Annotated in this window: 49 protein-coding genes; 23 read left to right on the top strand and 26 right to left on the bottom strand. The window is 68.1% G+C overall.

Features of this window, described 5'->3' with window-relative positions; genetic code table 11:
* Both WC493_RS07440 and WC493_RS07445 read left to right on the top strand, forming a co-directional pair.
* Window positions 1-620, top strand: a 620-nt coding sequence (locus WC493_RS07440; RefSeq protein ID WP_373064123.1) for a type 1 glutamine amidotransferase, incomplete at its 5' end; no start/stop codon positions are given.
* 59 nt (window positions 621-679) lie between these two features.
* Entirely contained in the window at window positions 680-1,864 is a 1,185-nt protein-coding gene (locus tag WC493_RS07445) for a hypothetical protein (protein ID WP_373064125.1), read from the top strand.
* A 59-nt stretch (window positions 1,865-1,923) separates the two neighbouring features.
* Here the strand turns inward: WC493_RS07445 and WC493_RS07450 are convergent, their stop codons facing one another.
* The 7 genes from WC493_RS07450 to WC493_RS07480 form a co-directional block, all read right to left on the bottom strand.
* Complete coding sequence (locus WC493_RS07450) at window positions 1,924-4,290, bottom strand: RND family transporter (RefSeq protein ID WP_373064127.1); 2,367 nt, start codon at window positions 4,288-4,290, stop codon at window positions 1,924-1,926.
* A gap of 221 nt (window positions 4,291-4,511) precedes the next feature.
* Window positions 4,512-5,183, bottom strand: coding sequence for a TetR/AcrR family transcriptional regulator (locus WC493_RS07455; RefSeq protein ID WP_373064129.1), 672 nt, complete (start codon window positions 5,181-5,183; stop codon window positions 4,512-4,514).
* Between the two features lie 20 nt (window positions 5,184-5,203).
* Window positions 5,204-5,707, bottom strand: coding sequence for a hypothetical protein (locus tag WC493_RS07460; protein WP_373064131.1), 504 nt, complete (start codon window positions 5,705-5,707; stop codon window positions 5,204-5,206).
* Window positions 5,708-5,776: 69 nt separating this feature from the next.
* Window positions 5,777-6,262 carry a DoxX family protein gene (locus WC493_RS07465; protein ID WP_373064133.1) on the bottom strand — a complete coding sequence of 162 codons (486 nt, stop codon included), beginning with the start codon at window positions 6,260-6,262 and terminating at the stop codon, window positions 5,777-5,779.
* Entirely contained in the window at window positions 6,262-7,056 is a 795-nt protein-coding gene (locus tag WC493_RS07470) for a putative DNA-binding domain-containing protein (RefSeq protein ID WP_373064135.1), read from the bottom strand. The genes WC493_RS07465 and WC493_RS07470 overlap by 1 nt, the downstream gene beginning before the upstream one ends.
* A complete protein-coding gene (locus WC493_RS07475; RefSeq protein WP_373064137.1) occupies window positions 7,043-7,894 on the bottom strand; it encodes a DUF692 domain-containing protein in 852 nt (283 codons plus the stop codon). Before WC493_RS07475 ends, WC493_RS07470 begins: the two co-directional genes overlap by 14 nt.
* A gap of 24 nt (window positions 7,895-7,918) precedes the next feature.
* Window positions 7,919-8,182 (bottom strand): DUF2282 domain-containing protein, encoded by a 264-nt coding sequence (locus tag WC493_RS07480; protein WP_373064139.1) that lies wholly within the window; start codon window positions 8,180-8,182, stop codon window positions 7,919-7,921.
* A 204-nt stretch (window positions 8,183-8,386) separates the two neighbouring features.
* On the opposite strand from WC493_RS07480, the gene WC493_RS07485 reads away from it, so the two are divergent.
* The 4 genes from WC493_RS07485 (at window position 8,387) to WC493_RS07500 (ending at window position 10,918) form a co-directional block, all read left to right on the top strand.
* On the top strand, window positions 8,387-8,965 hold the full coding sequence (locus WC493_RS07485) for a sigma-70 family RNA polymerase sigma factor (protein WP_373064141.1): 579 nt from the start codon (window positions 8,387-8,389) through the stop codon (window positions 8,963-8,965).
* A 10-nt stretch (window positions 8,966-8,975) separates the two neighbouring features.
* Window positions 8,976-9,635 (top strand): NrsF family protein, encoded by a 660-nt coding sequence (locus WC493_RS07490; protein ID WP_373064143.1) that lies wholly within the window; start codon window positions 8,976-8,978, stop codon window positions 9,633-9,635.
* A gap of 63 nt (window positions 9,636-9,698) precedes the next feature.
* Complete coding sequence (locus tag WC493_RS07495) at window positions 9,699-10,223, top strand: gamma carbonic anhydrase family protein (RefSeq protein WP_373064145.1); 525 nt, start codon at window positions 9,699-9,701, stop codon at window positions 10,221-10,223.
* 62 nt (window positions 10,224-10,285) lie between these two features.
* On the top strand, window positions 10,286-10,918 hold the full coding sequence (locus tag WC493_RS07500; protein ID WP_373064147.1) for a glutathione S-transferase family protein: 633 nt from the start codon (window positions 10,286-10,288) through the stop codon (window positions 10,916-10,918).
* Window positions 10,919-10,922: 4 nt separating this feature from the next.
* Here WC493_RS07500 and mscL read toward each other — a convergent pair whose 3' ends face one another.
* From mscL to WC493_RS07515, 3 genes are all read right to left on the bottom strand, one after another.
* Window positions 10,923-11,336: a large conductance mechanosensitive channel protein MscL gene (mscL, locus tag WC493_RS07505; RefSeq protein ID WP_373064217.1), complete on the bottom strand. Its 414-nt coding sequence runs from the start codon at window positions 11,334-11,336 to the stop codon at window positions 10,923-10,925.
* A 70-nt stretch (window positions 11,337-11,406) separates the two neighbouring features.
* Complete coding sequence (locus tag WC493_RS07510) at window positions 11,407-11,772, bottom strand: arsenate reductase (RefSeq protein WP_373064149.1); 366 nt, start codon at window positions 11,770-11,772, stop codon at window positions 11,407-11,409.
* Window positions 11,772-12,191, bottom strand: a complete 420-nt coding sequence (locus WC493_RS07515) for an MAPEG family protein (protein WP_373064151.1) — start codon at window positions 12,189-12,191, stop codon at window positions 11,772-11,774. The genes WC493_RS07510 and WC493_RS07515 overlap by 1 nt, the downstream gene beginning before the upstream one ends.
* Before the next feature lie 117 nt (window positions 12,192-12,308).
* Between WC493_RS07515 and WC493_RS07520 the strand changes: the two genes are divergently transcribed.
* The 5 genes from WC493_RS07520 (at window position 12,309) to WC493_RS07540 (ending at window position 18,542) form a co-directional block, all read left to right on the top strand.
* Complete coding sequence (locus WC493_RS07520; RefSeq protein ID WP_373064153.1) at window positions 12,309-13,763, top strand: deoxyribodipyrimidine photo-lyase; 1,455 nt, start codon at window positions 12,309-12,311, stop codon at window positions 13,761-13,763.
* Entirely contained in the window at window positions 13,760-15,052 is a 1,293-nt protein-coding gene (locus WC493_RS07525) for an NAD(P)/FAD-dependent oxidoreductase (protein WP_373064155.1), read from the top strand. Before WC493_RS07520 ends, WC493_RS07525 begins: the two co-directional genes overlap by 4 nt.
* A complete protein-coding gene (locus WC493_RS07530; RefSeq protein WP_373064157.1) occupies window positions 15,049-15,798 on the top strand; it encodes a DUF1365 domain-containing protein in 750 nt (249 codons plus the stop codon). The genes WC493_RS07525 and WC493_RS07530 overlap by 4 nt, the downstream gene beginning before the upstream one ends.
* Window positions 15,795-17,096 carry a class I SAM-dependent methyltransferase gene (locus WC493_RS07535; protein ID WP_373064159.1) on the top strand — a complete coding sequence of 434 codons (1,302 nt, stop codon included), beginning with the start codon at window positions 15,795-15,797 and terminating at the stop codon, window positions 17,094-17,096. The genes WC493_RS07530 and WC493_RS07535 overlap by 4 nt, the downstream gene beginning before the upstream one ends.
* A gap of 69 nt (window positions 17,097-17,165) precedes the next feature.
* Entirely contained in the window at window positions 17,166-18,542 is a 1,377-nt protein-coding gene (locus WC493_RS07540) for an MFS transporter (RefSeq protein ID WP_373064161.1), read from the top strand.
* Between the two features lie 29 nt (window positions 18,543-18,571).
* On the opposite strand, the gene WC493_RS07545 is transcribed toward WC493_RS07540, so the two are convergent.
* Window positions 18,572-18,808, bottom strand: a complete 237-nt coding sequence (locus WC493_RS07545; protein ID WP_373064163.1) for a hypothetical protein — start codon at window positions 18,806-18,808, stop codon at window positions 18,572-18,574.
* Between the two features lie 130 nt (window positions 18,809-18,938).
* Between WC493_RS07545 and WC493_RS07550 the strand changes: the two genes are divergently transcribed.
* Entirely contained in the window at window positions 18,939-19,538 is a 600-nt protein-coding gene (locus WC493_RS07550) for an NUDIX domain-containing protein (RefSeq protein WP_373064165.1), read from the top strand.
* Window positions 19,539-19,657: 119 nt separating this feature from the next.
* On the opposite strand, the gene WC493_RS07555 is transcribed toward WC493_RS07550, so the two are convergent.
* From WC493_RS07555 to WC493_RS07565, 3 genes are all read right to left on the bottom strand, one after another.
* Window positions 19,658-20,227 (bottom strand): nuclear transport factor 2 family protein, encoded by a 570-nt coding sequence (locus tag WC493_RS07555; RefSeq protein ID WP_373064167.1) that lies wholly within the window; start codon window positions 20,225-20,227, stop codon window positions 19,658-19,660.
* 251 nt (window positions 20,228-20,478) lie between these two features.
* Complete coding sequence (locus WC493_RS07560) at window positions 20,479-21,837, bottom strand: DUF1329 domain-containing protein (RefSeq protein ID WP_373064169.1); 1,359 nt, start codon at window positions 21,835-21,837, stop codon at window positions 20,479-20,481.
* A gap of 21 nt (window positions 21,838-21,858) precedes the next feature.
* A complete protein-coding gene (locus WC493_RS07565) occupies window positions 21,859-23,607 on the bottom strand; it encodes a DUF1302 domain-containing protein (RefSeq protein WP_373064171.1) in 1,749 nt (582 codons plus the stop codon).
* A gap of 285 nt (window positions 23,608-23,892) precedes the next feature.
* On the opposite strand from WC493_RS07565, the gene WC493_RS07570 reads away from it, so the two are divergent.
* From WC493_RS07570 to WC493_RS07580, 3 genes are read left to right on the top strand one after another with little or no spacing between them, the layout of a single operon-like run.
* Complete coding sequence (locus tag WC493_RS07570; protein ID WP_373064173.1) at window positions 23,893-24,891, top strand: cysteine synthase A; 999 nt, start codon at window positions 23,893-23,895, stop codon at window positions 24,889-24,891.
* A 33-nt stretch (window positions 24,892-24,924) separates the two neighbouring features.
* Window positions 24,925-25,770 carry a 3-mercaptopyruvate sulfurtransferase gene (gene sseA, locus WC493_RS07575; RefSeq protein WP_373064175.1) on the top strand — a complete coding sequence of 282 codons (846 nt, stop codon included), beginning with the start codon at window positions 24,925-24,927 and terminating at the stop codon, window positions 25,768-25,770.
* An 8-nt stretch (window positions 25,771-25,778) separates the two neighbouring features.
* Window positions 25,779-26,360 carry a GNAT family N-acetyltransferase gene (locus tag WC493_RS07580; protein WP_373064177.1) on the top strand — a complete coding sequence of 194 codons (582 nt, stop codon included), beginning with the start codon at window positions 25,779-25,781 and terminating at the stop codon, window positions 26,358-26,360.
* Window position 26,361: 1 nt separating this feature from the next.
* On the opposite strand, the gene WC493_RS07585 is transcribed toward WC493_RS07580, so the two are convergent.
* Entirely contained in the window at window positions 26,362-27,240 is an 879-nt protein-coding gene (locus WC493_RS07585) for a prephenate dehydratase (RefSeq protein WP_373064179.1), read from the bottom strand.
* Window positions 27,241-27,604: 364 nt separating this feature from the next.
* On the opposite strand from WC493_RS07585, the gene WC493_RS07590 reads away from it, so the two are divergent.
* Genes WC493_RS07590 through WC493_RS07615 form a run of 6 tightly spaced genes read left to right on the top strand, consistent with a single transcriptional unit; the run spans window position 27,605 to window position 35,588 of the window.
* Window positions 27,605-28,153, top strand: a complete 549-nt coding sequence (locus WC493_RS07590) for a cytochrome c family protein (protein WP_373064181.1) — start codon at window positions 27,605-27,607, stop codon at window positions 28,151-28,153.
* 24 nt (window positions 28,154-28,177) lie between these two features.
* On the top strand, window positions 28,178-30,001 hold the full coding sequence (locus WC493_RS07595; protein WP_373064183.1) for an extracellular solute-binding protein: 1,824 nt from the start codon (window positions 28,178-28,180) through the stop codon (window positions 29,999-30,001).
* Window positions 30,002-30,039: 38 nt separating this feature from the next.
* A complete protein-coding gene (locus WC493_RS07600) occupies window positions 30,040-31,863 on the top strand; it encodes an extracellular solute-binding protein (protein ID WP_373064185.1) in 1,824 nt (607 codons plus the stop codon).
* A gap of 1 nt (window position 31,864) precedes the next feature.
* Window positions 31,865-32,956 carry a microcin C ABC transporter permease YejB gene (locus WC493_RS07605; RefSeq protein ID WP_373064187.1) on the top strand — a complete coding sequence of 364 codons (1,092 nt, stop codon included), beginning with the start codon at window positions 31,865-31,867 and terminating at the stop codon, window positions 32,954-32,956.
* A gap of 11 nt (window positions 32,957-32,967) precedes the next feature.
* Window positions 32,968-33,993 carry an ABC transporter permease gene (locus WC493_RS07610; RefSeq protein ID WP_373064219.1) on the top strand — a complete coding sequence of 342 codons (1,026 nt, stop codon included), beginning with the start codon at window positions 32,968-32,970 and terminating at the stop codon, window positions 33,991-33,993.
* Window positions 33,990-35,588 carry an ABC transporter ATP-binding protein gene (locus tag WC493_RS07615; protein WP_373064189.1) on the top strand — a complete coding sequence of 533 codons (1,599 nt, stop codon included), beginning with the start codon at window positions 33,990-33,992 and terminating at the stop codon, window positions 35,586-35,588. Before WC493_RS07610 ends, WC493_RS07615 begins: the two co-directional genes overlap by 4 nt.
* On the opposite strand, the gene WC493_RS07620 is transcribed toward WC493_RS07615, so the two are convergent.
* Both WC493_RS07620 and WC493_RS07625 read right to left on the bottom strand, forming a co-directional pair.
* On the bottom strand, window positions 35,589-36,467 hold the full coding sequence (locus WC493_RS07620; RefSeq protein WP_373064191.1) for a C40 family peptidase: 879 nt from the start codon (window positions 36,465-36,467) through the stop codon (window positions 35,589-35,591).
* Window positions 36,464-37,879, bottom strand: coding sequence for a M17 family metallopeptidase (locus WC493_RS07625; protein ID WP_373064193.1), 1,416 nt, complete (start codon window positions 37,877-37,879; stop codon window positions 36,464-36,466). The genes WC493_RS07620 and WC493_RS07625 overlap by 4 nt, the downstream gene beginning before the upstream one ends.
* 86 nt (window positions 37,880-37,965) lie before the next feature.
* On the opposite strand from WC493_RS07625, the gene WC493_RS07630 reads away from it, so the two are divergent.
* Entirely contained in the window at window positions 37,966-38,610 is a 645-nt protein-coding gene (locus WC493_RS07630) for a glutathione S-transferase family protein (protein WP_373064195.1), read from the top strand.
* Window positions 38,611-38,730: 120 nt separating this feature from the next.
* On the opposite strand, the gene WC493_RS07635 is transcribed toward WC493_RS07630, so the two are convergent.
* Window positions 38,731-39,810, bottom strand: coding sequence for a TAXI family TRAP transporter solute-binding subunit (locus WC493_RS07635; protein WP_373064197.1), 1,080 nt, complete (start codon window positions 39,808-39,810; stop codon window positions 38,731-38,733).
* Between the two features lie 120 nt (window positions 39,811-39,930).
* Between WC493_RS07635 and WC493_RS07640 the strand changes: the two genes are divergently transcribed.
* A complete protein-coding gene (locus WC493_RS07640) occupies window positions 39,931-40,770 on the top strand; it encodes a hypothetical protein (protein WP_373064199.1) in 840 nt (279 codons plus the stop codon).
* On the opposite strand, the gene WC493_RS07645 is transcribed toward WC493_RS07640, so the two are convergent.
* The 8 genes from WC493_RS07645 to WC493_RS07680 form a co-directional block, all read right to left on the bottom strand.
* Window positions 40,767-41,117: a ferredoxin family protein gene (locus tag WC493_RS07645; RefSeq protein WP_373064201.1), complete on the bottom strand. Its 351-nt coding sequence runs from the start codon at window positions 41,115-41,117 to the stop codon at window positions 40,767-40,769. The genes WC493_RS07640 and WC493_RS07645 overlap by 4 nt on opposite strands.
* Before the next feature lie 10 nt (window positions 41,118-41,127).
* Window positions 41,128-42,429, bottom strand: a complete 1,302-nt coding sequence (gene ribB / locus WC493_RS07650) for a 3,4-dihydroxy-2-butanone-4-phosphate synthase (RefSeq protein WP_373064203.1) — start codon at window positions 42,427-42,429, stop codon at window positions 41,128-41,130.
* 66 nt (window positions 42,430-42,495) lie between these two features.
* On the bottom strand, window positions 42,496-43,173 hold the full coding sequence (locus tag WC493_RS07655) for a rhomboid family intramembrane serine protease (RefSeq protein ID WP_373064205.1): 678 nt from the start codon (window positions 43,171-43,173) through the stop codon (window positions 42,496-42,498).
* A complete protein-coding gene (locus WC493_RS07660; protein ID WP_373064207.1) occupies window positions 43,154-44,209 on the bottom strand; it encodes a methyltransferase domain-containing protein in 1,056 nt (351 codons plus the stop codon). Before WC493_RS07660 ends, WC493_RS07655 begins: the two co-directional genes overlap by 20 nt.
* Before the next feature lie 64 nt (window positions 44,210-44,273).
* A complete protein-coding gene (locus WC493_RS07665; RefSeq protein ID WP_373064209.1) occupies window positions 44,274-45,500 on the bottom strand; it encodes a class I SAM-dependent RNA methyltransferase in 1,227 nt (408 codons plus the stop codon).
* A complete protein-coding gene (locus WC493_RS07670) occupies window positions 45,493-46,233 on the bottom strand; it encodes a TlyA family RNA methyltransferase (protein ID WP_373064211.1) in 741 nt (246 codons plus the stop codon). The genes WC493_RS07665 and WC493_RS07670 overlap by 8 nt, the downstream gene beginning before the upstream one ends.
* A gap of 6 nt (window positions 46,234-46,239) precedes the next feature.
* Window positions 46,240-47,655, bottom strand: coding sequence for an MATE family efflux transporter (locus WC493_RS07675; protein ID WP_373064213.1), 1,416 nt, complete (start codon window positions 47,653-47,655; stop codon window positions 46,240-46,242).
* 86 nt (window positions 47,656-47,741) lie between these two features.
* Window positions 47,742-48,560 (bottom strand): transglutaminase family protein, encoded by an 819-nt coding sequence (locus tag WC493_RS07680; protein ID WP_373064215.1) that lies wholly within the window; start codon window positions 48,558-48,560, stop codon window positions 47,742-47,744.
* Between the last annotated feature and the right edge of the window lie 102 nt (window positions 48,561-48,662).

A 48,662-nucleotide genomic window follows, 5' to 3' on the forward strand; every position in this document is an offset into this window, starting at 1 on the left:
CGAGCCTCGCCCCCGCCGCCGGCTCGCCCCTGCCGGAAGGGCCCGGCGATTACGACGCCCTCCTGGTCCTGGGCGGCCCCATGAGCGCCAATGACGATGCCGGCTATCCTGCCCTGGCCGGGGTCATGCGGCTGATCCGCCAGTTCGCGGCCGAGGACCGGCCGGTGCTGGGCATCTGCCTGGGCGCCCAGCTGATCGCCCGCGCCTTCGGTGCCCGGGTCTATCCCCTGGGCACCACCGAGATCGGCTTCCTGCCCCTCGAACTGACCGCCGACGGCGCGGCCGACCCGCTGTTCGCAGGCTTGGCACAGGCCCAGCACCTGATGCAGTGGCACGAAGATACCTTCGACCTGCCGGCCGGCGCCGCCCGCACCCTGACCGGGCCGGACTGCCCCAACCAGGGCTTCCGCCTGGGTCGTGCCACCTATGCCTTCCAGTGTCATTTCGAGGCCACGGCCGACATCGCCCGCGACTGGCTGCGCGGCCAGGCGGCCTTCGTCGCCGGCCAGTATCCCGAGGTTCTGGCCGGCTTCGAGGCGGGCCTGCACCGCCACCTGCCGGGTGCCGCCACTTTCGCCGCCAGGGTGACCGAACGCTTCCTGGCCCTGTCGAACCGCTAGGCCCGTACTGGACCCTCGGCGCCGTTCTGTGCAGGATGGCCCGGTGACTTAGAGGCGTCATGTCTCCATCCGACTCTTCCCCGTTGTTTCCGATCGACCGCCGCACGGCCTTGCTGCTGGGCCTCGGCGCCTTGGCCGCCCTGCCCGCCCGGGCCGCGACCGCGCCGGCCAAGCCGGCCAAGCTCCGCTTGCTCGCCCCCGCCCTCTATGGCGACGGCGCCCTGCTGAAGGCGCTGGGCGGGGACAAGGCGCAGCTCGAACTCGCCCCCCTCGCCAGTGGCGACGAGATTCTGGCCCCGCTGCGCCCCCTGCCCCCCACGGCGACCGCGCAACAACAGGCGGTGCGGCCGGCCCTGGTGGTCGCCGGCCATGAATGGGCGCGCGGCATCCTGTGGCCCGAAGGCGTCATCGAGCCCCTGGGCAAGGACGGCGCCGTACCCCAGACCGCAATCGTCCCGGCACCCGAGATGGCAGCGACTCCAGGTGTCCTCGAACTCGGCATCGAGGGACGCTACCTGCTCGGGCGGGCGATCCACCTCGACATCGCCGCCCTGGGCTTCGACCGCCGCCGCGTCTCGCGCGATGCGGTGGAGGATCAGGGCCTCGCCCTGCTCGACGACGCCGCCCTGACCGGGCGTTACGGCCTGGTCGCCGATCCGGCGCGGCTGCTGCCCATGGCGATGCTCTATGCCGGGCTCGATCCCTTCCGCCTGCAAATGCCGAGCGAGATCCGCCGCTTCGAGGCTGCGGCCCAGGATCTGGTCGAACGGGCCGGGCTGGTGGCGCCGCCGGCCGGTCTCGCCGCCGCCCTGGCCAAGGGCACGATCGACTTCGCCCTGCCGCTCGGCCCGGGCGACCTGGCCGGGCCGCGCCTGGCCGGGGCCGGCGACCTGGTCACCACGGCGCCGAACCGTGGCCCGATCGCCGGGTTCAGCGCCTTCTACTCGGTCGAACTCCTGTGTCTCGCCAGCCAGAGCACGCCGCTGCCCGCGGCCCGCGCCGTAATAGAGCGGGCGGGCCAGCGCCCGGTGGTCGAGGCCCTTGTGCGCGCTGGTGGCGGCCTTCGCCTGGCGATCGGGCTTTTCGATCCGGCCTTCGCCGATCTTCTGACGCCCGAGGAACGTGCCGCCTTGGCGCTCGACGAACTGCCCGCCCTGCTCAGGCACGCCGCCCCGGCCCGCCTGGTGCCCGAACGGGGTCGCCTGCAGCCGCTGCTGGCCAAGGCGTTGGCCGGCCGCGGCTGATACCCCGAAAGCGAAAGGGGCGCGGTTTCCCGCGCCCCTCGTGACCGGATGGCCGGCGCTCAGTGCATACTGCGCATCAGCTCCGCCCGCTCCTCGTCCGAGAGCGGCGGATATTTCTTCGGGAAGACCTGCTGGATCACGGCGATCAGCGCCGGCAGCAGGGTCACCGCACCGATCATGTTCACCATGAACATGAAGGTGAGCAGCATCCCCATGTCGGCCTGGAACTTCAGGGCCGAGAAGCTCCAGGTCGAGACGCCGACCGCGAGCGTGAAGCCGGTGAACATGGTCGCCGAGCCGACGTCCTTCAGGGCCTGCTCATAGGCCTGGAAGGGCGACTTGCCGAGGCGCATGTAGCGCTGGATCCGGTTGTACTCGTAGATGCCGTAATCGACGCCGATGCCGACCGCGATCGCCAGCACTGGCAGGGTCGAGATCTTCAGGCCGATCTGCGCCAGCGTCAGGAACATGTTGCCGATGATCGTGGACAGGATCAACGGCAGCACGCAGCAGAGCGAGCCGCGCCATTCGCGGTAGGTCAGCAAGACGAGGCTGATCACCACCGCATAGACCCAGAGCAGCATCGGCACTTCCTGCTCCTCCACCACCTCGTTGGTGGCGGCGGTGACGCCGATCGAGCCGGCGGCCAGGCGGATCTTCATGCCTTCGATCTGGTTGTCCGGGCGGGCGCGGAAGTCCTTCACGGCGTTGACCACGCTCTTGATCGTCACGGCCTTGCTGTCCTTGGTGAAGATCAGCAGCGGCAGCACGGTGCAGGTGGTGTTCAGCGTCATGGTCGAGGTCGGAATCGGGCCGACCGCCTGGGCGAGAACGCGGGTGTCACGCGGCAGGAAGTACCATTTCAGGTTACCCTCGCGCCACATCGAGCCGACCATCTTGGCCAGCAGCGGCAGGCCGATCGTCGACTGCACGCCCTCGACATTGGCCATCTCCCACTGGAAGCGGTCGAGCGCCGCCATGTACTTGTGGTCGACGCAAGCGCCTTCCGGCGTCTCGACGATCACGGTCAGGATGTTCACGCCGATGTCGAAATTGTCGACCACGAAGCGGGTGTCCTGGTTGTAGCGGCTGTCCGGGCGAAGCTCGGCGGCGCCGGCATGGACGTCGCCGATCTGCAGGCCCTTGGAGACGAAGACGCCGACCGTGCCGAGGACGACGCAGCCGATCACCATGATCCAGGCGTTGCGCGGCTTGGCGATGCGCGCCACATAGGGCCACACCCGCTCGCGCTTCTCCATCTGGCGCTTCACCTGGGCGGCATATTCGCCCGTGGGCGCGATATAGGACGCCAACAGCGGCAGCATGATCAGGTTCGACACGATCTTGAGGCCGATACCGATCGAGGCGGTGATCGACAGCTCGCGGATCATGCCGATCGGGATCATGTAGAGGGTGGCGAAACCGGCGAGACAGGTGAAGAGCGCGATCGAACCGGGCACCAGCAGGAAGTGGAAGGTGTCGCGTGCCGCCTGCATCTTGGTCTTGCCGTTGGCGATTTCAGCCGAGACCATGTTGATCTGCTGCACACCATGGGAGACGCCGATGGCGAAGACCAGGAAGGGCACCAGCACGGCCAGCGGATCGAGCCCGAAGCCCATGAGGTCGAGAATGCCGAATTGCCAGATCAGCGAGCAGAGCGAGGCCGACAGGGTGACGATGGTGAGGCGCCAGGACCGGCAATAGAGCCAGAGCATGAGCACGGTCAGCAGGAAGGCGACGCCCATGAACTCGACGACGCTCTCGGCACCCTTCTTGATGTCGCCCATGATCTTGGCGAAGCCGACGATCTTCACCGAGATGCCGTCCTTCTCGTACTTCTGACGGAAGGCTTCGAGATCGTCGGCGACGCGGAAATAATCGAGGCGCTGGCGGGTGTCGGGGTCGATGTCCTGCAGCTCGGCCGAGATCATCGAGGATTCGAGATTGTTCGCCACCATGCGGCCGACGATGCCGGCCTTCAGCACGTTGGCGCGCACCGTGTTCATCGATTCTTCGGTGGCCTGGAATTCCGCCGGGATCACGTCACCGGCGTTGATGCCTTCCTCGGTGATTTCGAGATAGCGGGTGTTCGGGGTCCACAGGGAGGCCAGCGTCGGACGCGACACGCCCTTGATATAGAAGACGTCGTCGGTCGCGTCCTTCAGGACCTTCAGGTATTCGGGCGTGAAGATCGTCTTGTCCTTCTGGTTCTCCAGAACGACGATGATGCGATTGGCCCCGGCAAAGTCGTCACGATACTTGAGGAAGGTCTCGATATACTCGTGACCGATCGGCAGCATCTTCTCGAAGCCGGTATCCATGTGCAGCTGGGAGGCGAAGAACGCCATCACAACGGTCAGGATACCCAGCAGACTCAGGACAATAGCCCTGGTTCTGAACAGAAAATTCTCAACGAACCGCAGCATCGAGTCTCCCCTTCCCCGCCGGCCTTTATAGACCGATCGTCTTGTCGCCGCCGTACTGGCACCACGGCAGTCGCACCCATGTCGATACAGGGGAGGCGCAACTCTCCCCGATCCCTCGCTATTAGGCCGCAGCCGCCTCTGCGTCAACGACCTTCACGCTTGCGGAAGCGCCGAATCCCGACCTTTCTGCCGCACCCTGGACGGTCAAGCGGCAGGTGGCGTCATTCCGGCAGCAAGGCGGAGAGAAGGCGAACCATGGCGTTCCGCGCCGCCGTCACCCCGATGCCCTGGACCCGGCGCAACGCATACCACTGGTGAAAGCCGCAGAATGCCGCGACCTCGGCCGTGAGCTGGTCGCGGCGGGCCTTGCGCAGCCGGGCCAGCTCGGGCTTGAAGGTGACGCCGATCTGGACCCGGAAGATGTATTCGACCCGCCGGAAGGTCGATTGCAGGGTCGGCGACACCGGCGCGGCGAGCTGGCCCGCCCAATAGATGTTGCCCGCCTTCTCGAACAGCGCGAAGCGCTGGCGCACCAGGGCGGCGATGCGCGCCTCGCGCGGGGCATCGGCCATGATCGGCTGCACCACATGGGCGAAACGGTCGACGCCAAAGGCGACGGCATCGGTCAGCAATGTCTCGAGATCCGGGAAATGCTGGAAGATCGAACGGGTGGAAACGCCCGAACGTTCGGCGATCACCTTGGCGGGCGGCTTGAAATGGCCGTCGTCGATCAGGCCGATCAAGGCATCGATCACCGCGGCGCGGGTGCGCTGGGAACGGGCGAGCCGGCCGTCGATCTTGGCGGCCGGCTGACGCGGTGCCGCGACGGTACCGGCCCAGGGGCCGTCACCGCCCCAGGCCTGCCGGCCACGCTCCTGTTCGGTCTTCGCCAAGCCTGCCCGTCCCGAACCGTTCAAAAGCTCGCGCAGGGGTGACCCAGGGCATCGACCGCGATGCCGTCCAGGTGATATTCGCCGGTGCAACCGGCGGGGCCGAGGATCAGGCCCGGACGTTTCCGCCCGCTCGCCGGGGTCGCCGCCGGCTTGGCCGGTTTGGCGGGCTTCGCCGGGGCCGCGACCGGCGCCGGCGCCGGCACGGCCGGCCCTGTGTGGAGCGGCGGCGGCAGTACGGCCGCGGCGCGCGGGACGGCGGGCCGGACCGGCACCGGGGGCGCCGCAGCAGCCGTCACGGTGCCCGGATCGGCCCAGCGCGAATGCAGCCTTTCGCCGGGAAGCAACATGTCCTGCGGCGTCTTCGGGGCCGGCCGGGTGCCGACCTCGCGGGTCTCGAGCGGTGGCAGGGCGGGTGCCGGCGCCGCAGACGCTGTGCCGGCCGGCGCCGCCCCGTCCGCGGGTGGGTTGGCGGGCAGTTCGGCCCGCGCCGCCGCCATCGTCAGCAGCGACGCCACAGCCACCATGCCAGCCAAGCCGACAATGCGCATATCCCGAAACCCCCTCGTCCCAAGCCGCCGGAGGATAGCAGCAACTCAGCGGCGATGCAGGAATTTTCCGGCCAGCCAGTCGAGCGAGAGCGGCCCACCGCCATGGACCAGCAGGGTGACCAGCGCGCCGCCCCAGAGGAAGAGTTCGGTCGGGTTGAACTTGATGCCGTCGCCGGTGATGGGCACGACGAACTGGATCATCGCCGTGACACCGAGCAGGGCGAGTGCCCCGAAACGGGTGAACAGGCCGAGGAACAGCAGCCAGGCCCCGATCGCCTCGGTGAAAGTGCCGAGATAGGCGGCCACGGTCGGCGGCAGCAGGGGCACGCGGTAGAGGTCCTCGAACAGCGAAATCGCCGAATCGCTGAGCCCGAAGCCGTCGAAGCGGGTGCTGGAGCTCTTCCAGAACACCAGCCCGATGCCGAGCCGGAGCCCGAGCAGGCCGAAGGGGGCGATCAGCGAGCCGACCCGTTGCAGGGTGCCGGCGAACCCCTCCGCACGGGGGGACATGGAGGCATAGGTATCGGTCATCACGGCGTTTCTCCGGTAGCGGCGAGGTCGGCTGAAAGGCAGAGCAGGCCCCGGCCGAGCACCCGGGCCAGGACGTCGGAAAGATCGGCCGCCGGTTCGGCGGCGAGCGCTTCGGCGACGGCCGGGCCGAGGGCGAGCCCCCGCCCGACCGCCTGCAACAGGGCGAATTCGGCCGGTGACAGGGCAGCAGCCCGGATCAGTCCCTCGCCGTCGCGCCAGACGGCGAGGCGGCAGGGCACGGCGACATCGCCTTCCGGCGTGCCGTCGCGCGGCGGCTGGTTGGCGGCCCAGATCTCGTCGACCGCATGACCGGCCGCCACCAGGCCGAGGCCGGGCAGCAAGCCGAGAGCGAGATCCTCCAGCGCCTCGGGCGAGAGGCTGCCGAGATGGGCCGCCTCCAGCGCCGGCGCCCGTTCGGCCAGGGCTGCGCGGTGGCGCGCCCATTCGAAGCCTGCCACTTCGGCGACCGCGGGATAGGCGGCGAGCCCGGGCTCGCCGGCCAGGAATTCCGCGAAGCCCGCACCGAAAAGGGCGAGCCGGGGATCCGTCGGCGGGGCGACGGCGATGAAGCGCAGCGCCAGGACGGCGAAGGCTTCCTCGCCGACCAGACGGCGCACGACCGGGAAATGCAGGGCGAGCGCTTCGGTCAGGCTGGTGCGGACATGGTTACGGTGGATGCCCAGGCGGGCCGCCGGGGCGATCGGCCCGCCCCTCACAAGCGCGACCAGTTCGGGCGGCATGTCGCTGCCGGCCAAACCCTGCCCGAAGGCGGCCTGAAGCTCAGCGAGTCGCATGGCGCACCTCGCGGAGCGGCGGGCGATGGCGTGCCGCCTCGACCCGCCCTGCCTCGGCCAGCAGGCCGGGCAGCGCCGGCAGTGCGCCGTCCCATTCGAGCAGGACCGGCGCCCAGGGGCAGCGCCGGGTGGCGATCGACAGAAGCGCCAGCACCTCGTCGCAGACCGGGCCGGCATGGTCGTCGATCAGGATCTCGATCCCATCGACCGGCACCCTGCGGTGCCCTGCGACATGGATTTCGCCGACCGTGTCGAGCGGCAACGCATTCAGGACGGCGAGCGGATCACCGCCCAGGTTGGCGGTCGAGACATAGAGATTGTTGAGGTCGAGCAGCAGACCGCAGCCGGTCCGCGCCACCAGGGCGGCGAGGAATTCGGCCTCGCTCCGGTCGCTGTTGCGGAATTCCATGTAGGACGAGGGATTTTCGACCAGCAGGCGGCGGCGCAGGCGGTCCTGCACCCGGCCGACATTGGCGGCCATGACCTCCAGCGTCTCACCATTGCGGGGCAGGGGCAGCAGATCGTTCCAGTAGTGGCCGCCGCCGACCGACCAGGCGAGATGCTCGGAGACGAGGGACGGCTCGATCCGTTCGACCAGCCGGGCGAAGCGCTCCAGATGGACGGGATCGGGCCCCCCGGCCGAGCCGAGCGAGAGGCCGACGCCATGAATCGAGACCGGGCGCTCGGCCCGGACCGTGGCCAGGACGTCGAGGCCCGGGCCGCCGGTCATGTAGTTCTCGGCGTGAATCTCGACCCAGGCGGGGTCGGCGGCACCGGCCGCGACCGCCGCCTGATGGGGCGCGCGCAGGCCGATGCCGGTGCGTCCGAGCCGATCCATGCGCGTCGCCCCCTGCCCTTCGCCTCAGCTCTTGGGCTCGAGGCTGCCGCCGGTCAGCTTGGCGCAGGTGCCGCCCGGGAGGTAGATGAAGGCGTCCTTCTGGCTGTCGGCCGAGGCGGTGCCGGCGCAGGAATTGGAGGCGGTCTGGCAGTCGTTCTGACCGGCCTTCACGACGCCGTAGCACTTCTCCTTGTCGGCCGCATAGGCGCCCGTCGAGACGAGGCCGGTGGCGGCCACCACGGTGGCGGCGAGCAGCGACGCGGTCGCGGTCTTGGCGAGGATGGACATCGATATCTCCTTCAGTGGTCACGAGTTCGGCGAGGACATTCCGTCGGCGCCCTCGATGATCAGGTTCGGCATTGCCATTGAAAAGTTACGCGGCTCTCGAAATGTCCCGGATTGCCGCTATTGTTGGCTACGAATCGAATGCGGCCTGCACGGGTCGCGGCGAATCGAATGCGGTCGGCGCTGGCCGCGGGGAAGCATCGGGGAATGACCACGGTGGTCGACGACGGCAGCGAGCTGAGCCGCCTGATGGCGGCGGCCCAGGATGGCGACCAGCGCGCCTATGCGACCCTGCTCACCGCCGTGACGCCCTATCTGCGGTCACAGGCACGGCGTTACCTGCGCTCTCCCCATGATGTCGAAGACGTGGTGCAGGAAATCCTGCTCACCATCCACCGCGTCCGCCACACCTATGACCCGTCGCGTCCCTTCCTGCCCTGGCTGGTCGCGATCGCGCGGCGCCGCATCGTCGACCGGCTGCGCGGCAAGGGACGGCTGGATGCCCGCGAAGTGGTGGTCGCCCCCGACCATGAAACTTTTACCGAAGTAGCGGCGAATACCACTCATGAGGACGAACCCGACCACAGCGCACTCCATGCCGCCGTGGCCGCCCTGCCGCCGGGCCAACGCCTGGCGGTGGAGCTCCTCAAGTTCAAGGATTTGTCGCTCAAGGAGGCGTCGGACTTGAGCGGCATGTCGGTCGGTGCGTTGAAGGTCGCGGCGCACCGGGCTTACAAATCGCTGCGCCAGGCGTTGACCGGTGCCGGCGACGACGGGAAAGGGTGAAGGTGTCACGGTGAGTACCGAGACCGACAGGCTGATCAGCGCCTTGACCGAGGCGGCCGGTCCCGTGCGGCGGCTGCGCCCGCCCGTGGTGCGCTCCGCGTTCTGGCTCGGCGCCGCGGGTGCCCTGATCGCCGCCATCACCCTTCTTCACGCCTATAAGGAAGGCCACAGCTTCCATTCGATCGCCGGCCAGTTCGTGGCGATGGATTTCACCGTCCGCTGGTTCGCCGCCCTGGCGACCGGTGTCACGGCGACGCTCGCCGCCTTCGAGCTGAGCCTGCCGGACCGTTCCCGCGCCTGGCGCCTGCTGCCGCTGCCGGCGGCCGTGGTCTGGCTCTTCTCGATCGGCTGGGGTTGCCTGACCGACTGGGGCCAGATCGGCCCCGACGGCTTCGTATTCGGCGAGAGCTTCGTCTGCTTCAGCGTGATCGTCGGCACCAGCGTGCCGCTGGGCGGCCTGCTCGCCTGGCTGCTGCGTCACGCCTCGGCGGCGCGGCCGACGGATACGATCGCGGTCGGCGCCCTCGCCGTCGCGGCCCTCACCGCCTGCGGCCTCAGCCTCTATCACAAGCTGGACGCCACCTTGATGCTGCTGCTCTGGACCGGTGCCACCACGGCCCTGGTGCTCGGCGTGCTCCGACTTTCGGCGGGGTACCAGCGGCGGCGCTGAGCCTTGCCCCTCGGGCCAAGCTCGGGGCATGCTGCCGGCTCCGATACCGGCAGGGGTGCTTCGATGATCTACAGTCTGGGCGACAAGCGCGTGATTTGCGAGGAAGGCGCCTGGATCGCGCCCGGCGCCATCGTGATCGGCTCGGTCGTTCTGAAGCGCAACGCCAGCATCTGGTTCAACGCCGTGATCCGCGGCGACAACGACCCGATCGTGATCGGCGAAAACACCAATATCCAGGACGGTTCGGTGCTGCACACCGATGCCGGCGTGCCGCTCGACATCGGTGCCCATGTCACGGTAGGCCACAAGGTGATGCTGCACGGCTGCACGATCGGCGACAATTCGCTGATCGGCATCAATTCCGTGATCCTGAACCGGGCCAAGATCGGCCGGAATTGCGTGATCGGCGCCAACAGCCTGATCCCCGAGGGCAAGGAGATCCCGGATGGTTCCCTGGTGGTCGGCAGCCCGGGCCGCGTGATCCGCCACCTGACCGAGGAACAGATCGCCAACCTGAAACGCCAGGCCCTGCACTACGTCGAGAACGCGCAACGCTATCAGCGCGATCTTAGACCCGAATCGGACTGAGACGCCCCTTTTTCGCCAGCCGATCGCCCCCAGATACTCGGGAGCCAAGCGCGGAGTTCCCCATGTCCGAACGCCCACAGATCTTCGGCATCCCGACCAGCACCTTCTGCTGGACCACCCGCCTCGTCTGCGCCGAAAAGGGCGTCGAGCACGATTTCGTCGAGATGATCCCGGGCGGCGTGCTGGACGGCGTGCGCCATCCCTTCGCCCGCGTGCCGGTGCTGCGCTTCCGCGGCCAGACAGTCTACGAAAGCCTGGCGATCGCCCGCTATCTCGACCGCGAATTGCCGGGCCCTGGCCTGCAACCCGAAGAGAGCCTGGCGATCGCCCGCATGGACCAGTGGATCAGCGCCACCTCGGACTATCTCTACGACGCCATGATCGTCGGCCTGGTCGGCCAACGCCTGGTCGCCCCCCTCGACGGGCGCGAGGCGGACGAGGCGGTGGTGGCCGAGAGTGCGGCCCTGATGCGCGACCAGCTCGGCGAGGTCGACCAGATGCTGTGCGCCGGGCGCTACCTGGTGGGCCAGGAACTGACGCTGGCCGATCTCTTCCTGGCGCCCGTCATCCACTGGGTGGACAAGACACCCGAGGGGGCCGAAGCGCTGGACATGTATCCGACGCTCCGGCGCTGGTTCCACGCCATGTCGGAGCGCGAAGCCTTCCGCGCCACGACTCCCCTCGTGGTGATCTGACGGCCTATTTCGACTTCAAGACGTCGCGGATCTCGGTCAGCAGGGTCTCGGTCGCGGTCGGCGCCGGGGCCGCCGCCGGAGTGCGCCGCGTCACCTTGTTGACGGCCTTGATCAGCACGAAGATCGCGAAGGCGACGATCAGGAACTGGATCACCACGTTGATGAAGGCGCCGTAGGCGATCACCGCCGCCTTGGCCTGGCGCGCCGCCGCCAGCGACTCGTAAGCCGTGCCCGAGAGGTTGATATAGAGGCCCGAGAAATCGATGCCGCCGACCAACACACCGATCGGCGGCATGATGATGTCGTCGACCAGCGAGGTCACGATCTTGCCGAAGGCGGCGCCGATGATGACACCGACGGCAAGGTCCAGGACATTGCCGCGCATGATGAAATCGCGAAATTCCTTGAGCATTGTCAGCCCCCTCTCCCGGCCTGGTCGCAACGGCGCGGCGCAGGCATTGATGCACCGCAGAAACTAGGACGATCGTTCAACTTCTGGCAAGGGCCGAGCGCCAGGTGTCCGGCGCGAAACCGCAGAGCAACAGCCCCTCGCCCTCCAGGATCGGGCGCCGGATCATCGACGGCTGCGCGACCATGAGAGCGATCGCGCGCGCCTTGTCGAGATCCTGCCTCTCGGCCTCGGGCAGCTTGCGGAAGGTGGTGCCGGCGCGGTTCAGCACCTTCTCGAAACCGAGGGCGTCGCACCAGCGGCGGAGGCTGTCGGCATCGACCCCCGCCTTCTTGTAGTCGTGGAAATCATAGGCGATGCCGAGGCCGTCGAGAAAGACGCGCGCCTTCTTCATCGTGTCGCAATTGGGAATGCCGTAGAGCACCGGCTTGGCAGGACCCGCCATCACGCCACCGCGAGATAGATGCACCAGCCGGCGGCGCCGAGCAGGGCGAGCCAGGTCAGGCCGATGCCGGCACCGCGCCCGAACCCGGCCCCTTCCGAGAGCGACAGGCCGACGCCATGGAGGATACGGCCCGCCAGCAGCATCCCGCCGAACAGATGGATCACCCAGGCCGGCTGACCCGCCAGTTCGAGCAGGGCGACGAGGACGAGGACCAGCGGCACATATTCGACATTGTTGCCATGGGCGCGAATCGCCCGGTGCACTTCGGGCACGCCGCCGTCGCCCAGCATCACCTTGTAGCGTCCGCGCATCAGGCCGACCCGGAACGCCAAGCCGAAGGTGACCAGCGCGTTGAGCCCGGCATAGAGCAGGCTCCAATGGGGCAGCACGGCGAAACTGGCGGTGACGGGGTCGGTCATGCGGGCTCTCCTCGATTTTTGCTAGTCACCCGCAAAAGCCTGCGTCTGGCAAGGGCCAAGCGGCGATCCGATCGCACGCGGCCGACGTATAGCACCCGACGACAGCCGACGTGAGCCATGCCCAGCCCCGATCCCCATTCCCCAATCATCGTCTGGTTCCGGCGCGATCTCCGCCTCGCCGACCATCCGGCGCTCGCCTTCGCCGCGGCGACGGGCCGGCCGGTCCTGCCAGCCTATATCCTGGACGAGGCCACCGACGGGCCGCAAGGCGCCGCCGCGCGCTGGTGGCTGGAACGAAGCCTGGCGTCGCTCCGCCGCGACCTTGCCGCTCTCGGCGCGCCCCTGGTGTGCCGGCGGGGGCCGCCGGCCGGTGTCCTGGCCGAATTGGCGAAGGTGGCCGGTGCCGGTCTCGTCGTTTTCAACGCCGCGCTCACGCCCAAGGCCCGGACGCGGGATGCCGAGGTCACCACGCAACTGGCGGCGGCCGGCATCGCCTGCCAAACCCTGGCTGGCGATCTCCTGTTCGAGCCGGGGCAGCTCCGCAACCGCACGGGTGGCGCCTTCAAGGTTTTCACGCCGTTCTGGCGCGCCTGTCTTGCGGCGTCCTCGCCGGCCCGGCCCCTGCCTGCCCCCGCCCGAATTCGCGCCGCCGCCCCTGTCCGAGGCGAAGACCCGGCCGCCTGGGGCCTGTCACCCCGGGCGCCCGACTGGGCGGCCGGCTTCGCCGAGTGGTGGACACCCGGCGAGGCGGCGGCCCGCGACCGGCTGGCCGAATTCGTCGGCGGCACCCTGGCGGGTTACGCCCGCGTGCGCGACCGGGTCGACCAAGAGGGGACATCGCGCCTGTCGCCCCACCTGGCCTTCGGGGAGATCGGCCCGCGCCAAATCTGGCACGCGGTCGAGACGGCGCGGGCAGCCGCCCCCGGGCTCGAGGCCGGCGCCGAGCGCTTCCTGGCCGAAATCGGCTGGCGCGAATTCGCCCATCACCTGCTGGCGGAAGCGCCCGACATGGGATCGCTGCCGTTGCAGCCCGCCTTCGCCCATTTCCCCTATGCCGAGGATACGGCCGGGCTGCGCGCCTGGCAGCGCGGGCGGACCGGCTATCCCATCGTCGACGCCGCCATGCGCCAGCTCTGGCAGACCGGCTGGATGCACAATCGCCTGCGCATGATCGCCGCCTCCTTCCTGGTCAAGGACCTGCTGCTGCCCTGGACCGCGGGGGAAGCCTGGTTCCGCGACACGCTGCTCGACGCCGATCCCGCCAACAATGCCGCGGGCTGGCAATGGGTGGCCGGCTGCGGCGCCGACGCCGCCCCCTATTTCCGCGTCTTCAACCCGGTGCTCCAGGCCGGGAAATTCGATCCCGACGGCGCCTTCACCCGCCGCTTCGTGCCCGAGCTGGCGGCCCTGCCCGCGCCCGCGATCCATAGCCCCTGGCGCCATCCGGACCTTTTGGCGCGCCACGGCATCCGTCTCGGCCGGGACTATCCGGCCCCGATCGTCGACCACGACACCGCCCGCCGCCGCGCCCTCGCCGCTTTCGCCGACATCAGGACCGGAGCTTTCGCATGAACCAGCGTCTTCGCATCGCCGTCGTCGGCAGTGGCATCGCCGGCCTCGGCACCGCCTGGTTCCTGCGCGACCGGCACGACGTCACCCTCTATGAAAAGGACGCGCGGCCCGGCGGCCATGCCCATACGGTGACGGTGCCTTGGCGGGGTCGCGGAATCGCCGTCGATACCGGCTTCATCGTCTACAACGAGGTCAACTACCCCCTTCTGACCCGGCTCTTCGCCGAACTCGGCGTCGCGACCAAGCCAAGCAGCATGAGCTTCGCCGTCTCGGCCGGGGACGGCACCCTCGAATGGGCGGGCGACAACCTGGGCAAGCTGTTCGCCCAGAAGCGTAACCTGCTGCGCCCAGGCTTCCTCGCCATGTTGCGCGATGTGCTGCGGTTCAACCGCGATGCACCGGAAGACCTGGCAGCCGGGCGGCTCGCCGGCCTCAGCCTGCGCGACTATGTCGCCCGGGGCGGTTATGGCGAGCAGTTCCGGCGCCACTATCTGCTGCCCATGGGGGCGGCGATCTGGTCGACCCCGGTCGCCGACATGGGCGACTTCCCAGCCGCGGCCTTCGTTCGCTTCTTCGAAAACCACGCCCTGCTGCGCGGCCTCCAGCGGCGCCACACTTGGCGTACCGTCGAGGGCGGCAGCCGGTGCTATGTGGAGAAGATCGCCGCCGGCCTGGGCGACCGGCTGCGCCTCGCCTGCCCGGTGGTGCGGGTCGAGCGGGACGCCTTCGGTGCCACGGTGGTCGACGCCACCGGCGGGCGGGCGCGCTTCGATGCCGTCGTCCTGGCCGCCCATGCCGACCAGGCGCTGGCCCTGATCGACCGCCCGACGGCGGTGGAGGCCGCGGTGCTGGGCGCCTTCCGCTATACGGCGAACCACGCCGTGCTGCATGGCGATGCCGCCCTGATGCCGCGGCGGCGTGCCGTCTGGTCGAGCTGGAACCATCTCTCCGGCACGGGCGAGACGGGTGCGGTCTCGCTCACCTATTGGATGAACCGGCTGCAGGGGATCGATCCGGCCTGCCCCCTCTTCGTGTCGCTCAATCCCCACCGCGCGCCGCGTGAGGAGCTGGTGTTCGGCCGCTATCACTATCGCCATCCGATGTTTGATGCGGCAGCGATTGCGGCACAGCAGCGCCTCGCCACGATTCAGGGCCGCGATCGCCTCTGGTTCGCCGGGGCCTGGTGCGGCAACGGCTTCCACGAGGACGGGCTCCGCGCCGGGGCCGCGGTCGCCGCGGCGCTGGAGACGCCGAGCTTCGCCGACGCGTTCCGCGAGGCCGCGGAATGAGTGCCGCCCTCTATCGCGGCTGGCTCTGGCACGGGCGCGTGCGGCCGCTCCGGCACCGCTTCCGCTACCGCGTCTTCACGCTGCTGCTCGACCTCGACCGGCTGGAAGAGACGGCGGCCCAATGCCGCCTGTTCGGCCACAACCGCTTCAATCTTCTGGCCTTCCACGACCGCGACCACGGCCCCCGCGACGGCACGGCGCTGCGCCCCTGGATCGAGGCGCGGCTCGCCGACTCCGGCCTCGGCACCGTGGCGGGCGGGCGGATCCGGGTGCTGTGCCAGCCGCGCCTCTGGGGTTTCGTCTTCGATCCCCTGACGGTCTATTTCTGCGACCGGCCGGAGGGCGGCTTGGCCGCCCTGGTCCTCGAGGTGAAGAACACATTCGGCGAGCAGCACGCCTATGTCCTGCCCGCGGGGCCGGACGGCGTAGCCGATGCGCGGCTGGCAAAGGCCTTCCACGTCTCGCCCTTCAACCCGATGGCGCAGACCTATCGTTTCTGGATCGCGCCGCCCGACGACCATCTTTCGCTGGCCATCGAGGTCGGCGATGCAGAAGGCCCGGTGATGCGCGCCGGGCTGACCGGCGGGCGCCGGCCGCTCACCGCCCGTTCGGTGCTCGCCGCCGTGCTCGCCCATCCGCTGATGACGCTCAAGGTGATCGCCGCCATCCACTGGCAGGCCTTGCGCCTGTGGACCAAGGGCGCGCCATTCCATCGCAAACCCCCTGCTGTCGGAGCCCCGCGATGAGCCTGACATCATCGATCGTCCCCACCTCCGAAAACCTGCCCACCCGTCTGATCGAACTGCCGGAGGCCCTGCGTCTGCCCGGCCTCGGGCTCTGGCTTCGCCTGCTGCTCCGGCTCGGCGCGCGGCTCGACTGCGGCACGTTGCTGCTGACCCTGCCGGACGGACGGACCGTGGCCTTGCGCGGCCAGCGCCCCGGCAGCGTCGCCGCCCTGACCCTGCACCAGCAGACCGCAGCGCGGCGCATCCTGCTGCGCGGCGGCCTCGGTTTCGCTGAATCCCATGTCGACGGCGGCTGGACGACGCCCGACCTCACCGCCCTCCTCGGCCTCATCGCGGAGAACCGCGCCCTGATCGGCGAGGCCGGCCAGGGCAAGCCCTGGATGGCCTTGCTCGCCCGCCTGGGCCAAGCGCTGAACCGCAACCACCGGCGCGGGGCGCGCCGCAACATCATGGCCCATTACGACCTGGGCAATGATTTCTATGCCGCCTGGCTCGACCCCGGCATGACCTATTCGGCCGCCGTCTTCGAGGCGACCGACGATCTTTTGGCGGCGCAGGAAGCGAAGTTCCGTCTGCTCGCCGACAAGCTCCGGCTCCGCCCGGACGACCATGTGCTGGAGATCGGCTGCGGCTGGGGCGGCTTCGCCGAACATGCGGCACGCGAGCACGGCGCCCGGGTTACCGCGATCACCCTGTCGCCGGCCCAATTCGACCATGCCCGGCGCCGCATTTTCGAGGCGGGCCTGGCCGAACGGGTGGAGATCCGCCTCCAGGATTACCGCGACACCCGCGGGCGTTTCGACAAAATCGCCTCGATCGAGATGTTCGAGGCGGTGGGTGAAGCCTATTGGCCGGTCTATTTCGGCCGCATCCGCGACCTCCTGGCCGAAGGCGGACGCGCAGCCCTCCAGGTCATCACCATCGCCGAGGCGCATTTCCCGCGTTATCGCCGCAGCATGGATTTCATCCAGAAGTATGTCTTCCCCGGCGGCATGCTGCCCTCCCCCTCGATCTTCGAGGCGGAAGCCCGCGCCGCCGGGCTGAATCCCGAGGCGGTCACGCGCCACGGTCCCGACTATGCCCGCACGCTGAAACAGTGGCGCGAGCGCTTCGAGGCGAGCTTCGAGCGGATCCGGGGACTGGGCTTCGACGATCGCTTCCGCAGGTTGTGGACCTATTACCTGGCCTATTGCGAGGCGGGCTTCCGCACCGGCAGCACCGATGTGATCCAGGTCACCCTGACGCGGGAGATCGGCGAACGGTCCGTCGTTTCACCCCTATCCCCTTCGGCGGGATAACCGTTATGCTCGGCGCCCTGCCCCGGTGCGGGGCCGCCTTGTTCATTCTGCTGCAGGCATATCCGAAGCGTGGTCGATAAATCTCCTGCCCATCTTCCGGCCGTCCAGGTCTGGCTCTACGGTCTGCCTGCCCTCGCCCTCACCGCCGTCGGCGTTCCGCTGCTGCTCTACCTCGTGCCCTTCTACACCGAGGACAAGGGCCTGAACCCGGAAGTCGTGGGCGCCGTCCTGTTCGGCGTGCGCCTGGCCGACGCCGTCTTCGACCCGACCTTCGGCTCGATCTCCGACCATGTGCGGACACGCTGGGGCCGGCGCCGGCCCTGGCTGCTGGTCGGCTCGATCCTGCTCATGGTCTCGATCTGGCACGCCTTCATGCCCCCTCAAACGGTGAGCTGGCAGTATTTCCTGTTCTGGATGGTCGCCCTTTATGCGTCCTGGACCATGGTGATCGTGCCCTATGTCGCCTGGGGTGCCGAACTGACCGGCAATTTCGACGAGCGCACCCGGATCGCCGGCATTCGCGAAATCTTCCTGCTGGTCGGCACTGTGATGGCGGCCGGCGTACCGACGATCCTTAAGGCCTTCGGCATCTCGGGCCAATCCGCAACCATGGAGACGATCGGCCTCTTCGTCGTCGTCGGCCTGCCGATCACGATCGCCCTCGTCTTCTGGAAGGTGCCGGAGCCGACGCTGATCGCCGGGCAGGCTCATCACGGCTGGCGCGAGAGCGTCGCTGCGATCCGCAAGAACGGGCCGTTTCTGCGCCTGATCACGGCCTTCCTGCTGAACGCCACGGCACAGGCCATGGTGGCGACGCTGTTCTTCTTCTATGTGAAATTTATCCTGCAGGACCCGGGCCATGGGCCCATGCTGCTGCTGACCTATTTCCTGTCCGGGATCACGGCGGTGCCGCTCTGGATGCGCCTCGCCGAACATTTCGGCAAGCACCGGACCTGGGCCTTTTCGATGATCTCCTCGGCCGGCGTCTTCCTGATCACACCCTTCCTCGGCGCGGGCGACGTCTGGATCTTCTTCGCCATCACGGTGATCACCGGGGCGAGCCTGGGCTGCGACCAGATCCTGGCCTCGTCGATGCAGGCCGACGTGGTCGACATCGACTCGATCCGGTCCGGGCAACAGCGCGCCGGCCTCTATTTCGCGATCTGGAACATGGTGACCAAGATGGCGGGCGGCATTGCGGCGGGCATCGCCCTGCCGCTGCTCGGCGCCTTCGGCTTTTCGGCGGCGGCCGAGCCGGCGGCCAACCCGCGGGGTGCCATGATCGCCCTCGTCGTGCTCTTCGCCGTGGTGCCACCGCTGCTCCGCCTCGCCTCGGTCAGGATCATCTGGCGCTACCCGATCACGCGCGAGCGCCATGCCCGCCTGCGCGCCATGCTGGAGCGCAAACTGGCCCGGCAGGCCCAGTCGGCGGCCGAAAAGGCCTGACGCCGACACTGGGCCCCGAGGCCGGTCCCTCAGTGCTTGTGACCGTTGTCGGTGGTCAGGGCGCCGACCGCCGCACCGCCGGCTGCGCCGACCAGGGCGCCGGTCACGGCACTGCCGCCGGTCACCGCGCCGATCAGGGCACCCGCACCGGCACCCAGGGCACCGCCCGAAAGGGCACGCTGCTCGCGCCGGTCGAGGCCGGAACAGGCGCCGAGGCCGAGCGTGGCCATCAGGAAAACGGTCGTCAGGGTCGTGGTCTTGCGCATTGTACAGGCTCCTTGCACAGTCGTTACCGTCATGCCTCAGAGGGCGCTTTCGCGCCCCTCCCCCCTTTCAGACCCCGATGGACCAACGGCGAAACGCCGCCATGGTTCCCGCTTTCGAGACAGCCCCCCGATGGACCGCCGAGTCGACTGCATCTCCTATGAAATCGTGCATCGGGGCTTCTACCCGAAGTCGGTGCTGCACCTGCGCTTCCGCCGCTTCGACGGCACCATGAGCGAGGAAATCAGCCGCGACATGCTGGAACAGGGCCGCGCCGCGGTGATCCTGCCCTACGATCCCGCCCGGGACGAAGTCCTGCTGATCGAGCAATTCCGCCCCGCCCCCCTGTTGATGGACGAGGATCCCTGGCTGTTCGAAGCGGTGGCCGGGCGCGTCGAAGAAGGTGAAGACCCGGCCGCCACGGCGCTTCGCGAAGCGGTCGAAGAAGCCGGCATCGAGATCGAGGCGGTCGAACCCGCGGGCATCGGCTATTCATCGCCCGGCTGCCTCAAGGAACTGGTGATCCTCTATGTCGGGCGCTGCAGGCTCGAGGGCGTCGGCGGCGGCACCCACGGCCTCGACCACGAAAGCGAGGACATCCGCGTCCACGTCGTGCCCTTCGCCGAAGCGATGGCAATGGCGAAGGACGGCCGCCTGCGCAATCTGCCGTCCCTCGTCACCCTCTACCACTTGGCGCTGCACCGCGACGAGTTGCGCCGCCGCTGGGCTTGAGCTCTGCCGACAATGGACTTCCCCGGCGGGCGGCGAGGCTTCCGTCTACGGCTGCATCGAAGCGGCCGTTCGGCGCGCCCGGCCTGATGGAGATGATATCGAAGGAAAGGCGGTTTCACTCATTTCGAACCTCGGTCGTCCGCTGCGGATGATGATGCTCCCCCACGATCCGAAACCGGAACGCCCGAGGCGGTAAGCGCGATGACCGCAGGTTCACCCAGCCGAAACAGTGTCGCCATCGGAGCGAGCATCAAGCGCACCACGATGCCGCGAAGGAAACTATGGCGGCCCGCCAGCGACGACGCCAACTCCACGGCCAGCACGAGCAACCCGAGAACAGGCCGCATGAAAACAGTCATCTCGCTCACGAGCCCGCGCTCGTCGAAACGCAGCAGGTTGGCTTCCTCGATATGGTGCCGCCCGACGCGGCCGCGCCAGAAGACCACGCAGCTTCGACCTTCGCCGATCGTCTCGTAGAAGCGGATGCCACTGATGACGTCGAAGATTCGGCGGAAGAGATCCGATGCCTGTTCGACGCCTTCGAAGCGCACGCGCTGCGTGATCGGCGAACGGACCACGATGTCGGGGGCAAAGCAGGCGATCACCGCTTCGACGTCGTGCCGCTCCTGAGCCGAGATGAACGTCTGCAGCGACGCCGCTGACTTATCCTCGAGCATCTTGTCGCTCATGGCGATGTTGAGGCTAGAGCATCGGCCTCCCCAGGTGGGTTGGCAAGACTGCGCCGACCGACCTGTGCGCCATTGGCGGACGAGGGTTACGAGGGCGATGCGGTCCGCCGGAGCCTGTCGCTGCGTGGCACCCTGACGGTCGCTCGCCCCGGTCGGGTCTCGGCCTCCGGCCCTTCCCGGAACGTTAAGCCCTGTGGGACAGCGCTTCTCGCGGCGGACCGGTGCCCGGCATGCCGGACACCGTTAGCCCTCTATTTCGCCAGGCGGCGCAGATTGCCGGGAGTGAAATAGCCCTCCTCCGGCTGCCAGGTGAAATCGATGTCCTTCTCTTCCTCGTTGTTCAGTCCGAGGGTCAGGTAGCGGTCGTTCTGCAGGTCGTAGAGCACTTCGGTCGTGTAGAACGGCACGGTCGCCTGCGAGAACTGCATCAGGTGCCCCTCGCCGACCCGCCACAACGCGCCTCTGCCGTCGTAGTGGTCGACCGCGAGGGTCGACCAGCTGTCCTCGTCGAGATAGAACACCCGCTTCGAATAGACATGCCGCAGGCCGGGCTTCAGCGTCGCCTCGACCACCCAGACCCGGTGCAGCTCGAAACGCAGCAGGTCGGGGTTGAGGTGATTGGGCTTCAGGATGTCGGCATAGCGGTTGTTCCGCGAGTCGATCCGATAGGCGTTATAGGGGACATAGAACTCCTTCCGTCCCACCAGCTTCCAGTCGTAGCGGTCGATCGCGCCGTTGAACATGTCGTAGTTGTCGGTGGTGCGGGCGCCGTCCGCCGCCGTTCCCGGATTGTCGTAGGCGACTTCCGGCGCGCGCAGCACGCGCCTGAGGCCGGCGTTGTAGACCCAGGATTGGCGCGGTTCCTTCACCACGTTGATCTTGTCGACGACGAGGAGGACGGTGCCGGCGAGGCGCTGCGGCGCCAGCACGTTCTGGATCGCGAAGAACAGATTGTTGGCATTCTCCGGCGTGTCCGGAATCGCCGCCTTGAACTGGAACAGATCGTTGATCACGACCGGCAGGAATGAGCCGTCGCGCTGCACCACCGACTGCGTCATGATCCGGTTCAGGGTCCGGCCGCGATAGCGCACCAGGTGGTTCCAGATCGCCTCCTGCCCCGTCTGCGGGATCGGGAAGGGCACGGGCGACAGGCCGAGACCGTCGATGCCGTTGCCGTCGTCGACCAGTTCCGCCTTGGTCGCCTGGGCCTTGATCACGGCATAGATGTCCGCCGGCAAGGCGCTGCTGCGCCGGGTCCGATAGATGTTCAGACGGTAGGACTCGGGGAAGCGGGCCAGCATGGCCTGTTCGCCGGCCGTCAGCTTGTCCTTGTATTGCGCCATGTTGGCCGCCGTGATCGCGAACAGCGGCTTGTCGTCCGGATAGGGATCCGCCTCCGAGAGGCCGGGAACGGTACCCGGCACTGGTGCGGTGATGCCGCCCTCATAGGGTGGAATGCTACCGTCGGCGTTACCCGCCTTGATCGCCCCGACCGGGGTGAGATCGGCGCCGAGCCGGGCCGCTTCCTGCTCGGTGATCCTGGCTTGGGCCGGAACCGAAGCCACCAGGCAGCCGATGGCGAGCGCGAGGCGCAATGCCTTCTTGTTCATCTCTGTTCCTCCCGCAATCGCTCAGAATCGCACACTGGCGCTGACCGACAAGAAGTCGCGGTCCTTGCCGTAGTTGTAGTCGCCACCGAAGAAACTGGTCCAAGAAGCCCCCAAGCTATAGGCCTGGTAGTCGAAGTCGACACCGACGCCGAGCGCCATCCGCCCCTCGGAATAGGTTCCGTCGCTGGCGTAACCCGACAGGTCGTGCGACCAGGACACGAACGGCTTGGCGTTGATCCCGAGGAAGAGGTCGGGATAGTCGAAGGTGGCACGCGCCCGGTACCCCCACGAGAAATCGGTGACGAAGCCGTCGTCGGCGCATTTCTTGGGCACGGCCGCGCTGCAGATGCCGTTGTAGGTGGCCGAGCCGAAGACCGTGGGCCGGCCGTAACGCCGGTCATCCCGCAAGCCACCGAGGAATTCGGTGCCGATTTCGCCGAGCAGGCTGATGCTGCCGGCACCCAGCATGGGCGGGAAGACCTTCAGGAAACTGACCTGCGCCCGCGTCTGCCGCGCATCGTCATAGCCCGGGAACAAGGCTCCGAAGGGCAAGGCCGCGGCGACCGGCGACAGCGGCGACGACGGCGAGGCACCGCCGGTCAGGAAGGCGACCAGCAGGTCGTTGGCATTGAGGGCGACCGGCGCGCTCGGCCGGTAGCTGACTTCGCCGTAAACCGAGACGCCCTCGACCGCCGTCGCGAAACTGAGGCCGTAGAGCTTGATGTCCTCGGGATAGTCGACGCGATAGCCGAAGTTGCCGCTGGCACCCGGGATATAGGGGCCGCCGTTGGTCGCCGTGTGCTTCGTCACGCTGATGAAGGGGGTCCGGCTGTGGTAGTTCATGAAATAGGCGCCGAACTCGACGTCCGTCGGCCGGCTGTAGTAACGCATCGCGAAACCGAACTGGCCGTCGTCGCGTGGCTCGATGTCGTCGCCACGGGCCAGGATCATGTTGGTCGTCGCGTCGTTCTGGGCGGCACTGATGGTCAGGCCGTTGCATCCCTTGGCGACGCCGTCGATGGTCGAGAAGAAGGTGCCGCAGCCATCGATCACGGTGGGCAGCCATTCGAGCTGGTAGAAGGCTTCGAGGCTCAGGTCTTCGGTCACGCCGAGGTCGGCGAAGACGAGCCCGACCGGCATCAGGCCCTCCTTGATCTCGGCGCCCGGGCGGCGGAAGGCGCTGACGTCGATCGGATTGATCGAGTTGATGCCGCCGCCGATGAAGGTCGACTCGCCCCAGCTCACCACCTGGCGCCCGACCCGCAGGTCGAGCGGCATCGAACCGACGTCGAACATGCCGTAGACATAGGCGTCCAGCAGCGAGACGCCCTTCACCTGGGCCAGCGTGTCGAAACCGCTGTCGTCGAGCGTCTGGCCGCTGCGATTGTGATTGACGATGTTGCCGTGCGGCCGGTCGCCCTGGTCGAGCTCATAGTCGTACCAGGCCTTGGCGCTGAAGTTGGCGCCGAAGTCGCCGTAGCGGAACTTCACTTCGCCGAGCGCCTTGAGCGGGCTCGAAACGACGTCGCCCCGATCGAAATTCAAGGAAGCATCGTCGAAGGCACTGGACGATGCGGTGCCGCCAGGCGCGTTGCCGGCGGCGATGAATTCCAGGTCCGGCTTGTCGGTCCGGATCATCACGCCGGCGCTCACCACCGCCGAAACCGACACGTCGACATCACCGATCTTGAAGGTCTCGGCTTCCGCCCCACCCGGTCGGATCAAGGCACAAGCGGCCACAGCCGCCGCCAATATGGCACGGTTTTCCATCGGACGCCTCCCCAGGGCAATTTTGCCCGGCCCCTAATTTCGGCTGCTAACCACAGCCGTCTTCGTTGTTTCGGGGGCACAAAGGCCCGCCCTAATCGGTTTGGACGATGCACCCCCGCCACAAGTCTGATGAAAGCCAAAATGAATGCAATTCATTTCTTTTTCCTGTTGTCCGGCCGTTTCCGCCGCCACTGGCGACAGCTCGGCAGCCTCCACGCTTGAACCGGCCAGGGCTGGCGTTTAGGTTCAGGGCCTTCGGCAGTTCTCGTTCGGAAAACGCGGCCCATGGCGATTCGCAGCGGTTTCATCGACAGCATCGGCAACACCCCCCTGATCCGGCTGCGCGCCGCGTCGGAGGCGACCGGCTGCGAGATCCTGGGCAAGGCGGAATTCCTCAATCCCGGCGGTTCGGTGAAGGACCGCGCCGCCCTCTCGATCGTGCGCGACGCGGAAGGGCGCGGCCTGCTCCGCCCCGGCGGCGTGATCGTCGAGGGCACGGCGGGCAATACCGGGATCGGCCTCGCCCTGGTCGGCGACGCGCTCGGCTATCGCACCGTGATCGTGATGCCCGAGACCCAGTCCCAGGAAAAGAAGGACATGCTGCGCCTGGCCGGCGCCGACCTTCGCCTGGTGCCGGCGGTGCCCTATGCCAACCCGATGAACTACGTCAAATATTCGGGCCGCCTCGCGGAAGAGATCGCAGCCTCCGAGCCGAACGGCGCCATCTGGGCCAATCAGTTCGACAATATCGCCAACCGCCGCGCCCATTTCGAGACCACGGGGCCGGAAATCTGGGCCGATACAAAGGGCAAGGTGGACGGTTTCGTCTCCGCCGTCGGCTCGGGCGGTACGCTCGCGGGCATCGCCATGTATCTGCAGCAGATGAACCCCGCTGTGAAGGTCGCCCTGGCCGATCCGCCGGGTGCCGCCCTCTACAGCTATTACACGACCGGCGTCCTCAAGTCGGAGGGCGGCTCGATCACCGAAGGCATCGGCCAGGGCCGCATCACCGCCAATCTCGAAGGCCTGAAGGTCGACACCGCCTATCAGATCCCGGACGAGGAATCGCTGCCCGTCGTCTTCGGCCTCCTGAAGCACGAGGGGCTCTGCCTCGGCGGCTCGACCGGCGTCAATGTCGCCGGCGCCATCCGGCTCGCCCGTGAGCTCGGCCCGGGGCACACGATCGTCACCATCCTGTGCGACGGTGGTGCACGCTATCAGAGCAAATTGTTCAACCCGGAATTCCTGAAGGCGCGCAATCTGCCCGCGCCCGACTGGCTTTGATAAAAACGAACAGACGAATTCGGAGCAGCTTCGATGCCGAACGAGACAGGCCTGGTTTCCACCGAATGGCTTGCCGACCATTTGAATGCGCCGGACGTCCGCGTGGTGGACGCATCCTGGTACCTGCCCGGTGCCAATCGTGATCCCAAGGCGGAATATACGGCCGGTCATATCCCCGGCGCCGTGTTCTTCGATATCGACGAGATCGCCGACCTGACCTCGCCGCTGCCCCACATGCTGCCGCCGGTGGAAAAATTCTCCGCCCGGGTGCGCAAGATGGGGCTCGGCGACGGCAACCGGATCGTCGTCTACGACGGTGGCGCCCCCTTCGCCGCGGCCCGTGTGTGGTGGATGTTCCGCGCCTTCGGCCATGACGACGTCATGGTGCTGGACGGCGGCTTCGCCAAGTGGAAGGCCGAAGGCCGCCCGGTCGACGACCTGCCGCCAGCCCCTCGCGAACGCCACTTCACCGCGCGCCAGAACACCATGCGCGTGCGCGACTTCGACCAGGTGCGCCAGAACCTGGTGACCCACCGCGAGCAGGTGGTCGACGCGCGGAGCCGCGGTCGCTTCGACGGTACCGAGGCGGAACCCCGTCCCGGCCTGAAGCGTGGCCATATTCCCGGCTCGATCAACCTGCCGGCAGCCGAGATGCTGGATCCCGAAACCGGCATCTTCCTGTCGCGCGACGCCCTCGCCGAAAAGATCCAGGCGGCCGGCATCGATCCGACCAAGCCGGTGATCTGCAGCTGCGGTTCGGGCGTCACGGCGGCGATCGTTATGTTGGCGCTGCATGAGATCGGCGCCCGCAACCTCGCCCTCTACGACGGTTCCTGGGCCGAATGGGGTGCCCGGGCCGACGCGCCGATCGAGGTCTGACCGGCGACGTGACCGAGGAGAAGCCGCCGGCCGACTGGGTTCCGGAAGCCGGCCCGGCCGTCACCAGCCGGATCACCTATCTCGAAATGGCCGAGCGCCCGGCGCCCCGCCGGGCGCCGCCGCCCCTCACCCCCCATGCCCTGATGCGGGTCGAGGAGCCGCCGCCGGCCTATTTCCGCTGGCTCTACCATTACGTCGGGCGCGACTGGATGTGGCTGGACCGCCGGCGCTGGGACGACGAACGCCTGGCCGCCCATCTCGCAGCCCCCGGCTACGGCCTCTATGTCCTGCATCTGGCCGGTGCACCGGCCGGCTTCTTCGAACTGGTGCCGCACGACGGCGGCACCCGGATCGACCTCGGCCTGTTCGGCATCGCCCCCAGTTACATCGGGCGCCGCCTCGGCCCCTTCCTGCTCGACCAGGCGATCCAGCTCGGCTGGGAACGCGGCCCGGCGCGCATGACGGTCGACACCTGCACCCTCGACCATCCGAAGGCGCTGGTGCTCTACCAGCGCTTCGGCTTCACGCCCTATGCGACGCGCGAACGTCTGGTGTGGCCCGCCGGCCCGACGCTCCGCAAGGCGTATTAGCTCAGGCGTCCGCCTGCTGCTCCAGGCGGCGGCGGAAGGGGTGCGCCGGGTAACTGCCCAGGATCTTCACATCGGTCGAGAAGAAGGCCAGTTCCTCGAAGGCGAGTTTCACCGCCCGGTCCTCGGGATGGCCTTCGATGTCGGCATAGAACTGGGTCGCCGTGAAGCTGCCGCCGATCTGATAGGACTCGAGCTTGGTCATGTTCACGCCGTTGGTGGCGAAACCGCCCATCGCCTTGTAGAGGGCGGCCGGCACGTTGCGCACCCGGAACACGAAGGTGGTGATGGTCGGCCCGCCCGGGGGCGGATCGTCCCGTTCGCGCGAGAGGATGATGAAGCGGGTCGTGTTGTGGGCAGCGTCCTCGACATTGGCGGCGACGATGTCGAGATCGTAGATCTTGGCCGCCAGGCTCGAGGCGATGGCGCCGATCGAACGGTCGTTCCACAGCGCCACGTCACGCGCCGCCCCCGCCGTATCGTCATGAACCACCGGGGTCAGATTGTGCTGGCGCAGCAGGTTGCGGCACTGGGCGAGTGCCATCTGGTGGCTGTGCACCGTCTTCAGCGTCTCGAAGCTGGCGCCGTGGGGAGCCAGGAGCTGGTGCCGGATGCGCAGGAAATATTCCCCGACGATATAGAGATTGGCGCCGGGCAGGAGCTGATGGATGTCGGCGACGCGGCCGGCCAGCGTATTCTCGATCGGAATCACGCCGAATTTCGCCGTGCCGTCCTGGATGGCGCCCAAGGCCTCGTCGAAGGTCGGGCAGGCCAACGGCACCGCCTCGGGGAAGAGTTCGGTCAAGGCCTGGTGGGAGAAAGCCGCCGGGGCGCCCTGATAGGCGACGATGCTGGTGCCGACGCGGGCGGGATCGTAAGTCATTCAGTCACGGCCTTCGATGATGGCGCAGGGGCGGCCCGAATCAGCGCGTGGTCGACGGCCGGACGGCACGTCGACGCCATGCGGGCACGAATGACGACGATCGTGGAAGGCATGTTCTGCGACCAGACATCAAAGCGACCCGACTGCAATTTCCGAACCACGGGCAATGGAAACCATTGGCGTCCGCCGGCCACTGCGGCAACATGACACGGCGAAGATCGCGCCACTTGCCGGCAGTTTCCGACGTGATAGCGCGACCTTATACGGGTTGCGCCTTTTGCTTGGAAGCGGCTAATCTCCGCGCGCTTGTCGGGGCATGGTCGCCCAGGACTCAAGGCACCCTGGACGTAGGGGACGAGGGCACATGGATTCCTTCGAGTTCAACAAAATCGCCGGTGCTGTGCTGGGCAGCGTGCTGGCACTTCTGGTGATTTCCAATGTCGGTGACGCCCTGGTGTCGCCCAAGCCGCTGGACAAGTCCGTCTATGTGGTCGAAGGCGTCGAGACCGAGGGCGGCGGTGCCGCCGCGACCGCGGCCGCGCCGGTCGTGGAAGCCGATCCGCCGATCGCGACCCTGCTCGCCACGGCCTCGGTCGAGAACGGCCAGAAGCAGTTCGCCAAATGCGCGGCGTGTCATACCGCCGGCAAGGGCGAACCGGCCAAGGTCGGCCCCAACCTCTATGGCATCGTGGGCAACAAGCACGCCCATATGGAAGGCTTCGCCTATTCCGACGCCATGAAGGCCCAGGCCGGCAATTGGGACTACGACAAGCTCTATGTCTTCCTGCGTAGCCCGAAGGATGCCGTCCCCGGCACCAAGATGGGCTTCGCCGGCCTGAAGAAGCCGCAGGAGCGCGCCGACCTGATCGCCTACCTGCGTTCGATGGCGGACAGCCCGGTTCCGCTGCCCTGATCGCCCGTTGCCGGGCAGGGATCGATGATCACCCGTCGCCTCCTGCTCGGCTCCATGGCCGCAGCGCCCCTTCTCGGGGTGCTGCGCCTTCGGCCCGCTGAGGCCGCCGGCGCTGCCCATGGCATCGCCATCTATGACGACCTGAAATATCCGGCGTCCTTCCCGCATTTCGACTATGTCCGGCCCGACGCCCCCAAAGGCGGCGAATTGCGCCTGGGCGTGCTCGGCTCCTTCGACTCGCTCAATCCCTTCATCGTGATGGGCGATGCCGCGGCCGGCGCCGGTTCGATCTATGACACGCTGACCGTCCAGGCCTCCGACGAACCCTTCTCCGAATACGGCTTGCTGGCCGAGACGATCACGGTCGGGCCCGAGCGCGGCTTCGTCGAATACAAGCTCCGCACGGAAGCGCGGTTCCACGACGGCAAGCCGGTCACCGCGGCCGACGTCGTCTTCAGCTTCGAGATGCTGAAGACCAAGGGCGACCCCTTCTATCGCAGCTATTACGCCAATGTGGCCAAGGTCGAAGCCTCGGGCGATCATGTCGTCCGCTTCACCTTCGACGGCACCGGCAACCGCGAACTGCCACTGATCATGGGCCAATTGCCCGTGCTGCCGCGCCACTTCTGGCAGGGCCGCGATTTCACCAAGGCGAGCCTCGACGTACCGCTGGGCAGCGGCCCCTATCGGATCGGCAAGGTCGATCCCGGCCGCACCCTGGTACTCGAACGGGTGGCGGACTATTGGGGTGCCAATCTCGCCGTGAACTTGGGGCGGGACAATTTCGACAGTCTCCGCTTCGACTATTTCCGCGACGAGACGGCCAATCTCGAAGCCTTCAAGGCGGGCGCCGTCGATGTCCGTCAGGAGCGCATCGCCCGCCTCTGGGCCACGGCCTACGACTTCCCGGCAGTCGCCGACGGCAAGGTGAAGAAGCTGGAACTGCCGGATCACACGCCGGCCGGAATGCAGGGTCTCGCCCTCAACATCCGCAAGCCCAAGTTCCAGGACCGCCGGATTCGCCAGGCCCTCGGCCTCGCCTTCGATTTCGAATGGTCGAACAAGGCGCTGTTCTACGGTGCCTATAAGCGGACCGAGAGCTATTTCTCCAATTCCGAAATGGCCGCGACCGGCGTTGCCGAAGGTGCCGAACTCGCCCTGCTGGAACCCTTCCGCGACCGCCTGCCGCCGGAAGTCTTCGGCCCCGCCTACAAGGCGCCGGTCAGCGACGGTTCGGGCCAGGACCGCAACCTGCTGCGCCAGGCGAAGCAGCTCCTGACCGAGGCCGGCTGCAAGGTCGTCGACGGCAAGCTGAACGGGCCGGACGGCCAGCCGCTGGCGATCGAATTCCTGCTCGACGACGTCACCTTCGACCGCGTCCTCGGCCCCTATATCAAGAACCTCCAGCTCCTCGGCATTCAGGCGGCGACGCGGATCGTCGATCCGCCGCAATATGTCGTGCGCGCCAATAATTTCGATTTCGATGCGGTGATCGCGGTCTTCCCCCAGTCGCTCTCGCCCGGCAACGAGCAGCGCGAATTCTGGAGCAGTGGCGCGGCGGACCTGCAGGGCAGCCGCAACCTGATCGGCCTGAAGGATCCGGTGATCGACGCCCTGGTCGACCGCATCATCGGGGCGGACAGCCGGCCCGGCCTGATCGCCGCCTGCCGGGCGCTCGACCGGGTGCTGACCTGGGGCTTCTACGTGGTGCCGCAGTGGCACGCCGGGGTCTATCGGATCGCCGCCTGGGACCGCTTCGGCCGCCCGGACAAGCAGCCGCAATATGCCAGCGGTTTCCCCGATACCTGGTGGTATGACGCCACCAAAGCGTCGGCGATCAAGGGATAGCGCTTCCAAGCGGGCTTGCGCTTGCTATCATCCCGGCGATGTCGCGCCTGACCGTCAGACTGGCCCTCGCCACCGCCCTCGCCTTCGCCGCGGCGGTTCCCCTTCATGCTGAACCGCAGGCCGGCTTCTCGCCCTTCGGCGACCTCAAATATCCGGCCGATTTCAAGCATTTCGACTATGTCGACCCGGCCGCGCCCAAGGGCGGGCAGATGGTGCTGGCCTCCCTCGGCACCTTCGATTCGCTCAATCCCTACATCGTGCGCGGCGTACCCGTGACGGGCATGGAACTGACCACGGATTCGCTCATGGCCGCGAGTGCCGACGAACCCGACTCCTACTACGGCCTGCTCGCCGCCACGATCGATGTCTCGCCCGACTTCTCGACCGCGATCTTCAAGCTCCGGCCCGAAGCGCGTTTCGCCGACGGCAGCCCGGTGACTGCCGCCGACATCGTCTTTTCCGCCGGCGTGCTGCGCAGCAAGGCCGATCCCTCGTGGCGCCAGCGCCTGTCCGACGTCGCCTCGATCGAGGCGCCCGATCCCGCGACCGTGGTAGTCCATTTTGCCGCGAGCGAGCGGCGCACGATGCCGATCGCCATCGCCACCATGCCAGTCTTTTCCGCCGCCTGGTGGCAGGGCCGCGACTTCGCCTCGCCCGGGCTCGACGCCCCGCTCGGCTCCGGCCCCTATGCCGTGGGCGAGATCCAGCCCGGGCGCAGCATCACCTTCACCCGCCGGCCCGACTATTGGGCGGCCGCACTCCCGGTGAACGCCGGGCGATACAATTTCGACAGGATCCGGGTCGACTACTACCGCGACCGCGACATCCAGTTCGAAGCCTTCAAGGCCGGCGCCTACGACTTCCGCGAGGAATTCACCTCGCGCCTCTGGGCCACCGGCTATGCCGGCCCGGCCTTCGACCGCGGCCTGATCCAGCGAACCACCCTGCCCGACGAACGGCCGACCGGCATCCAGGCTTTCTTCCTGAACCTGCGCAAGCCGCGCTTCGACGATGTCCGGGTGCGCCGGGCGATCGGCCTCGCCTTCGATTTCGAATGGTCGAACAAGGCGCTCTTCTTCGGCGCCTATCAGCGCATGGCCTCGATCTTCGAGAATTCGCCCCTCGCCGCCCACGACTGGCCCGGCCCCAACGAACTCTCGATCCTGGAGATGTACCGCGGCCGGATCCCAGACGCCGTGTTCGGCGGCCCCTATGTCCCGGCGTCGACCGATGGCTCGGGCGAAATCCGTGAGCGCTTGAAGGTCGCGCGCGACCTCCTCGCCCAGGCCGGCTGGACGGTGAAGGACGGCAAGCTGGTCAATGCCGCGGGCGAGGTCTTTGAGATCGAATTCCTGGTCGACGAGCCTGTCTTCGCCCGCATCATCCAGCCCTTCCAGCAGAACCTGGAACGGCTCGGCATCCTCACCCACTACCGTGAGCTGGACCCGACCGGCTATCAGCTCCGCCTGCAATCCCACGATTACGACGTGGTCGGTGCGCGCTTCGCCCTGCCCTCGACCCCGACCACCGAATTGCGCGACCTCTGGGGTTCCGCCTCGGCCGACGTGCCGGGCAGCGAGAATCTGGGCGGGATCAAGGATGCCGTGGTCGATGCCCTGATCGAGCGAGTGGTCGCCGCCGACAACCGCCCGGAATATACCAATGCGGCCCATGCCCTGGACCGCGTAGTGATGTGGAACGACTATTTCATCCCGCAATATTTCTCGGACGTGCGCAAAATCGCCTGGTGGGACCGTTTCGGCCGGCCCGCCACCGCACCGGTCTATGACATCGGCAATGTCGACACCTGGTGGTTCGATCCGGCGCGCAGCGCTGCGGTCGACGCCGGAAAGGCGCCGTGAGATGGGCATCTATCTGCTGCGCCGCCTGCTCCTGATCGTGCCGACCCTGTTCGGCATCATCCTGATCAATTTCCTGGTGATCCAGCTCGCCCCAGGCGGGCCGCTCGAACAGGTGATCGCCCGCTATACCTCGCCCGATACCGCCGATCAGGGCCGCCTCACCTCCGGCGGCGCCGAGACCCGGGGCGGCAGCGGCTCGGCGGCCGACGCGCGCTATCGCGGCGCCCGCGGCCTCGATCCCCAGTTCATCAAGGAACTGGAAGTCCAATTCGGCTACGACCAGCCGCTGACCACCCGCTTCTTCAAGATGGTGGGCAATTTCCTGCGCTTCGATCTCGGCACCAGCTTCTTCCAGTCGCGCCCCGTGCTCGACCTGATCCTGGAAAAACTGCCGGTCTCGATCTCTCTCGGGCTCTGGACCACGCTGCTGATCTACCTGATCTCGATCCCGCTCGGCATCGCCAAGGCGATCCGGGACGGCAGCCGTTTCGACGTCTGGACTTCGGGCGTCATCGTGGTCGGCTATGCCGTGCCGTCCTTCCTGGTCGCGGTTCTGCTGATCGTGCTCTTCGCCGGCGGCAGCTTCTGGCAGATCTTTCCCCTGCGCGGCCTGGTCTCTGACGATTTCGCCAGCTTGAGCCTCGGCGCCAAGCTGCTGGACTATGCCTGGCACATGACGCTGCCCGTGCTCTCCATGGTGATCGGCGGCTTCGCCACCTTGACGCTCTTGACCAAGAATTCCTTCCTGGACGAGATCGGCAAGCAATATGTCGTGACCGCAAGGGCCAAGGGATTGACCGAGCGGCGCATCCTCTATGGCCACGTCTTCCGCAACGCCATGCTGATCGTGATCGCGGGTTTTCCGGCCGCCTTCATTGGCATCCTGTTCACCTCGTCCCTGCTGACCGAGGTGATCTTCTCGCTCGACGGGCTCGGCCTGCTCGGCTTCCAGGCGGCCGAGAAGCGAGATTATCCGATCATCTTCGGCACGCTCTATCTCTTCTCGCTGATCGGGCTCATGACCAACATCGTCTCGGACGTGACCTATACGCTGGTCGATCCCCGGATCGATTTCGACCGGCGCGACAATTGACCATGGCGGGCCTGAAGCTCACCCCCCTGACCCGGCGCCGGCTAGCCCGTTTCCGCACCAACCGCCGGGGCTTCTGGTCGCTCTGGATCTTCCTCGGCCTGTTCGGCCTGAGCCTGTTCGCCGAATTCATCGCCAACGACCGGCCGCTCTATATCGCCATGGACGGGCACCATTATTTCCCGACCCTGGTGGATTATACCGAGACCGAGCTGGGCGGCGATTTCGACACGCCGGCCGACTATACCTCGAGCTTCCTGCACCAACTGTTCCAGGAAAAGGGTGCCACCGTGGTCTGGCCCCTGGTGCCCTTCTCCTGGGATACGGTGGTGCGCGACGCCGCCCCCTATCCGGCCCCGCCCTCGGCCCGCAACTGGCTCGGCACCGACAACGACGGCCACGACATCGTGGCGACCCTGCTCTATGGCTTTCGGATCTCGATCCTGTTCGGCCTGGCGCTCACGGTCTCGTCCAGCGTGATCGGCGTGCTCGCCGGCCTGTTGCAAGGCTATCTCGGCGGTCTCACCGACCTCGTGCTGCAGCGCTTCATCGAAATCTGGTCGGGCATGCCCGTGCTCTATCTCCTGATCATCCTGTCGGCCGTGATCGAGCCCAATTTCTTCTGGCTGCTCGGCATCATGCTGGTGTTTTCCTGGATGGAGCTGGTCGGCCTCGTGCGGGCGGAGGCGCTGCGGGCACGCAATTTCGACTATGTGCGGGCGGCGCGCGCGCTCGGCCTCACCGATGTGCGGATCATGCTGCGCCATGTCCTGCCCAATACGCTGGTCGCCACCGTGACCATGCTGCCCTTCGTGATGAACGGCTCGATCGCCACCTTGACGTCGCTCGACTATCTCCGCTTCGGCCTGCAGCAGTCGGCGCCCTCGCTCGGCAAGCTGCTGTCCCAGGCCAAGGATCTCGCCGTGCAGGCGCCCTGGATCCCGCTCTCCGCCTTCTTCACCGTGGCGATCCTGCTCAGCCTCCTGGTCTTCATCGGCGAAGCCACGCGCGACGCCTTCGACCCGAGGCGCGGACCGTGACCGCCCCGATCCTCTCCGTCCGCGACCTCTTCGTCCGCTTCCGGACCGAGGACGGCGCCAGGGACGTGGTGAAGGGCGTCTCCTTCGACGTGAGCCCGGGCGAGATCGTCGCCCTGGTCGGCGAATCCGGCTCGGGCAAGTCGGTCACCGCGCTCTCGGTCCTGCAACTGCTGGCGCGCGGCCAGGGCAGCAATCCCAAGGGTTCCATCCTGCTCGACGGCGTCGAGATGGTCGGCGCCTCCGACGCGACCCTGCGGGACGCGCGCGGTGCCAAGGCTGCGATGATCTTCCAGGAGCCGATGACGGCGCTCAATCCGCTGCACCGGATCGGGCGCCAGATCGACGAGGTCCTGGCGCTGCGCACCCCCCTCGACGCCGCCGGCAGGCGCGCCCGGATCCAGGGCCTGCTGCGCGAAGTGGGCCTCGAGGCATTGGCCGAGCGGCTGGACGCCTTCCCGCACGAACTCTCCGGCGGGCAGCGCCAGCGCGTGATGATCGCCATGGCGCTGGCGGGCGAGCCCAGGCTCCTGATCGCCGACGAGCCGACCACGGCGCTCGACGTCACGGTCGAGGCGAAGATCCTCGACCTCCTGAAAGACCTGGTGGCGCGGCGCGGCCTCGGCCTCCTGCTGATCACCCACAATCTCGCCATCGTGCGCCGCCACGCCGACCGCGTCCTGGTGATGACGGAAGGCGAACTGGTCGAGGACGGTCCGACCGAGACGATCTTCACCGCCCCTCGCCACCCCTATACGAAACACCTGATCGAGGCGGAGCCGCGCGGCAAGCCGGAACCGGTTGCCCCCGACGCGCCCATGGTTCTGGAGGCGGAAGGGATCAGCGTCGCCTTCACCCTGAAGCGGAATCTGTTCGGTGGTGCCCGCACGCAATTGATCGCGGTACAGGACGCCTCCCTTTCGGTCCGCCGGGGCGAAACGCTGGCGATCGTCGGCGAGTCCGGCTCGGGCAAGTCGACGCTCGGCTTCGCCCTGCTCCGCCTGCTCCGCTCGACGGGACGGATCGTGTTCCTCGGCCAGGATTTGCGGCGGCTTTCCGGGGCGGCGTTGCGGGCGCGGCGGCGCAGCTTCCAGATCGTGTTCCAGGACCCCTACGGCAGTCTCAGCCCGCGCATGACGATCGGCGAAGTGGTGGGCGAAGGTCTCGCCGCCCACGGCATGGTGAAGGACCGCGCGGAACGCCGGGCCCGGGTCCAATCGGCGCTGGTCGAGGTCGGCCTCGATCCCGACATGGTCGACCGCTTCCCCCATGAATTCTCCGGTGGCCAGCGCCAGCGGGTGGCGATCGCCCGGGCCCTCGCCCTCGATCCCGATCTCGTGGTGCTGGACGAGCCCACCTCGGCGCTCGACCGCTCGATCCAGGCCCAGATCGTCGACCTGCTGCGCGGCCTCCAGGCCAGGCGCGGCTTCGCCTATCTCTTCATCAGCCACGACCTCAAGGTCGTGCGCGCCATGAGCCATCGCATGGTTGTGATGCGCCAGGGCCGCATCGTCGAGCACGGCACCATCGAGGATGTCATCGCGGCGCCCAAGGAAGCCTATACCAAGGCCCTGATCGACGCCGCCCTGCTCCGCTGATCAGGGCAGCTTGAAGCGCCTGACCGCGATGGTCGCAGGCGCCCCCGGCGCGATGCCGCCTTCGGTGCGGACGCGGGCTTCCAGCGCCTCGCGGGGCTCGATCGTCACCGCCATCACCGCGGCCGTCGCATGCACCACCGTGCCGTCGCCGCGCGACAGTGCGACATGGCCGCGGTAACACAGGAGATCGCCACGCAAGACCGGCTGGCCCGGCGCCACCGGCTCGCCGAAGCTCGCCTGCATGTCGCTGTCGCGCGGGCATGGCAGGCCGGCCTGGGTCAGCGCCACCTGCACCAGGCCCGAACAATCGATCCCTTCCGCCGTGCGCCCGCCCCAGAGATAGGGCGTGCCGAGGAAGGCTTCCGCGGTGGCGACCGGATCGCGCGCCAGTGCCGTCGCCTCGGCCGCATGGCCGGCGAAGATGTAACGCCCACCGTCCAGTTCGAGCCAGCGCCCGTCCACTGTCGCACCGGTCACCGCGAGCGGGGCGCCCATGGTGACGCTCGTCACCGGCGGATGCTTCAGGTCCGGCACGGGATAGAGGTGGCTGCGCGGCACCGCGACGACATGGCTCGCCGCCGGCGCCGGCCCGCGCGCCAGGGCCGCCCGCGGGACATAGCCGACATAGCCGTCCGAGCGGAGCTGGCCCCAGACCCAGCCGTCCTTGCGGTCCTCATAGACCATGAAGTCCTCGCCCCGGATCACCTCGCTGTCGAGGGGACAGGCGGCGTCCGGCCGCGGGCGCAGGGGCGCATGGGCGGCGATCACGTGAAAAGCCTCCCCCACCACGTAACGTTCCGCCTTCACCTTGCCCTCGAGGAAGGCGGCGGCAAGGTCGGGCCGAGCCGGGGTCAGGCGCCGGTCGAACAGCGCGCTCATGACCCGAAGCGCTCCGCGATCAGGGCGAAGAGCGCGCGGATGGCGAAGGCTTCGGCGCCGATCGGCTTGCCCGGTCCCGGCTTCGGGGTCCAGGCGAAGAGGTCGAAATGGACCCAGCTCGACGTCTCGGTCACGAAGCGCTTGAGGAACAGCGCCGCGGTGATCGAGCCGGCGAAGCCGCCTTCGGCGACATTGTTGAGATCGGCCACCCGGGAATCGAGCCACTTGTCGTAATTGGCCCAGAGCGGCAGGCGCCACACCGGATCGCGCTGTTCGAAGCCGGCGTCCAGGATCGCCTCGGCCAATTCGTCGTCGGGCGTGAACATGGCCGGCAGGTCGGGGCCGAGGGCCACGCGCGCAGCACCCGTGAGGGTGGCGAAATCGATCAGCAGGTCGGGCTTTTCCTCGTCCGCCTCTGCCAGCGCGTCGGCCAGGATCAGGCGGCCTTCGGCATCGGTATCGCCGATCTCGACCGTCAGGCCCTTCCGCGATTCGAGCACGTCGCCCGGCCGCATGGCATTGCCGGAGACGGCATTCTCGACCGCCGGAATGATCACGCGAAGGCGCACGGGAAGGCCGGCGTCCATGATCATATGGGCGAGACCCAGGGCATGAGCGGCACCGCCCATGTCCTTCTTCATCAAGGCCATATAGTTGCCGGTCTTCAGGTTGAGGCCGCCCGTGTCGAAGCAGACCCCCTTGCCGACCAGGGTGACGCGCGGCATGTCCGCTTCGCCCCAATGGATGTCGATCAGGCGCGGCGCCCGTTCGGAGGCGCGGCCGACGGCATGGACCATGGGATAGCCGGCTTCCAGCAGATCCTCGCCCACGGTGACCTGGATGCGCGCGTCATGCAGGGTGGCGATACGCAACGCCGCCTCGGCCAGTTCTTCAGGCCCGAGGTCGGAAGCCGGCGTATTGACGAGGTCGCGGACGAAGCTCACCGCCTCCGCCGTGCGGCGCACGCCGTCGAGATCGGCGCCGACCGGCGGCACCAGCAGGGGCGCCGGTTTCCGCTCGTCGTCCTTGTAGCGGCGATAGGCATAGCGGCCCATGACCCAGCCCAGCGTCGCCGCCGTCGCCTCGGCCGGGCCGAGGGGGGTGGCGATCTCATAGGTGCCGGGCGGCAGCGCCGCCGACAGGGCGCCGAAGGCATAGGGCTCGTTCTCCTGCGCCCCGCCGATGGCGAAGAACACCAGGGCCAGGCCGCCGTCCGGCCCGGGCACCAGGAGATGGCTTCCCGGCTTGCCGTCGAAGCCGCTGGCCCGGGCGAAGCGCAGCGCCGAGGCCGGTACCTTGTCGATCAGCGAGTCGAGACTGCCCCGCGTGACGCAATGGATGGGGATCGCCGCGTCGCGGGTTGCGACAAGGGGCAGCGGCAAGGCGAGCGTTGCGGGAACAGCATCGGACATGGCAGGAATCCCTGCGGAAATTCGGGCGGACGACTCGGGCGCGATTGCGCAATGCCGAGCTTACCCCAGCCCGCGGAGCCTTGCCCATGGTCCAGGATAGCCGCCCCGTTCTCGTCATCGGCGACAAGAACTATTCCTCCTGGTCGATGCGTCCCTGGCTCGCCATGACCGCCGGCGGCATCGATTTCATCGAGGCCCATGTCAAGCTCCGCACCGAAGCGACCAAGGCCGACATTCTCCGCCATTCGCCGAGCGGCAAGGTGCCGGCCCTGAAGCTGGGCGACGTGGTGATCCCGGAATCGCTGGCGATCTGCGAATGGGCGGCGGAAGAATCGCGCACCGGGCCGCTGCTGCCGGTCGATTCGGTCGCCCGGGCGCTGTGCCGTGCCGCCGCCGCGGAGATGCATTCGGGTTTCGGGGCGCTCCGCAACGAATGCCCGATGGACATCCTGGCCCGCCGCTCCAATCACCCGATCTCGGACGCCTGCCGCAGCGACATTTCCCGGATCGAGGGCCTGTGGGTCGACTGCCGTGCCCGCTTCGGCCAGAACGGCCCCTATCTGTTCGGCCACTGGACCATCGCCGACGCCATGTATGCCCCGGTGGTCAGCCGCTTCATCACCTATGGCGTGCATCTGCTGGCCGAAGCGGCGGACTACGTCGCGACCGCCAGCCACCACCACGCTTATCAGGCGTGGGAAGCCGGCGCGCGGGCCGAACGCGGACTGTAACAGAGATCGGGCCGTTCACGACGACCGCGCGCCGCTCTCCATCGTCATGCCCGGGCTCGTCCCGGGCATCCACGTCGGGACCAAGCCACAGTCGTCGACGCAAGAGGCGGCCTGGCGCGATCAGATCGCCCCTTCGGGCAGGCTGATGCCCTGCTCGCGGTAGAAGCGGACGGCGCCGGGATGCAGCGGCGCGGCCAAGCCAGCGGTGGCCGTCTGCAAGGTGATTTCGGCTGCCTTGGGATGGCCTTCGGCCAGCACCGGGCGGTTCACCGGATCGAACAGGGCCTTGGTGATGTCGTAGACCAGGGCTTCGGCGAGTTCGGCGGCGCAGATCCATTGCGCGCCGACGGCCAGCGTCGGCGTCGCCCCGATGCCGGGATAGGCGCCCTCCGGGATCGTACCGGCGGTGAAATAGCGCCCGGCCTTCAGGAGCTTGTCGCGCACCGGCCCGTCGATCGGCAGCAGCGCGATGTCGCCGCTGCCGGCGATGTCCGCGACATTGGCGGCCGGCGCACCGCCCAGGAAGAAGAAGGCATCGATCTCACCCCTGTTCAGGGCATCCGCCGCCTGCGACGGGCCGAGGTCGAGGATGTCGAGCTTGGCCTTCTTCACGCCGTAAGCATCGAGGATCTCCAGGGCATCGCCCCGCGTGCCGGAGCCGGGCCGGTCGAGCGAAACCTTGCGCCCGGTCAGGCCGGGCACCGAGGTGATGCCGGCCTCCCGCCGCACCACGATATGCATGCTCTCGACATAGAGATTGGCGATCACCCGGAGGTTGGCCAGCGCCGGCTTGCCGGCGAAGAGCCCCTTGCCTTCCAACGCCCAGGCGACCACATCGGCTTGGGCCAGTGCCGTCTCGACCGCCCCCGACGACACGGCGGCGACATTGGCGACCGAGCCGTCGCTGGTCTCCGCCGTGGCGATCAGGCCGGTGACGCCACAGGGCGCCCCGGCGTCGCAAGGCGGCAGGCCGGGCGGATGGCTGAGCAGGCGGGCGATCGTATCGCCGACCGGAAAATAGGTGCCGGCCGCGCTGCCGGTCGCGATTCGGAGATAGCGGGCATCCTGCACCGGCGCCTGCGCGCGCGCCCTGCCCACCCCGAGGAGCAGGCAGCCGGCGCCGAGCAGCAGGCTCCGCCGGTCGAAAAGGGCCGGAAGGCGGAGGATGATGTCAGTACCGGATGTGTGCAGCGGGTCCATGGCAGGCCAGGACTAGAGTTTTTTAAAACATCTGCCCATGATGGCAGGCAGGCAAGTTGGGAACATCTCCCGCCCCTGCCACCGTGTCTCGTTTGCCGCAAGTGTTGCCGTCCCGCCACCATGAAGGCTCATCGTCTCGCCGGCCTCGCCCTCGTCGGCCTCGCCGCCCTTGCCGTTCTGACCCTGGGCCTGCGCGGCACCACCGTCGCGGGCGCGCCCGCCGTCGCCCCGCTGCCGGCCACCGGCCTCGAACTCCTGGCCCGGCCGGAGGCGACACCGGCCGCCATGGAACCAGCCGTCGACGTCGATTCCCGCGCCATGGACGAGACCTATCCGGTCTGGCTGTGGACCCCTTCGGCGAGCGGCGCCACTGTCGGCCAGATCGAGCAAAGTGCGCTTTCGGGCGGCGTGGTCACCCTCTCCGGCTGGGCGGGTGACGTCTCCCTCGGCCTCCGAATGGCCGAAGTGCTGGTGGTCGCCTGCGACCATGTGATCGCCAGCGTGGCGGTGGACGGACAGCGGGACGACATCGCGGCCCGCCACCCCAATCTGATCGACACCGGCTGGGAAGCGCGTATTGCGCTTGCCGACGTGCCGACCTGCACCGACCGTGCCCTGCACGCCTATGGCATCGCCCATTACAGCGACGCCGCCTTCCCCCTGACCGGCGAAGTGGCCGTGCCGGCAACCCGCCCGAGCACCACCCAGCGCCTGCACCGCGCGGACCGGCCGCTGCGCGACCCGGCCCCGGTCGCCGCCCCCGTCCGCACGGTCCAGGTGGGTGGCAGCGGCCTCGTGCTCCGGCGTTGCGGGGCACAGCGCTGCGACGTGGTCGGCCGCCTGCCCGCTGGCCGTCAGAGCCTGCTGGTGCTCGATGTCCAGGCCGGCTGGTTCCTGGTCGCCAAGGCCGGCAGCGCCGCCGGTTGGGCGCCCAGCAGCATCCTCGGCGTCACCAACTAGCCCGCGGCCAGTTCGACCAGGGCGATCGCCCGTTCCGGGCAGGCGACGACGCAGAGACCGCAGGCGAGGCAATCTTCCGCCTTGGGTGTGCGCACGGTCTTTCGTCCGTGGGCGCTCATCTTCAGGCGGGTGAAGAAGCCCATGGCGGCGAATTCCGCATCGGTCAGGCGGCCCAACTCGAAGACGTCGTGGGGGCAGACCGCGATGCAATCCGCCTTGCCCTCGCAGCGGCTGTGATCGACCACCGGCGCGTAAGTCCCGGCCGGCGCCCGGCACAGCTTGCCCGGGCGCTTCGGATGGGCGGCGGCGCGTTTCGCCTTGGCGAGATCGCGGGTGGTTCCGGCCATGACTTCTCCCTCAGGTGCCGAGGGTGACGGTCTCCGCGATCTCGATCCCGAAGCCGGACAGGCCGACATAGGCGAAACCCGTGCTCGACGCCGTGGCCGAAACCAGGTTGCGGATCGAGACGACGCCCAGATCCTTCAGGATCTGCGCGCCGAGGCCGATCTCGCGCCATTGCCTTGTCCGCTTGGCTTCGGACGAATCGTCGCCGGCCGCGACCGTCGGCGGCACACCGGCGGTCCCGTCCCGGAGATAGAGCAGCACGCCCTTGCCGGCCTCGCCCATATGGACGAGGGAACGGTGGATCAGCGGCGCGCCGCCGAAGACGTCGGCGATCACATTGGCCCTGTGCAGCCGGGCCGGCACCAGCCGCCCGTCACCCAGGTCGCCGAGCACGAAGGCGAAATGCTGCACGCTGTCGAAGGGCGTGACATAGGCATAGCCCACGAGCGGGCCGGCCTCGGTCTCGACCGGGAAGGTGCCGACCCGTTCGACCAGCTTCTCGCGCATCTGGCGATAGGCGATCAGGTCGGCGACCGAGATCCGCTTGAGGCCATGGCGCTCGGCGAAGGCCTGGATCTGCGCTCCCTTCATCACCGTGCCGTCGTCATTGGCGAGTTCGCAGATGACGCCGACCGGCGGCAGGCCGGCGAGCTTGCAGAGATCGACCGCCGCCTCGGTATGGCCGGAGCGCATGAGCACGCCGCCGTCCCTGGCGATCAGCGGGAAGACATGGCCGGGGCGGACGAAATCCGCCGGCCCCATGTTGTTGTTGGCCAGCGCCTGCACGGTATTCGAGCGCTGCTCGGCCGAAATGCCGGTGGTGAGTCCATGGCGGACGTCGACCGTCACCGTGAAATTGGTGCCGAGCGGCGCATCGTTGGACGGCACCATGGGATCGAGCCGGAGGCGCCGCGCCTCCGCCGGGGCGAGCGGCGCGCAGACGATGCCGCAGGTATGGCGGATGATGAAGGCCATCTTCTCGGGCGTACACAGCGCGGCGGCGCAGATCAGGTCGCCTTCGTTCTCGCGGTCGTCGTCGTCGGTCACGACGACGATCTCGCCCCGGGCCATGGCGGCCACGGCTTCTGTCACGGCATGGGACACGTCACTCTCCTTCGGCACGCCCAAGCCCATGAAGTCGTTGGGCGTCACGGCACCTTCCGTCACGCGCAGCAGCACTTCCGCGGTCTCCCGCGACAGCCAGGGCGTCTCGTTGTTGCAGAGCTGGGTGACGGCTGCCGGCGACACGCCGAGGCGGCGCGCCAGTTCGATGCGGGTCAAGCCCTCGCGGTTCAGCCATTCCACCAGCTTCATGCCGCCAGTATAGCCAAGGGGAATTTAAGTTGAACTAAAATCTTAGGCCATTTCAGTTCAACGAAATCAATCCCAGGGGCCACGCCAGGGCCGGAGCTGCTGGCGGAACGGCCGGATCAGGCCGACGCCGACCACGAAGCCGCCGACATGGGCGAGCCAGGCGACGCTCTCGGCCGAGGCGGCGCCGGAAATGCCGTCCACGACCTGGATCACGAACCAGGCGCCGATGGCGATGAAGGCCGGCACCGGCAGCGGGAAGAAGCCCACCAACAGGACGACGGGCTGGCGCGGATAGAGCATGAGATAGGCGCCGAGCACGCCGGAGATGGCACCGGAAGCACCGACCAGCGGCGCCTTCGACAGGGGATCGGCCAAGCCTTCGACGAGCGCCCCCATGGCCGCGCAGAAGAGATAGAAGCCGAGATAGCCGAGATGGCCCAGCGCATCCTCGACATTGTTGCCGAAGATCCAGAGGAACAGCATGTTGCCGCCCAGGTGCCAGAAAGACCCGTGCAGGAAGGCATAGGTCACCAGGGTGAAGACGCTGGGCACCGCGCCGATGTCGTAATCGGCCGGCAATCCTTCGAACAGAAAATAGGGCACGAAGCCGTAGCGCAGCGCATCGAGATCGGCATGGCCCGAGACCTGCTGCATCAGCCAGACCAGGAAGCAGGCGATCATCAGCGTGTAGTTGACGACGGGGGGGCGCCGGGTCGGCAGGCCGTCAGAGATCGGAAAGACCAAGGTCACCCTTTCGCAGCAACACGGCCTTCGACAGGAAGGCCGGCACCGTCGCCTCGACAGTAAGTCCGGCAGCCCCGAACAATCGCCCGAAATCCTCCGCGGCGTAACTGCTGAAATAGGGCTCGTGGAAGGCTTCGGGGAAGAAGGCCAGGAGCCCGTCGAAATCGGGCGTATCCCCGGTCTGCAGGGCGTCGACGACGATGGCGGCGCCGCGGGGCTTCAGCACCCGGGCGAATTCGGCCGCCACCTCTTCCCGGACCCGCGGCGGCAACTCGTGGAAGAGATAGACGCAGGTCAAGGCATCCAGGCTTTCGTCGGCGAAGGGCAGCGCCTCCGCCTTGGCCTGCACGAAACCGAGCCGGCCGCGCCCCTGGAGCCTGCGCCGCACGCGGCGCAGATAGGCGGGCGAAAGATCGAGCGCCGTGACATGGAGCTGCGGCCAGGTCGCCTTCATGTCGGCGATCAACCCGCCGGTGCCGCAGCCGATGTCGGCGACCCGAAGGCCGCGGAGGTCGCGGCCGGCGATCACCCGGCGCAGCAGCGGCAGGGCCTGGCGCCGCATCGCCGCCGCCGCCCCGCTGAACAGAACCTCGACCTGCTGGTCGTAGAGTGCCGCCGAACGGTCGGAGAGCCAGCCGTCGGTCTGGTAATGAAAATTCTGCAGGTAGTAGCGGGGATAGACGCGGTCGAGATCGGCCGTCCGCACTTCCGCATGGTCGTGCTCGCGGTGGCGCCGGGCGACTGCCGGCAGGTCGCGGAAGAAGCGCAGCGCATCGCGGAACGCCCGTCCCGGCCGGAGTGCCAGGTCGGCCGGCAGGGCATAGGTCCCCGCCTCGATCTGAGCGAGGTCGCGGGCGAAGAGTTCCTCGATCGACGTGAGCAGCCGGCGCCAGCCGACCCCGGTCCGGGTCCCGGCCAGCCGGCCGCGGTCCTTCCGCGTGAGCCGCTCGGCCGCCAGATATTGCCCGGCGAACCAGGCCACCCGTGCGGCCCGGGCGGCGCCATAGGCGAGTTCGAATCTGCGCGACCGTGCCATCCGTCCTCCGTCGGGAGAGCTTAAGGCCCCTCGCCCGCCGGTGGAACAGGCCATCCCGCCATCCTCAGCGTTCGAAGTGGCTGACCAGTTCGATGTGGGACGACCAGGCGAACTGGTCGACCGGCTGCACCGGCCCCAGACGGAAACCGGCATCGGCCAGGATGCGGGCGTCACGGGCGAAACTGGCCGGGTTGCAGGAGACCGCGACGATGCGGCGGACCGGGGATTCGGCCAGGGTGCGGGCCTGGGCCTCCGCCCCCTCGCGCGGGGGATCGATCACCACGACGTCGCCATCCGCGAATTCGACCGCTTCGACCGGCCGGCGGTAGAGGTCGCGCCGCTTGGCCTCGACCGGCTTGATGCCTTTGGCCAGGCGCCGCGCCCGCTCCAAGGCGTCGACTGCTGCCTGGTCGCCCTCGAAGGCCTGGACGGGCAGGATCCTGGCCAGGGGAAAGGTGAAGGTGCCGCAGCCGGCGAAGAGATCGACCGCCCGCTTGTGCCCCTCGCCCAGCCGCGCCAGCACCGCCTCGACCAGCGCCGCCTCGCCCGCCGCACTCGGTTGCAGGAAGCCGGCGGCCGGCGGCGAGACACTGACCCCGGCGAAGGCGAGGCTCGGCCCGCCCTTCTCCAGCACCATTTCCCCGGCGGCGGAGATCCGCGCGACGCCCTGGGCCTCGGCGAAATCGACCAGGGCTTCCCGGGTCGCGAGGTCGAGCTTCAGCTTGCCGTCGAGGGCGAGGTCGATGCCGCCCGGCAGCAGGGTGACCGTCGCCGCCTCGAAGGCGATCCGTTCGGCGAGCGCCCGCAGCGGCGCCACCAGCCGGTTCAACCCGGGCAGGATGGCCGGGCAGGAATCGACATCGACCAGGCGATGGGCGCGGCGCTCGTGGAAGCCGAAGAAGATCCGCCGGCCGACGCGCAGCACGGCGAAACGCACACGCCGCCGCTCCCCCGCCGGGAGCGACAGGGTGGGCAGCACCTCGGCATCGCCGAAGCCGCGATGGGCCAGCGCCGCCCGGATGCCGTTCCGCTTGAATTCGGCCACCGCCGCCGGCGCCAGATGCTGCAACTGGCAGCCGCCGCAACGCCCGAACACCGGGCAAGCGGGTTCCACCCGGTCGGGCGAGGCTTCGAGCACGGCTTCCAGCCTGGCCGCCTTGCCCTCGAGCGCGATCCGCACCTTTTCCCCGGCCAGGGCGAAGGGGACGTGGAAGATGCCGCGCGGCGTTTCCACCGTGCCGTCGCCCTGAGCGCCCAGGCGGCTGACCACGGCTTCCAGGGTCTCAGGCATCGCGCGCTGCTCCGATCAGGAATTCGACATTGCCCTCCGGCCCCTTGATCGGGCTCTCGGTCACACCGAGGACGCGCCAGAAGGGCAGGCCGGCGACCCAGGCTGCGATCCGGTCGCAGACTTCCTGGTGCAACTCGGGCTCGCGCACCACGCCGCCCTTGCCGACCCTGCCCTTGCCGACCTCGAACTGCGGCTTGATCAGGGCGATCAGGCGGGCGCCGGGCCGGGTCAGGGCGAGTGCGGCGGGCAATACGACTTCGAGGCCGATGAAACTGGCGTCGCAGACCACGAGGTCGACGGGCTCGGGGATCATGGTGGCGTCGAGATGGCGGGCGTTGGTCCGTTCCATCACGGTGACACGGGGATCGTTCCGCAGTTTCCAGGCGAGCTGGCCGTGGCCGACGTCGACGGCATAGACCCGGGCGGCGCCCCGGGTGAGCAGCACGTCGGTGAAGCCGCCGGTCGAGGCGCCGACGTCGATCGCGGTCAGGCCGGCGGGATCGACGGCGAATTGGTCGAGGCCCTTGACCAGCTTGAGCCCGCCGCGCGAGACCCAGGGGTGCGGCTCGCCCTTCACTTCGAGGGCGATGTCTTCGGCCACCTTGTCGCCCGCCTTGTCCAGCCGGCGGGTGCCGGTGAAGACATTGCCGGCCATGATGATGGCCTGCGCCCGCGTCCGGCTCTCCGCCAGGCCGCGGTCGACGAGTAACTGGTCGAGGCGGATCTTGCTCATGCCCGCTTATAGCGCAAACAGCGCCCGGTAAGAGGGCACATGTTCGCGCCGGGCGAAACGCCGGACCAGCAGCGCCGCGAAAGTACCGATCGCCGCGACGAAGCCCCACCAGATGCCCTGCCCGCCGAGGCCGAGCGGAAAGGCCAGCGCCCAGGACGCGGTCATGCCGATCACCCAATAACAGCCGATCGCATAGATCATCGGCACCCGGGCGTCCTGCAACCCGCGCAGCAGGTTGACCGCCACCACCTGGGCCGCGTCCACGACCTGGAACAGCCCGGCCAGGACCAGGAAATCACAGGCGAAGGCGAGCACTTCCATCGCCTCCGGCCCGCGCTGGTCGGGCAGGAACAGGCCGGCTATGGCGCTCCGCCAGATCACCATGACCACCGCCATCGCCCCCATGAAGCCGCAGCCGAGCACCAGCGCCGTCCAGCCGGTACGCCTGACCGCGACGGCATCGCGGGCCCCGGCGGCGACTCCGATCCGGATGCTCGCCGCCTGGCCGAGGCCGAGCGCCACCATGAAGGTCGTCGAAGCGATCTGAATGGCGATCTGGTGCCCGGCCAGCGCCAGCGGGCTGATCAGCCCCATCATCTGCGCAGCGGCCGAAAACAGCATCACTTCGAAGGTGATGGTCAGGCCGATCGGCGTACCGAGGCGGAAGATGTGGCCGAGGCGCGGCCAATCCGCCCGCCAGAAGCGGCCGAACAGATGGAAGCGGCGGAACTGCCGATCGCGCGCCAGGAAGACGCCGAGGATTACAAGGGCGAGCAGGCCCGACAGGCTCGACCCGATGCCGGCCCCGACCGCACCGAGGGCCGGCAAGCCCAGGTGCCCGAAGATCAGGACATAGATGAACAGGCCGTTGACCGGGACCTGGAGCAGCGCGATCACCAGCGCCGCCCGCGGCCGGTCGAAAGTGGCCATGAAATTGCGCAACACGACGAACCAGGCGCTGGTCAGCAAGGTGGGCGAGACCGCCCGCACGTAGTCCTGGGTCGCGTCCGCCAGCGCCGGCTCGTGCCCGATCAGGCGGAGCAGCGCGCCCACCTGCCAGCAGGCCGCGATCACCGGCACGCAGACGATCCCGGTCGCCCACAGCACCTGGCGGAAGCTCCGCCGCACATCGCGCAAGTAGCGCACCCGGGCACCCAGGGCATGGGCCATTAGCGGAGTCGCCCCCTGGGCGAGGCCGATCAGGAACATCAGGGGCAGCATGACGATGGAAAAGCCGAGCGCCGCCGCCGCCAGCACTTCGGGCGACACACGGCCCAGCATGATCGTATCGGTGGTCAGCATGGCGACGCCGGCCCATTGCCCGAGCGCCAAAGGCAGCCCCACGGCCGCGATCGCCCGCGCCTCGCGCAGGAAACTGCGCAAGCCGGAGGTCGGGATATTCGCGGCGATACCGATGGTCATGACGGCCCTGGAATGCTGGGCCGGACAATATGCCGACCAGCAGGCCGCTTGGAAAGTGCGCCGGCTGCAGGGCAGCCGCGCCGGGATCAGGCGGTCGTGGCGGCCGGGACTTCGTAGGTCCAGACGCGGAAGGATTTCAGGACATGCGGCCCGAAGGAATTGATCAGAGGGACATCGGCCGCGTCCCGCCCGCGGGCGACCACGATGCGGCCGATCCGCGGCTTGTTGTTGCGCGGGTCGAAGGTGAACCAGCGGCCGTCGAGGAAGACTTCGATCCAGGCGCTGAAATCCATCGGATCGACCACCGGCACGCCGATGTCGCCCAGGTGACCGTTGACGTAACGCGCCGGGATGTTCAGGCAGCGGCACAGGGCGACGGCGAGATGGGCATAGTCGCGGCAGACGCCGATCCGCTCGCGGAAGGCCTCGTAGGCGGTCCGCGTCGCCCGCGCCTTCATGTAGTCGAAGCTGATGTGGCCGTGGACGAAATCGCAGATCGCCTGCACCCGCGCCCAGCCCGGCGGTATGGCACCGAACAGGTCCCAGGCGGTCTGGCTCAGGAGGTCGGTCTCGCAGTAGCGGCTGCCCAGCAGATAGACCAGGCATTCGTCCGGCAGTTCGGCGGGTGGGACCTCGCGCGCCATCGGCACCTTCACGTCCGGCTGGCCGCTGTCCTCGATCGTGGCGTCGCCCCACATCATCAGGTCGCCCGCCGGCGCCACCAAGCGACGGCAGCGGTTGCCGTAGAGATCCATATAGGTCGAGGTCGGCACGTTCGGGTTGGTGAAGAAACTCTCGGCCGAGCGCATGTCGAAGGCACGGTCGGGATGGACCGCCAGCAGGCAGACCATCGCTGTCGGCTGTGGGCAGCTCAGGGTGATCTCGTAGCCATACCGAATGAACATCGACCGTCACCCCTTCCGAAAAGACCCTGCGTGCCTATCCGAAACGGTACATTGCACAACAACAGGCTCGCATGTTGCACCGCGGCCGTCGAGCCTAATGCA

Source organism: Zavarzinia sp. (assembly GCF_041650655.1).
Taxonomy (GTDB): domain Bacteria; phylum Pseudomonadota; class Alphaproteobacteria; order Zavarziniales; family Zavarziniaceae; genus Zavarzinia.

Coding starts and splice junctions, on each gene's coding strand:
- WC493_RS07450 (WP_373064127.1), bottom strand. CDS start 4,290: ATGCTGCGGTTCGTTGAGAATTTTCTGTTCAGAACCAGGGCTATTGTC.
- WC493_RS07605 (WP_373064187.1), top strand. CDS start 31,865: ATGGGCATCTATCTGCTGCGCCGCCTGCTCCTGATCGTGCCGACCCTG.
- WC493_RS07660 (WP_373064207.1), bottom strand. CDS start 44,209: ATGGCACGGTCGCGCAGATTCGAACTCGCCTATGGCGCCGCCCGGGCC.
- WC493_RS07530 (WP_373064157.1), top strand. CDS start 15,049: ATGAGTGCCGCCCTCTATCGCGGCTGGCTCTGGCACGGGCGCGTGCGG.
- WC493_RS07485 (WP_373064141.1), top strand. CDS start 8,387: ATGACCACGGTGGTCGACGACGGCAGCGAGCTGAGCCGCCTGATGGCG.
- WC493_RS07675 (WP_373064213.1), bottom strand. CDS start 47,655: ATGACCATCGGTATCGCCGCGAATATCCCGACCTCCGGCTTGCGCAGT.
- WC493_RS07515 (WP_373064151.1), bottom strand. CDS start 12,191: ATGACCGACCCCGTCACCGCCAGTTTCGCCGTGCTGCCCCATTGGAGC.
- WC493_RS07520 (WP_373064153.1), top strand. CDS start 12,309: ATGCCCAGCCCCGATCCCCATTCCCCAATCATCGTCTGGTTCCGGCGC.
- WC493_RS07465 (WP_373064133.1), bottom strand. CDS start 6,262: ATGACCGATACCTATGCCTCCATGTCCCCCCGTGCGGAGGGGTTCGCC.
- WC493_RS07640 (WP_373064199.1), top strand. CDS start 39,931: ATGAAGGCTCATCGTCTCGCCGGCCTCGCCCTCGTCGGCCTCGCCGCC.
- WC493_RS07550 (WP_373064165.1), top strand. CDS start 18,939: ATGGACCGCCGAGTCGACTGCATCTCCTATGAAATCGTGCATCGGGGC.
- WC493_RS07555 (WP_373064167.1), bottom strand. CDS start 20,227: ATGAGCGACAAGATGCTCGAGGATAAGTCAGCGGCGTCGCTGCAGACG.
- WC493_RS07585 (WP_373064179.1), bottom strand. CDS start 27,240: ATGACTTACGATCCCGCCCGCGTCGGCACCAGCATCGTCGCCTATCAG.
- WC493_RS07565 (WP_373064171.1), bottom strand. CDS start 23,607: ATGGAAAACCGTGCCATATTGGCGGCGGCTGTGGCCGCTTGTGCCTTG.
- WC493_RS07680 (WP_373064215.1), bottom strand. CDS start 48,560: ATGTTCATTCGGTATGGCTACGAGATCACCCTGAGCTGCCCACAGCCG.
- WC493_RS07625 (WP_373064193.1), bottom strand. CDS start 37,879: ATGTCCGATGCTGTTCCCGCAACGCTCGCCTTGCCGCTGCCCCTTGTC.
- WC493_RS07665 (WP_373064209.1), bottom strand. CDS start 45,500: ATGCCTGAGACCCTGGAAGCCGTGGTCAGCCGCCTGGGCGCTCAGGGC.
- WC493_RS07570 (WP_373064173.1), top strand. CDS start 23,893: ATGGCGATTCGCAGCGGTTTCATCGACAGCATCGGCAACACCCCCCTG.
- WC493_RS07560 (WP_373064169.1), bottom strand. CDS start 21,837: ATGAACAAGAAGGCATTGCGCCTCGCGCTCGCCATCGGCTGCCTGGTG.
- WC493_RS07595 (WP_373064183.1), top strand. CDS start 28,178: ATGATCACCCGTCGCCTCCTGCTCGGCTCCATGGCCGCAGCGCCCCTT.
- WC493_RS07495 (WP_373064145.1), top strand. CDS start 9,699: ATGATCTACAGTCTGGGCGACAAGCGCGTGATTTGCGAGGAAGGCGCC.
- ribB (WP_373064203.1), bottom strand. CDS start 42,429: ATGAAGCTGGTGGAATGGCTGAACCGCGAGGGCTTGACCCGCATCGAA.
- WC493_RS07470 (WP_373064135.1), bottom strand. CDS start 7,056: ATGCGACTCGCTGAGCTTCAGGCCGCCTTCGGGCAGGGTTTGGCCGGC.
- WC493_RS07630 (WP_373064195.1), top strand. CDS start 37,966: ATGGTCCAGGATAGCCGCCCCGTTCTCGTCATCGGCGACAAGAACTAT.
- WC493_RS07445 (WP_373064125.1), top strand. CDS start 680: ATGTCTCCATCCGACTCTTCCCCGTTGTTTCCGATCGACCGCCGCACG.
- WC493_RS07635 (WP_373064197.1), bottom strand. CDS start 39,810: ATGGACCCGCTGCACACATCCGGTACTGACATCATCCTCCGCCTTCCG.
- WC493_RS07620 (WP_373064191.1), bottom strand. CDS start 36,467: ATGAGCGCGCTGTTCGACCGGCGCCTGACCCCGGCTCGGCCCGACCTT.
- sseA (WP_373064175.1), top strand. CDS start 24,925: ATGCCGAACGAGACAGGCCTGGTTTCCACCGAATGGCTTGCCGACCAT.
- WC493_RS07545 (WP_373064163.1), bottom strand. CDS start 18,808: ATGCGCAAGACCACGACCCTGACGACCGTTTTCCTGATGGCCACGCTC.
- WC493_RS07475 (WP_373064137.1), bottom strand. CDS start 7,894: ATGGATCGGCTCGGACGCACCGGCATCGGCCTGCGCGCGCCCCATCAG.
- WC493_RS07525 (WP_373064155.1), top strand. CDS start 13,760: ATGAACCAGCGTCTTCGCATCGCCGTCGTCGGCAGTGGCATCGCCGGC.
- WC493_RS07500 (WP_373064147.1), top strand. CDS start 10,286: ATGTCCGAACGCCCACAGATCTTCGGCATCCCGACCAGCACCTTCTGC.
- WC493_RS07510 (WP_373064149.1), bottom strand. CDS start 11,772: ATGGCGGGTCCTGCCAAGCCGGTGCTCTACGGCATTCCCAATTGCGAC.
- WC493_RS07460 (WP_373064131.1), bottom strand. CDS start 5,707: ATGGTGGCTGTGGCGTCGCTGCTGACGATGGCGGCGGCGCGGGCCGAA.
- WC493_RS07670 (WP_373064211.1), bottom strand. CDS start 46,233: ATGAGCAAGATCCGCCTCGACCAGTTACTCGTCGACCGCGGCCTGGCG.
- WC493_RS07535 (WP_373064159.1), top strand. CDS start 15,795: ATGAGCCTGACATCATCGATCGTCCCCACCTCCGAAAACCTGCCCACC.
- WC493_RS07590 (WP_373064181.1), top strand. CDS start 27,605: ATGGATTCCTTCGAGTTCAACAAAATCGCCGGTGCTGTGCTGGGCAGC.
- WC493_RS07480 (WP_373064139.1), bottom strand. CDS start 8,182: ATGTCCATCCTCGCCAAGACCGCGACCGCGTCGCTGCTCGCCGCCACC.
- WC493_RS07600 (WP_373064185.1), top strand. CDS start 30,040: ATGTCGCGCCTGACCGTCAGACTGGCCCTCGCCACCGCCCTCGCCTTC.
- WC493_RS07645 (WP_373064201.1), bottom strand. CDS start 41,117: ATGGCCGGAACCACCCGCGATCTCGCCAAGGCGAAACGCGCCGCCGCC.